We start from the raw sequence: 48,707 nt of genomic DNA, 5'->3' as shown, positions 1-48,707 counted from the left end.
TTCGATACAAAGGGGTAGCGCGCAATCAGCTCTGGGCGGAACTAACGGCGGCAGCCTACAATCTGGTCCGAATGGCGAGACTGGCCGTGGCCGTGCAGACCATTCAAGGGGCGTAGTGTACCCCCCGAGGCTAAATAAGGCTCAAAAAAGGCGGCGAAGGCCCTCTCGGGAAGGCCAAGACCCTCCAGGACGCGCCCCCGGGAGCCCAAACTCAGATGCTCCTTCACCCAAGAAAGACCCTTGGGCCCCTTTTTCAGCAGCCTGCTAGCAGGTAACGCCAATGGCACCGGGCAGACACGCCTGGTCAACAACCCAGCGTGGGAGTTGTCACCGGCGTCGTCCACTAGGTATAATGGTTCAAGGCTCCACGGCCGAAGAGTTCGCCTATTCTTAACAAATACAGACAGTATGTCAAAGAAGCGCTGCACAACCATCCGCATCTCACATAGGAGCAGATTGAAAGGTCACTCAACCCCTAACTCTGAGAGTAATTCTCGCACAAGTCTACCGAATTCAGGCTCTGCGATCATTCTCTGGCGCCGGGGGCGAGGTAAATCGATCTTCAATTCACGTTTGATTTTGCCCGGGCGGGCGCTCAGCACAATCACCCGGTCGGCGAGATAGACGGCTTCTTCAACATCATGTGTGATGAACATCACTGTCCGCCCGAATTCCTGCCAGACCCTCAATAGCCAATCTTGAAGCTCTTTGCGAGTCAGGGCATCCAATGCACCGAATGGCTCATCAAGGAGCAGGGTAGAGCGCCCCATCAGCCATGTTCTTAGGAGGGCTACACGCTGGCGCATGCCCCCGGAGAGCGCCGAGGGATATTCATTCTCAAAGGCTTCCAGTCCAAAGTGAGGAAGCATCTCAAGGGCTTTCTGTCGCGATTCTCTTTTGGGGATCCCTTGGACCTCGAATGGGATGAGGACGTTATCCAGCACACTTCGCCATGGGAGAAGTAGGTCACGCTGAGGCATATAGCCCACTATCCCCACGCGCTTTCTTGTGCTTTCTCCATCGACCAGGATTTCGCCCTCGTCGGGTTCTTGGAGCCCTACACAGAGATTGAATAGCGTGCTCTTGCCGCTTCCGCTTGCCCCAATGATGGTAACGAATTCGCCAGGCATAACCCTGAAAGAGACATCTTCTAATGCTGGGACAGCGCGATGAATCCCGAAGAAGGTCTTACTGGTATGCCTGAATTCGATGCGTGGCGTGGTCATCGCAGATTATCGGGTGGCTCCATTTGCACCAGATGCACGGACCTCAGTCTGTGCCAAAACGGCGGTCCCGCTCCGAATACTGGGAACGCGTCTGACAGGCTCCGGCTCCGTTGTAGGGAGATACCGGCGGCTCAGCGGCACGCGTGCGAAGTTCATCATGGTTTCTCCCAGCGGACCGCCACGAACGCTCCGGTACGCAATCCCCGGTAGCGGCCAAGTCGCTCGATTTTCGCTACTTCGTCAGGATCCTCATCCTGCTCGAAATGGATAGCGGTCCTGACCACGCCCTTGCAGGGGCTTAAAGCCAGTAGATCATCTGGAGACCTGAAGAAAGCACTCTCCCAGACGTCTTCCTCGTTACCCTGGGGCTCTGTTTTTCGGCGGACAGCCCAAGAACTGAGGCTGTTCAAAGTAGCCACTACCACGCTGCCCCCGGGTCGCGTGACACGAAACAGCTCGCCCACGGCACTCCTGGCGTCTCTGATGAACTCAAGAGCTGTGATAGACACCGCCTTGTCGAAGTGGTTGTCGCGAAAGGGCAAATGCAGCATATCTCCTCGGACGGCGGAGAAGGGATATCCCTTGCTCTTCTTACGTGCAACACCGATCATTGGCCCGGAGATGTCAAGCCCCACAACGGAGGCACCGGCGGCAAGAATATCCAGTGTGAACACTCCTGTGCCGCAACCGGCATCAAGCACCCTTTCTCCCGCCTGGGGGCTCAGGAACTCACCTATCAGCTCACCTTCGCGCTTTCTCACCGCCCTTCCAATTGGCGTTTCAAACCACTCATCATAGCGTGCTGGCCAATCGTCGAAGAGCATCTTCCTGGCTACCATGCTACTCCTCAGTGTGCGGGGCAGCCTCTTGGATACGCCCAGAGCGTACGGCGTCCGGCACCTGGGGGGCAGTTGGCCTCCAGTCTAAGGCAGGAACGCATTAGTGAACGCCTGCGAGGCCGTTATGGGGGTTTTCAGGATGCCGTATTTGACCATCCAATCGATGTAGCCCTGCCAGACGCTCAGTTTCTGTTCACCCCAACGCGGCGCATCAGCTTGATAGTACTTCGAAAGCCAGTTCTGGCTTGCTTTCACGAGCGCAGGGTCGAGTTCCGGCACAGAGGCCAGCAGAACATCGGCCGCCTCCGCCGGGTTCTTGGCGGCGAATCCATACCCGCGTGACAGAGCTTTCATGAACGCTTTCACTACTTCCGGCTTGCCGGCGATGGTGGATTCGCTCGCTATCACGACCGGGGTGTAGTAGTCAGGAATATAGTCAAAGTAGTCTTCCATCATGACCACATTGAGAGCGACACCCTGTTGCTGTGCCTGAAAACCCTGCCACCCGTAGAAAATCCATGCCAAGTCGATCTGACCTTCAGCAATCAACGCCAACGGGTCGGAAAAACCTATTTCGACGATCTTGAGTTTGCTGAAATCGCCACCGGCGCGTTTCATCAGGACCTCAAGCGTGGGAGCCTCAAACGGCGTACCGAATGTCCCATAGCGCAGACCCTCGAAATCGGCGGGGCCCTTGACGTTCTTACCGGCCGCAGAGGCAAAACCGGACGTGTTATGCTGCAACACTGCAGCGACAGAAACTATGGGTACCTTGTCAGCGCGTGCGAGCGTGACAATTTCTTGAAAGCTGATGCCAAAGTCGGCAGCGTCGCCGGCGACTGCGGCCTCAGGGCGCACCTCGCCGGGTTGGATGATCTTGACGTCAAGACCCGCTTCTTTGAAATAACCCTTTGTCTGCGCCACAAAGATGCCGGTGTGATTGGTGTTCGGCACCCAATCAAGCATGAACGTAACCGGAGTCAGACCCTCATTTCCGCGGCCGCACGCGATGGGCATCAGTGTGAGGATCGCCAGTACGATGAGCAGTGACCAACGTTTCATTTCATTTTCCTCCCCTGTTTAATAGATGCCGGGCCCGTCCCAGTGCTCAGTTCGTTGCGTGGAGTAGTACCAGGGCAGAGCCAACCGTTCTATGCCATAGACCAGCATGAACAGGGCTATACTCAATAGCGACGTGATGAACATGGCAACAAATACCTGGTCGGTTGCCAGCGCGTTCTTGGACCGGAGCATATACAACCCCAACCCGGGAGAACCCCCCACCCATTCACCGATGGTAGCCGCGACCACGCTATAGGTTACGGCCAACCGCAGACCAGAAAAGAATGATGGCAAAGCCGAAGGCATACGAACAATTCGCCAGATTTGCCATTTCTTCGCCCCCATAGCGCGGAGTAAGGCTATCAGCTCCGGGTCCGAGGATGTCAGGCCGTCAGCAGTGCTGACCGCCAACGGGAAGAAGCAGAATAGCACCACGATCAAGATTGACGGTACAAGACCAAACCCAAACCAGATGACCAGAATCGGTGCAATGGCGAGTATCTGGACGGTCTGTGACACGACCAGAATCGGATATACGGCGCGACGCGCCAGAGGCGAGAAATCAATTAGAGCGGCGATTCCGATCCCGGCTATGAGAGCAAACAGCAAACCGATCCCGGTCGCCAACACCGTGGTGCCGATGGCGTTCAGCAAGAGGTCCCGCGTTTCCCACCCAGCCCGGACGACATCAAATGGAGTGGGCAGGATAAACGACCTCAATCCGCTGACTCTGGCTACGAAATACCAGCCTATGACCAGGATGGCGATCAAGGCAATGGGAGGGACGATATCCCTGCGCCAGGTCAAGAATCGGTCCTTCGGTACTTACTCACTTTCCCACACATTGTCATGCCTTCCACCGCGTCGGCGATCTTGATGATGGTCACTACTCTGCTGGCACCTGCTGCAAAGCAAGCGCGGTGCGCGGCCTTCGCCACCTCAAGCAGTTTGTCCAGACTATCGCCCTCTAAGGTCGTTTCCATGGGCCCGACCTCGTACTTTACGCCGCTGGCCTGAATTGCCTCTATCGCCTTATCGACCACGCCGTAGACATCCTCGACCAGGGGTAACACCTGCACGCTGACGTTGATAACCCGCTTTTCGCTCACGGCTCTCCTTTCCTTCCTTAAGCCCGCCCGGGGGCTATGGACCGCCAGCAGAAGACCCTCTGATAATCCGACACGTGCAGATGATTCTACCAGTAGGTTGCTGAGCCCCCGTGATGAGCCAGAGAAGAGCTCTTCATCTTTCAGAGGATACTTCAATCCCTTCGTCGTGATGCCTGAAGCATAGCCCCCCACTGGAATCAGCGACACCGTATCTCCGGGATTCCCCGAAATATCTTCACCCGGCGGCCTGATGACCCATCCCGTTTGTTCCCCATGCCACACTTCGATTCTGCAGGAACCGAGGCTTGGATGAGTTGTCAGCAGGATGTTGGCCATGGTCGCCTCCATACGCCCGCCCATTGCGCCAACCATTACGATATGATTGACTCCCTGTTTCTTAGCGTGAAGAAGCGCCAATTCAAGGTCGGTCTCATCCTTTTCTGCCGGATAGGAGACAAACTCGGCGTTACCGATGCCCTGTCTTTCCAGGTCTGAGAGCGAATCCAGGTCTCCGATGACCGCATCAGGTGTCACATTGAGGATTCTGGCATAGCGTGCGCCCCCGTCAGCTGCGAGGACGAGGTCAAAAGCCTCACTGCAAATTCTGCTTCGCAGGACGTCGGGCTTGTATAGTTCGCCATTGACCAGCAATAGGGCTTTCATTGGTCCACTCCACGCGCAAGAAGGCTACCCTGTCTGTAGGGTGTCCCCGCGTTAACCAGCGTCCACATTCCATCCGCCAGCATTGCCCAGTCCGTGTTCTCCGGGTGGATGAGGGTGACCTGCTCTATGGTCAAGCTCATCTTCTCAGCTTGGTTCCCAAAGCTTCCTGTCACCCTGAAGGCGTCAACATGAGTTCAGTATAACGTCTTCAGCATGCCTCTGGCAAGAGTTGGTGTTCATGTCGCCTTGAGGTTTAGCCGCCTGCTCCGTGGTCACAGAATATGTCTCCACAGCAGGTGGCGGCAAGCCAGAGCGATGCCTGCAGGTGATCACGATCAAAGGAGGCCAGTAGTTTCAGGTATTTGCCCTCACATGGGATGCCAACTGGGATACACAGGCGGCGCAACTTCAGCAAATGGCACACATTATAGTGGTTGCGGACTAACTATGACTCACGAGTAGTAGCAGAGGCGGGCTAGAAGACACTGGGTGAGCCTCAAATCCGCCCAGCCCAAGTCCCCTCCCTGCGGTCAAGAAGCATTATACGTTGCGAGCAGGGTGGAATCAAGAGTGGTTGCTTCCGCACACAAAACAAGAATATACGTTGTAAATAGATCCGAGTATAAAGTGGATTGGAACGAACTGGCTCTCACGGACTCGAACCATTCATTCAACAAAAAGCCAGAATGTCTACCTGCTTAACCTGGCAGCTGGGACCATGTCCACCACCATATTCCCGATGAGAGAGTTGGGCATTTTCTTCTTGCCAAGCCGGGCAGAGTTCCACCTCAATATTGTCCACCATCTTCTCCAGGTTCCCTATCGGGCCAACATGTGGTGTCTGTCAAGGGGAAAAATCAAAACATAGGGTCAAAAAGCGAGGACGCCGGCCGCCCCCAAGCCGGCCTCCTCTTCGCCTTTGAAGAGTCAGCGGCCGGAGATGGTACCGGGGAGGCTTCGGCTGGAGATTGTGGTGGCGGTGGAGAGCATCTGCTGGCGGCGCAGGCTTAAGGGTCGGCGCAAGAATGAGGGAACGTCCAGCTCGCTTTCCTCTTTCGTCTCCTTGAGAAGCCGTTTTAGCTCGTCCGGCTTGAGAGGGGTGACCCCAGCCTTGGTGCGGAAGCCGGTGGCTACCAGGGTGATGCGCACCTCGCTCTCCATCTTGGGGTCGTAGGTAACGCCGAAGATGATGTTGGCTTCGGCGTCCACCGCTCGCTTGATAATCTCAGCGGCCTCATTTACCTCGTGGATGGTGAGACTGGTGCCGCCGGTGACTGTATAAAGGACGCCCCTGGCCCCCTCAATGGAGATGTCCAGCAGGGGGCTGGCCAGGGCCGCCTTGGCGGCATCGGTAGCGCGGTTCGCCCCTGTCCCCGTGCCGATGGAGAGCCAGGCGGGCCCGGCATCCTTGGCTATGGCCTTGATATCGGCGAAGTCCAGGTTGATCATCCCGGGGACGGTGATGACCTCGGCGATGGCGGCCACTGCCTGGCGCAATACGTCGTCGGCCATCTTGAAGGCATTGTCCACGCAGGTTCTGGTGTCGCAGAGGGCGAGCAGGCGGTCATTAGGAACAATAATAAGAGTATCACAATGCTCCATAAGCCTGTTTGCCCCCTCCGCGGCTACCAGGCAGCGGTGGGCGCCTTCAAAGCTGAAAGGCCGCGTGACGATGCCGATGACCAGGGCCCCGGTTTCCCTGGCGGCCTCGGCCACTACAGGGGCAGCGCCGGTGCCGGTGCCGCCGCCCATGCCGGCGGTGACGAAGACCATGTCGGCCCCTCCCACCATGTCCCGGATGTCATCCCGGCTTTCCTCGGCGGCCCTCTGGCCCAGGCTATCGTCTCCCCCCACCCCCAGGCCCCTGGTGAGCTTCTCACCGATCTGGATCTTGTGGGGGCAGTCTACCAGCATCAGGGCCTGGGCATCGGTATTGAGGGCGTAGAACTCTACGCCCTGGATTTCATCCCGCACCATGCGGGTGACGGCATTGCACCCCCCGCCACCCACACCGATGACCTTGATGCGGGCGGCGCTGGCAGCCAGTATCTGTTTTGCCACAGCCTACCTCCTTTCTCGGCTAGTCTTCCGCAGCCCGCTTGGCGCGGAAGAGGAAGTGGCGGAAGATTTTGCCCGGTCCAGATCCAGCCGTGCCAACTCCAGGACGGGCTGTCTCTTTTCGGCGTTGTCGGCCAGAGAGTAGAGCGAGAAGCCCTCCGGGCGGGGGTGCTCCTCCGCAACCCCCTGGGCTACAAGTTCCTCCAGGCCCTCGGCAAGACCCAGGCGGGTAGCCCTCAGGGGAGACAGAAAAAGCGTGGCGGTCAAAGCGGGCACGGGGATGCCTGGCCATGCTAGAGAGCACCCGGAGCTTGGCCCGGGTGTAGCTATAAAACCTCGCAAACTGGAGGAATCCCATCCTCCCTACCCCACGCCCCAATTATAGAACACAAAATGGCCTCCTTGTCAATACCTTTCTTAAAACAATCTAGAAACTGGTTCTTCTTCTGCAATCCCAGGTTCACGCTGGCTACCTTTTTAGCGAGGCCCGATTTGGAAATAAACTTAAATTATTTTGAAATTAGTCCCAAGATTTTGGAGGGTGGGGCTGGGGTATGAAGGAGTTGTGGTGCGGGTTGGGGTGTTGGCAGCATCGGGCCGGGACGTTTGGGCGGAGACCCATATTTCGGCAGTCTGGGCAATATAGCCAGAACCTCTACGGACTTCACCAGATCGTGGGCCGGGCTTGAAATACCAAGGTGGGAGCCGACGCACCTGTGCTATCCTTATGGGCTTGGCATGGGTAAAGGATAAGGAAAGAATCAGACCCCTCCGGGAGAATCAGCTCATCATTTCATGGTGCCAGGGCTGACCGTTTCCCACTGATGAGCCAGCCAGTCAAGCTCCTGCTACCCGTATTCGGGCTTTCCGCGCTATAGCTTGCCCAGTATCTTCCAGACCCATCGGTGAAACCTGTGAAAAGAGGTTGGGGAGGCGTACATCAGGATACAGGCATTGTGCACTGCGGATATGCCGTTTTCTTCACATAGACGGATGGCCTCCTGGGACTCTGAGCCCTGCTGCATCCACATACGCCTGATGCCCAACCTGACGCAATCAGCCACTACCTTCTCTGTCTGTGCTGGCGGCACTACGGTAAGCACTCCGCCGACCGGTCCGGGCAATTCATCTAGGCTACGGTAGCACTTCTCGCCTTCCAGCCCCGTGGCGTACTGGTTCACCGGGTACACATGGTATCCCTTCTTCTTGAGTTCGCGGAAAGCCATGTTTCCGAACCCTTTGGTTCGTGAGACACCCACCACCGCGATGCTTCTCTCCGCGAGAAAATCCTCTTTGACGCTGGCCATCTTCCACCTCCAAGCCGCACAATCCACCCAAGGATAGCCAGATGTGCCCATGCCGTCAACATCCTAACGGCGGTGGCCTTTATTAGGGCAAAAGTCACGCATGGCCATACCTACTACTACCTGGTGGAGAGCCGCTGGGAGGGCAAGAAGGTTCGGCAGAAGGTGTTGAAGTATCTGGGGAAAGAGCCCCCAGAGGGGTGGCGTCCAAGAAACAGGAAATGACCCCGAGGCGGCAGAGAGAAAGGGAGGGATAGCGCCGCACGCTGCCGCCGGGGCCGGCCTTCGCTCGTAGTCCCGGTCCGCCCTCAGTTCCCGCGACTATAGCGGAGGTAGAGAGCTATCCCCGTCAACACCAGGGAGAGGGAGACGAGATTGGCCGCCACGATGATGGGGTCCTTCAGGTGCAGCCCGTAGATAACCCACAGGCTGATACCCAGGCTGAACTGGAGGAAGGTGAGCAGACTGACATCGCGAACTGACTTGGTGCGCCGCATCTTCAATAGCTGGGGCGCAAACCCAAAGGATGTAAACAGGGCGGCGGCAGAACCTATCAGGAACCAGACCATTGTCTTCCCCCTACAAGGACGAATCTTTGACAAGATAAACCGGCCCTTTTGGCCCTGTCAAGCATTTGAAAAAGGGCGGGCGCTGATTTAGGATGGGGGCAGTTTGAACATATACCATCGCTTAAAAAGGGCTCGCCGTCTGCGGAGCATGGGCCGGGCCTTTGACACCGTGCTTGAGCGGCAGAGGAAGAACCACCCCACCGACTTGGAGGAACGCCGGCGGAGGCTGCGCCGGGTGAGGGAGGAGACGGTGGGCAACCTGGAGCTCCTGGGGCAGGCCATAGCGAACCTGGAGAAGAACGCCTTCCGGGTGCTGCGGGCCGCCACCATTGAAGAGGCCCAGAACCTTATAGTCCGCGAAATCGGTGAGGAAAAACTGGTCGTCAAGGCCAAGTCCAACCTCACTCGGGAGGTGGGGCTGGAGGAGGTCCTGGCCCAGCGGGGTGTTGAGGTCATAGACACAGATATCGGCGATAGGATTATCCAGTTGGCGGGTGACCACCCCTCCCACCCCACCGGCCCTGCCTCTCACCTGGACCGGTATGACATCGCCCGTATCCTTTCCCGCCACCTGGGCCGGGAGGTGGAGGCTTCCCCCCAGGAGCTCACCTCCCTTCTCCGGCAGGAGGTCAGCGGCTATATCCAGCGGGCCAGGATAGGCATTACCGGGGCCAACGCTATTTGCGCTGAAGAGGGGGCGGTGGTCCTTCTCCACAATGAGGGCAATATCCAGCAGGTAAGCCTCTGCCCTGGCAAGCACCTCATCCTGGCCGGGACTGACCGCATCTACCCCAACCTGGAGGAGGCCATCAACCTGGCCCGGCTCCTGACTCACTACGCCACCGGGGATATCCTCACCTCTTTCATCAATGTCATCGGCGGGCCCAGCAAGACGGCAGATATTGAAAAGAAGCTCTTCAGGGGGGTCCATGGCCCCCAGGAGGTGGTGGTCATCCTGGTGGACAACCACCGCTCCGTTCTCCTTGAAAGTGAATTCCGGGAACTCTTTTACTGTATCGGCTGTGGGGAGTGCCTTCTGGTCTGCCCTGCCTACCGGGCTTTCGGCCCAGAGTACAGCGGGCGGGAGCCGGGGGGCAGGGGGGTGGTGCTGGACGCCGCCCTGCGGGATGAGAAGAAGGCTATGGAGCTTTGCCTTACCTGCGGGCGTTGCCATAAGAACTGCCCTCTGGAGATAGACATCCCCGCCATGCTCCTCAAGCTGAGGAAGGCCCACCTGGCCGGGGCCTGGGAATTCCTGGACTCCCACCTCCGCTGGCTGGGACGGAGGGCCGAGCTGGAAGTGTGGCCCCTCCTCGCCGTCTTCCTCTCCGAGCGGCGCTAGACCGCCTTTAGGGTAGCCTCCAGGTCTGCCACTTCCCGCGGTCCACTTCCCCGTTATAGGCCTCTTTTGGAGTGGCCCCCCGGGCGATGGCGGCGGCCACTACAGCTTTGGTGATATCGCCGGCGATGAAGGGGATGGTCCCCATCCAAAGGAGGACGGAGAGGGTGACGGCACTCCCTTTCACCAGGCTGAGCCAGAGGCCCAGCCCGACAAGGCCCAGGCCGTGGACAAAGAGGAAGTTGGCGAAAAGCATCAGGGCCAGCATGGAGAAAAAGCTGCGGGCCCTGATATATCTATCGGTCATGTGGCCCAGGAAGAGGGAGGCGATGACAAACCCCAGGATATAGCCACCTGTAGGCCCGAAGAGCCGGTCCACGCCCCCCGTCCACCCATTGAACCAGGGCACCCCCAGGGCCCCAAGGCCGGCGTAGAGGGCCAGGCTGGCCCCTCCCCACCATCTCCCCAGCAGGACCCCGCTCAAGAGGACGGCGAAGGTCTGGGCGGTTACGGGCACCGGGGACCAGGGGAGGGGTATCCTCACCTGGGCCGCCAGGCCGGTGAGCCCCGCCACCCCAAGGGCCAGGAGCACCTTGTACACCAGCCCTGCCTGGTACCGGCTGAGGAAGAGGCGATACCTGAGGTCAACATAGCTGCTCAAAAGGTTTCTTGTCTGGGCCACCGTCAGTCTGCCTCCGTTCTATCAGGCATTTTTCCGAGTATAGCAAAAAAGGCTCGCCTCAGCCAGGGGAGGACTGGTGTGGAGTCGCCTCCGGGCAGATAAACCCTGTCCCCGCAGCGGCCCCGGGGCCTGTTGACAAGGGCAGTTTTTTGTGGTATGTTTATGCTGAACCTCACGGGGGTGCTCATAGGCTGAGAATTCGCGAAAGCGGATACCCCTGGAACCTGAACTGGACAATACCAGCGGAGGAAGTGGGGAAAAGCCCGGAGCTTTTCGTTAGGTTCCCGGGCTTATTTTATTTTCTGGAGGTGGGGGATGACTCAAAGGGAATGGGCGCTCAAGGGAACAATGACCCCCCAGATGGAGACCGTGGCCTGCCGGGAAGGACTGGACCCCGCTTTTATCCTGGAGGGGCTGGCCAAGGGCACCATATGTCTCCCTGTCAATCCCTACCATAGGAACCTGGAGCCCTGCGCCATAGGGAAGGGCCTCAGGACCAAGGTCAATGCCAATCTGGGGACCTCATCGGACTACGGCAGTTTGGAGACGGAACTGGAGAAGCTCCGCGTTGCCGTAGAATACGGCTCCGATACCGTTATGGACCTGTCCACGGGGGAGGACATCCCCGGGATGAGGAGGGCCATCGTGGCCCATAGCCCTGTGGCGGTGGGCACCGTCCCTATCTACCAGGCGGCGGTGGAGGCCATCGACAAATATGGGGCTATTGTGGATATGACCCCCGATGACCTCTTCCGCGTCATTGAGGATAACGCCCGGGATGGGGTGGACTTCATGACGGTCCACTGCGGGATAACCATGGTGGTTGTGGAGCGGCTCAAGCGGCAGAGGCGGGTAACCGATGTGGTGAGCCGGGGGGGGACCTTCCTTATCGGCTGGATGCTCCACAACGGCAAGGAGAACCCCCTCTATGAGCACTATGACCGGCTCCTGGACCTGGCCCGGGCGTATGATTTCACCCTCTCCCTGGGGGACGGTCTCCGGCCGGGCAGCCTGGCTGATGCTACGGACCGGCCCCAGATTGAGGAGCTGATTACCCTGGGGGAGCTGGTGGAGAGGGCCTGGAAGGCCGGGGTCCAGGTGATGGTGGAGGGGCCGGGCCATATCCCACTGGACCAGATTGAGACCAACATGAGGTTGCAGAAGACCTTGTGCAAGGGGGCACCCTTCTATGTCCTGGGCCCCCTGGTGACGGACATCGGGGCGGGATATGACCACATCACCTCGGCCATTGGCGGGGCCCTGGGCGCCATCTATGGGGCCGATTATCTCTGCTACGTCACCCCCTCGGAGCACCTGGGCCTGCCTGATGCCGAAGATGTCAAGCTGGGGGTAATCGCCAGCCGCATCGCCGGCCATGCGGCGGATATCGTCAAGGGGGTGAAGGGGGCAGCGGAATGGGACCTGGAGATGGCCCGGGCCAGGAAGTCCCTGGACTGGGAAAAGCAGGCCCGGCTGTCCCTGGACCCCAAGAGGGCCTTTGCGGTGAGGTCACGCCACGCCCCTTTGGGGAAGGCCTGCTCTATGTGCGGCAAGTACTGTGCTATGGACCTTATGGAGAAGTATCTCGGCATCACCGCCGAGAAATGCTAAAAAAAAGGGAGGAGGACGGTATGCCTATCTTTTCGCCAGTAGGGGAGTATGAGGTCACAAGGGCCATCGTGGGCGGGTTCCTCAGGCAGTTTGAGCAATACGCCCGCAGCGATGTCATCATCGTAGGGGCGGGGCCCTCCGGCCTCATAGCGGGGAGGGACCTGGCCCGCAAGGGCCTCAAGGTTCTCATCGTGGAGCGCAACAACTACCTGGGGGGAGGCTTCTGGATCGGCGGCTATCTTATGAACAAGGTCACCTTCCGCGCCCCGGCTCAGAAGGTCCTGGATGAGCTGGGGGTGCCCTATGAGAAGGCGGTGGAGGGCCTCTATGTCGCCGATGGCCCCCATGCCTGTTCCAAGGCTATCGCCGCTGCCTGCGATGCCGGGGCCAAGTTTCTCAACCTGACCATGTTTGACGATGTGGTACTGCGCGAGAACAACCGCGTGGCGGGGGCGGTAGTCAACTGGACCCCGGTTTCCGCCATGCCCCGCGAGATTACCTGCGTTGACCCCATCGCTCTGGAATGTCGGCTGGTCATTGATGCCACCGGCCACGATGCCACAGTGGTGAGAAAGCTGGAGTCCAGGGGCCTCGCCAAGACCGTGGGCTTCGGCGCCATGTGGGTGGAGAGGTCCGAGGACCTGCTGGTGGAGCACACCGGGGAGGTCCACCCCGGCCTGGCGGTCTGCGGCATGGCTGTGACCACGGTCTACGGCCTGCCCCGGATGGGCCCCACCTTCGGCGCTATGCTCCTCTCGGGCAAGAAGGTGGCCGAGGTTGCCTCCAAGCTCCTGGAGAAGGTACCCGCACTGGCGTAGCTTAATTGTGTCCTGCTGGCCAGGGGATGTGGCCTGAGTGCGACTGCATCACCAGCCACCCCTGGTCAGCGGACGGCCTGGAAGAGAGCCGGTAGCTTCCCTCTGACCTCCAAGGGAAGCTACCGGGAAACCTCGGGAACGATTTGCTACGGAGAGTCTTATCCATCCGATGAAGGCTGAGCTCTATCTCTACGGGGAGCCCGCCGCCCCCACCCTGGACCTTCCCCGGATAAAGGCGTTCGTGGAAACCCTCCTCCCCCTCAATGTCCACCTGCGGGAGGGCTTCTTCTCGTTCTGGGGCAAAGACCGGGTGGAGGAGCTGGCCCTGGGCTGGGCCCGGGCCAAGGTGAGGAACTCGATGAAACAGGACTTTCCGCCTCCCCTCCACGGAGAGGTGGAGTTTGAGAAAAGGCGCCTACTTTCCCCCCGCCCCCTCTTCGGCCTGGTCTATGACGGCCTTCTCATCCGGGCCCTCTGCCACGCCCTCCTCCCCCGGCAGGAGGGGGGTCTTTCCCACATCCATGTTATCTTCACCAACCAGCTTTTGGGGACCTGGGAGGAGGGACGGTATCACATAAGGACGGGGGTCTTTGGCTTCCCCACCCTCCTTTCCACCATGGGGGCTGTGGAGGGACCCGCCCGGCCCCGGGAATACTATATCCTTAAACAGCAGTTCGCGGCCCTGGGGATGGGGGATGCGGCGGCGGTGAAGCTGGAGCAGGAGTTCCGGGAGAGGGCCCTGGTCCACGACGACCCCCGCCTTACCCAGGTGATGCAGGGCTTTGTCCTCCAGGCCCTCTTCTACCACCTGACCGGGGAGGCCTTCTGCCCCGAGAGGACCTGCCCCCTCTACAACGCCCACTGGCAGGAGGAGATGCTCCAGGCCCAGCTAAAGGGGGAGCTCTGCCCCCATCACCAGGAAGAGCTGCGCCGCCTCCGCTCCATACTGGAAGCCAGCGCTCCGATAAGATAGAATGACCCCGGCCCTGGGGCTCTGAGACCGTGAAGGCTGAGATTATCGCCGTTGGGACCGAGCTTTTGCTGGGGGAGATTGTGGATACCGACTCCCCCTATCTGGCCTCCCAGCTCCCTCCCCTGGGGGTGGACCTCTACTTCATTTCCGGGGTGGGGGACAACCCGGCAAGACTTGTGGAGGTGCTGGGGAGGGCCTGGGGGCGCTCGGAGCTAATCCTGCTGAGCGGGGGGCTGGGTCCCACCGAGGACGATGTCACCCGCGAGGCAGTTGCCCGCTTCCTGGGGGAGGAGATGAAGGTGGACCCTGCCCTGGAGAAGGGGCTGCGGGAGCTTTTCGCCTCCCGGGGCCTTTCCATGCCCCCGCGCAATATCAAGCAGGCTTCCCTCATCCCCTCCGCCCGGCCCCTCCCCAATCCCCTGGGGACCGCCCCCGGGTGGTGGGTGGAAAAGGAAAACCGCCTCCTCATCGCCCTCCCCGGTCCCCCCGATGAGCTTCAGAGGATGTGGGAAAATGAGGTCCTGCCCCGGCTGAAGGCCCGCCTGGGCCAGGAAGTCCTCCTTACCCGCACCCTCAAGACCTTTGGCCTTCCGGAGGCAGTGGTGGACGAGGCCCTCGCCCCCTTTCTCTCCTCCCCCCACCCCACCATGGGCATCTATGTCCGGCCCGACGGCATCCATATCCGCCTTGCCGCCAAGGGCGGGGCCGGCGAGGCCCGGGAGGCCCTGGGCAGGAGGGAGGTGGAGGTGAGGCGGGTCCTGGGGGAGAGGGTCTGGGGGGTGGACGAGGATACTCTCGAGGGGGTGGTGGGGAGGCTCCTGGTGGAAAGGGGCTTTACCCTGGCCGCCATGGAGTCCCTTACCGGCGGCCTTCTGGCCCACACCGTCACCAATGTCCCCGGCAGCTCCCGATACTTCCTGGGGGGCATTGTGGCCTACTCCAACCAGGCAAAGATACAGCATGGAGTTGAGGGGGGCCTTATTGAGCAGTTCGGGGCCGTAAGCCCACAGGTGGCCCGGGCCATGGCCGGGGCCGTCCGCCGGGCCCTGGGGGCCGATGTGGGCCTGGCTACCACCGGGGTGGCGGGGCCCGACCCGCTGGAGGGCAAGCCTCCGGGCACGGTCCATATTGGCCTTGACCTGAGGGATAAGATATCCACTCTCTCCTTCACCTATCTCCTTGACCGGATGAGAACAAAGCGCACGGCGGTCAATGCCGCCCTCTTCCACCTCCGCCAGGCCCTTCTGGAGGCCCCCAACTAGCGGGGAAGGGCTGCTGGCCAATGTCTTGGCGCAGGGGTTGACTATGTAGCCCGTTGATGGTATGTTAGCTCATTCAGTTTCTTCAGGAGGAGCAAAAAAAGATGAAAGGTCGAGGTTTTGTCGTTGGGTTGGCGCTGGCGGTGGCCTTGCTGGCGGTGGCCTGCGTGGTGCCTGCCGTAACACCCACGCCATCACCCACGCCCACCCCTACGCCTACACGCACCCCAACGGCTTCACCTGCGGCCACTCCAACCCCCACCCCCACTCCTACCCCGACGGCTGCTCCCGCCGGCACGACCCAGCTACAGTATCTGGGCCACTCCGCCTTCCTCCTTACCTCTTCCCAGGGGACCAAGGTCCTCATAGACCCGCCCGCCGCTTCAACGGGCTATACGATAGCCCCCATTGCTGGCATTGATGTTGTTCTGGTCACCCACGAGCACTCCGACCATAACAATGTGTCCGTGGCGACGGGTAGCCCCCTGATACTGCGGGGCCTCAGCGCCAGCGGTTGGAACGAGATAAACCAGAAGGTCGGTGACGAGGGTGAGGTCGCCGTCCGCAGCGTGGCCACCTTCCACGATAATTCGCAGGGGAGCGCGCGGGGCCGCAACGCCGTCTTTGTCCTGGAGGTGGATGGCCTGCGCCTGGCCCACCTGGGCGACCTGGGCCATGTCCTGACCCCGGAGCAGGTCCTGGCCATGGGCGCGATAGATGTGCTCATAGTCCCCGTGGGAGGGAACTTCACCATAGATGCCGCTGGGGCCACCCAGGTGGTGGGCCAGCTTAACCCCAAGGTGGCGATTCCCATGCATTATAAGACCGAAGCGAGGCCCACATGGGCGGGGGAGGCAGTGGACCCCTTCCTGGTGGGGAAGACAGTGCAGCGCCCCAACAGCACCACTATTAGTCTCTCCAAGGCCACCCTGCCCGCCGCGACCACGGTGGTGGTGCTGAACTACAAGTAATGCCCTGAACCGGGGCCAAGTATAGGGAAAGGAAGCGCCCCACGTCTGGGCACTCCCTTTCCCAAAAAACCCCGCAGAAAACTTGCATTGCGGGGGATGATGTGTATAATTCGGTCTGAAAATGGATAGGAGGTGGTTTATCACCGCCTGGACCTAATGGGGGGGGCGCCAGGCCCCCGAGAAACTAGCTCATTGAGGAGGTAGGCTCTAATGCACCTGATATTGGATGGGTATGGGTCTGACCCCCAGCTCCTCCAGGATGAGGGGTTCATCTACGGCCTCCTGGACCGGTTTCCGGCCCAGATAGGCATGAAAAAGGTGACCCCTCCCTTCGTTTTCAGGTATGTAGGCACCAAGCCGGAAGACTGGGGGCTTTCCGCTTTCGTTCTCATCGCCGAAAGCCATATGACCATCCACACCTTTGTGGAGAAACGCCTCCTCAACATTGACATCTTCTCCTGCAAGGAATTTGATGCCGTTGAGGTGGTCCGGCAGCTCCGGGAGGAGTTCAAACTCACCCGGGTGAGGAGCCATCTCCTCCGGCGCGGCCTGGAATACCCGGACTTTGACCTCCCCCTTGAGATGGAGCCTGCCCGCCCCCGAGGAAGGAGCCATGGCCCCCCATGACCCACTGAAGACCCCCACTACCCCCCTCTCCATCTGTCCCCCCTGGTCCCTGGCCCAGCTCCTGGAGAGGATGGGGGGGACATCTTTTCAGGCCCGCAATCTCTCCCGGGCTGCGAGCCTCTGGGAGAAGATGCTGAAAGGGGAGACCTTTATCTTCTTTGGCCTGGCGGGAGCTATGGTCCCCGCCGGCCTGCGCCCTGTCATCGCCTATCTCATCCAGAACCGCCTCATTGATTGCCTGGTGAGCACCGGGGCCAACCTCTTCCACGACATCCACGAGAGCCTGGGCTTTTACCACTTCCAGAGCCAGCCCGGGCATGACGAGGACCTCCGCCAGGCGAGGCTAAACCGGGTGTATGATACCCTCCTCCGGGCCGGAGAGCTGGAGCAGGGGGAGGACTTCGTCGCCCGCTTCTCCGCCCGTCTGCCCCCGGAAAAACCCGTAGGCACGCGGGAATACCTTTGCCTCCTGGGAAAAGAGCTTTCCTCTCAGGCCGGGGCCGATGGTATCCTGGCCTCGGCTTACAAGAACGGGGTTCCCGTCTTCTGCCCCGCATTGGCCGACAGCGTTCTGGGCACTGCCCTGGCCATTGCCCGGATGAAATACGGCTGCGAGCTCAAATGGGACCTGGCCCAGGATGTGCTGGACACAATCCAGCTCTGCGCCCGGGCCCCTGCCACGGGGGTGGTGCTTGTGGGAGGTGGCACCCCCAAGAACTTCATCCAGCAGGCGTCCCTCTGTGTCGGCCTCTTCGGCCAGCCGGTGATGGGGCATAAATACGCCGTCCAGATAACCACCGATTCCCCCCAGTGGGGTGGCCTCTCCGGCTGCACCTTTGAGGAGGCCCGCTCCTGGGGGAAGGTAGCCAAAGGGGCCGGGACCGTTACCGTCTATTCCGATGCCACCATCGCTTTGCCTCTCATCGTGAGCGCGCTTGCCGAAAGGTGCCAGGCCATCCTGCCCCGGAAGGGCCTGGCCGTTCCCCTGGGATGAAGCCGGGCCCCTCTTTGCCTCGCAACTTCGCCGGTATCGGAGAGCCTTATAGCCTCCTGGAGAAGGCGCGGATTGTGGTCCTCCCCGTTCCCTATGACTCCACCGTCGGCTGGCATAGCGGCCAGCGGGAGGGCCCCCGGGCCATCATAGACGCCTCCCAGAACCTGGAGTTCTATGACCAGGAACTGGACCGGGAGACTTTCAGGGTGGGCATTCATACCCTCATGGAGCTCGAGCCCGTCCTTGGCAGTCCCGCCGGGATGGTTTCCAGGGTGGAGAGGGCGGTGGCATGGATACTGGAGAAGGGGAAGTTCCCCGTCGTTCTGGGGGGGGAGCATTCAATCACGGTGGGGGTGGCGAGGGCCATGGTCCGGCGCTATCCCGACATTTCCGTCCTCCATCTGGATGCCCATGCTGACCTGCGGCAGAGTTACCTGGGCACCCGGTACAGCCACGCCTGCACAATGCGCCGGCTGATGGAGCTCTGCCCGGTGGTGGGGGTGGGCATCCGCAGCCTCAGCTCTGAGGAACAGGTATTTGTGAAGGAGAAGGGCCTGCGCTATTTTGCCCCGGGGGACATCCCCATAGAAGATGTCCTGGCTTCCCTTTCGGCCCGGGTCTACATTACAATTGACCTGGATGTGCTGGACCCGGCCATCATGGCGGCGGTGGGGAGCCCGGAGCCGGGGGGGCTGGGCTGGGGGGAGGCCCTGGCGTTGCTCAAGGCCGTGGCAGGGAGAAAGGAAGTGGTGGGGTTTGACCTGGTGGAGCTGTGCCCCAGGCAGGGGCCAGCCGCATGCGCCTTTACCGCCGCCAAGCTGGCCTATAAGCTGATGGGCTACGCGGTAGAGGGGCAGAGATGAGCGGCTCTTTCCGCCTGGGGAATCTGCTGGGGATGCCCATACTTGTCCACTATTCCTGGTTCTTCATCTTCGCCCTGGTGACCCTTTCCCTCTCCGGGTTCTACTTCCCTGATGCCTACCCCACGTGGAGCAACCGGCTTGCCTGGGGGGTGGGGGTGGCCACCAGCCTCCTTTTCTTCGCCTCGGTGGTGGCCCATGAGCTCGCCCACAGCGTGGTTTCCGTGCGCTTTGGCGTGCCGGTGAAGAGCATCACCCTTTTCATTTTTGGGGGGGTGGCGCGGATAAGCCGGGAGCCCATCCAGCCCAGGGGGGAACTCCTCATGGCCCTGTCCGGGCCCCTGTCCAGCCTCTTGCTGGGTACCCTTTTCTGGGGGGTGGCCGTTATCTCTGCCCCCCTGAGCCAGCCGGTCAATGCCTTGGCGGCCTGGCTTGCCCGCATCAACGTCCTTCTGGCCGTGTTCAATCTCATCCCTGGCTTCCCCCTGGACGGGGGGCGGGTCTTCCGTTCCATTCTCTGGGGGGCTACCGGGGACTTCCGCCGGGCCACCCGCTATGCCACTATCCTGGGACAGGGCATCGCTTTCCTCTTTATTCTTGGCGGCATCCTCCTGGCCTTTCTCACCCGGGACTGGGTGAGCGGATTATGGCTGGCCTTCATCGGCTGGTTCCTGGAGAATGCGGCCTCCTCCAGTTACCGCCAGGCGGTACTCCGGGACGCCCTCAAAGGGATTACTGTTGCTGAGGTGATGACCCAGGATTGCCCTCTGGTCCCTCCGGACCTCACCGTCCGGGAGCTGGTGGACGGCAATGTCCTGCGCAGTGGGAGAAGGTGCTTCATGGTGGCTTCTGGGGAGAAGCTGGAGGGGATGATGACCCTGCATAACATCAAAGCGGTACCCAATTCTCTCTGGCCCACCACCCCCCTTTTCCAGGCTATGACCCCCATGGACCAGGTCCAGACGGCCAGCCCCAGGGAGGAGATGGCGAGCCTCCTGGAGAGGATGGACTCCCAGGACATAAACCAGCTCCCCGTGGTGGAGGGGGGCCGGCTCCTGGGCATCGTGGCCCGGGATAGCATCCTACGCTTTATCCGCGTCCACTCAGAGCTTCGCATATAGCCTCTTGATAAAATCCGGCGTGGCCTTTATAATATGGTGCCTCCTGGTGGCCAGAGCGGGGTGGAACCACCCGTTCCCATCCCGAACACGGAAGTGAAACGCCCCAGCGCAGACGATACTCGAGGGGCAGCCCTCTGGGAGAATATGCCGCCGCCAGGAGGCTTAAATAACTCGGCTTGTCTGCAACCCACCACACTATCCCCCTGGGGGAATTTGAAGCCCGAGGGGGTGCGGTTGATGAATGGCCTATAGCTTTTATTTCCGCCAGGACTATGCTAGAATAAACCCACGGGGACTTAGTCAATGACTATCGAAGCTACCGGGGTAGAAAGTTTTGACCAGCTCTTCGTCCCCCGGAAGGGCCTGCGCTGGGGGGATCTGGTTATGGGCCGCGTGGTGACAATAGACAAGGACGGGGCCTGGATAAGCATCGGCTTTAAGACCGAGGCCATCATACCTCCCGGCGAAATGAGGACCACCGCTGAGAATCCCATCCAGCCAGGGCAAGAGGTCCTGGTCTACGTCCTCCAGCCACCTCGGGATGAGGCGCCGGTCCTCCTCTCCCTGGACCAGGCCCGCAAGTATCAGGGCTGGCACAGTCTGGAGCAATGCCTGGCCAGCGGGGAGCTGGTGCAGGGCCAGATCATCGGCCACAACAAGGGGGGGCTGGTGGTGAGGTGCCAGGGCGTCCCGGGCTTCGTCCCCAACTCCCAGCTCCTGGCCCAGGCCCGGCTCCAGGAAAGGGTGGGCCAGCAGGTATGGCTCAGGGTGATGGAAGTCAGCCCCAGCCGCCAGCGCCTCATTCTCTCCGAGCGGGCTGCTGCCCGCCAGCTGTGGGAGCAAGAGAGGGAGCATGTCCTTTCGCAACTAGTGGAAGGGGAGAAGCGCCTGGGGAAGGTAACAGGGATACATAACTTCGGGGTCTTTGTGGATGTGGGGGGGGTGGAGGGGCTGGTCCCCCTCTCCGAGCTTTCCTGGGAAAGGGGGAAGGGCCCCGGCGAAATAGTCCAGGTGGGCCAGGAGCTGGAGGTGCTGGTGATGAAGGTTGACTCCCAGGCCAAGAGGCTCCTCCTCAGCCACAAACGCACCCAGTCCCACCCCTGGGAGAAGATAAACGAGAAGTACCAGGTGGGGATGAAGGTGATGGGCACTGTCACCCGCCTTATGCCCTTTGGCGCCTTCGTCCGCCTGGACAGCTCTATTGAGGGACTGGTCCATATTTCTGAGCTTGCCCATAGGCGCATCGTCCACCCTAAGGAGGTTGTCACGGAGGAGCAGGAACTCACCCTGATGGTCATCTCCATCAACTCTGAGAAGAGGCAGATGCGCCTCAGCCTAAGGCAGGCTCAGGAGGAAGAGGAGGCGGGAATCCCCGCTAAGAGGAAAAATGTCAAGCCGTTTTGAGAAGTTCTCGGAACGAGCGCGGCGGGTGCTGACCCTGGCCCAGGAAGAGGCCCAGCGCTTCAACCATAACTATATCGGCACCGAACACATCCTGCTGGGCCTGGTAAGGGAGGGGGAGGGTGTGGCGGCCAGGGTCCTGGCCAACCTGGGGGTGGAACTGAGCAAGGTCAGGGCGGCGGTGGAGTTCATAATTGGCCGGGGGGAGCGCCCCACCACCGGTGAGATCGGCCTCACACCCCGCGCCAAGAGGGTGATTGAGCTGGCGGTGGACGAGGCCCGCCGGCTCAATCACAACTATATCGGCACCGAGCACCTCCTCCTGGGCCTCCTCAGGGAGGGGGAAGGGGTCGCGGCCGGGGTGCTGGAGAGCCTTGGGGTCAGCCTGGAGAAGGTCCGCACCGAGGTGACTCGCATACTCTCCCAGACCCCTCCCCAGACCTGGCGTCCGGCCACCCGAACCCCCACCCTGGACCAGTTGGGGGTTGACCTCACTGTCCTAGCCAGGGCAGGCAAACTTGACCCCATCATCGGCCGGCACAAGGAAATAGAAAGGGTCATCCAGATACTCTCGCGCCGCACCAAGAACAACCCCGCCCTCATCGGCGAGCCTGGGGTGGGCAAGACCGCCATCGTGGAGGGTCTGGCTCACCGGATTGTGGCCGGGGAGGTCCCCGAGACCCTCCAGGGGAAGCGTCTGGTCACCCTGGATGTGGGGGCCCTGGTGGCAGGCACCAAGTACCGGGGGGAGTTTGAAGAGCGCCTCAAGAAGGTGATTGAGGAGATAAAGACATCAGGCAACTGCGTCCTCTTTGTGGATGAGCTCCATACCATAGTAGGGGCCGGGGCGGCGGAGGGGGCGGTGGATGCCGCCAACATCCTCAAGCCTGCCCTTTCCCGAGGGGAGGTCCAGTGCATCGGCGCTACCACCCTGGACGAATACCGCAAGCATGTAGAAAAGGATGCCGCCCTGGAGCGGCGCTTCCAGCCCGTCCTGGTGGAGGAGCCCACCATTGAGCAGACCGTGGAGATACTGCGGGGCATCAAGCACCGCTACGAGGAGCACCACCGGCTCTCCATCAGCGATGAGGCCTTGAAGGTAGCGGCCAATCTCTCCGCCCGCTTCATTACCTCCCGCTTCCTCCCCGACAAGGCCATTGACCTGGTGGACGAGGCCTCAAGCCGGGTCCGCATCAAACGGGGTGGCGTACCCCTTTCCCTTGTGGAGATAAAGAAGGCGCTGGAGGCAGTGAGGCGGGACAAGGAGCAGGCCATTGCCGCCCAGCAGTATGAATATGCCGCCGAGCTCAGGGACCGGGAGCTCCATCTGATGGAGAAGCTCCAGAAGATGGAGAAGGACCTCCAGATAGAACAGGTGGAGACAAGGCCAACCGTCACCGAAGAGGACATCGCCGTGGTGGTGAGCATGTGGACAGGTATCCCGGTGGCCCGCATCGCCCAGGACGAGTCCAGCCGCCTTCTCCAGATGGAGGAAGCCCTCCATCGGCGCATTGTGGGGCAGGATGAGGCCATCTCCATTATCGCCAAGGCGGTGAGGCGGGCCCGGGCCGGCCTCAAGGACCCCCGCCGCCCCATCGGCAGCTTCATCTTCCTGGGGCCCACGGGCGTGGGCAAGACAGAGCTGGTGCGGGCCTTGTCGGAGTTCATGTTCGGCAGTGAGGACACCCTCATCCGCCTGGATATGTCCGAGTTTATGGAGCGCCACACCGTGGCCCGGCTGGTGGGTGCCCCGCCGGGCTATGTGGGCTACGAGGAGGGGGGACAGCTCACCGAGGCGGTGAGGCGCAAGTCCTACTGCTGCATTCTCCTGGACGAAATAGAGAAGGCCCACCCCGATGTCTTCAACATCCTTCTCCAGATATTTGATGACGGCCACCTCACCGATGCCAAGGGGAGAAAGGTGGACTTCCGCAACTCCATCATGGTCATGACCAGCAACATCGGGGCCGAGCTCATCAGAAGGGACACCACCCTCGGCTTCCCCGTCCGGGCCGATGAGTTCAAGTCCCAGCAGCAGGCCTATGACAAGATGAAGGATAAGGTGCTGGGGGAGCTGAAGAAGACCTTCCGTCCTGAGTTCCTCAACCGCATCGACGGGGTGGTGGTCTTCCACGCCCTTACCAAGGACCACATCCGCCAGATTGTGGAGCTCATGCTGACCAATGTGGCCAAAACGCTCCAGGAGAAGGGGGTAAAGCTGGAGGCCACCGGGGAGGCCAAGGACTTTCTGGGGGAGAAGGGCTATGACCCCACCTACGGTGCCCGCCCCCTGCGCCGGGTCATCCAGAACATGGTGGAGGACCAGCTCTCCGAGGGCCTCCTCAAGGGGGCTTTCCACGCCGGGGACACCGTCGTCCTGGAGAAGGAAGGGGACAACATCACCTTCCGGGTAGTGACTCTGGCCCCCACCGTCTCAGCCCAGGGCCAGGACTGAACCAAGTCCTCCAATCCAATTAAACAGGGAACGCTATCAGGAGGACAGTTCCGCCTTTCCCGCCCCGCTCAGCCCATCGCCACCGTAGCCCACTAGCCAGGAAGCCCGTGAACTAATATACTGGGCAGGGGCTGGCGGAAATGGACGATAAGCGGCCAACTGTTTCATCCCCTCGCCGGGTCAGGGTCCTGGAAAGACCTGTCCCCGGCATAGCTATCCTGGTGGGAGCCCTGGTCTTCCTGGGACTGTATCTCACCAGCCGCTACAGTTACCTCCTTTTCCACAGCACCGCCGAGTTGTTCAGCATTGTGGTGGCCTTCAGTGCTTTCATAATTGCCTGGAACTCACGCCGGTTTCTGGACAACAATTACCTTCTTTTCATGGGTATTGCCTATCTTTTCATTGGCGGCCTGGATTTGGTCCATACCCTGGCCTACAGAGGCATGGGGGTATTCCAGGGATATGGCTCCAACCTGGCGACTCAACTATGGATTGGCAGCCGGTATGTTGAAAGCCTCTCTTTCCTCATTGCCCCTTTTCTCTTTGGTCGGAGGCTAAGACCCGGTTTCGTGTTTCTGAGCTATGGCGTAGCGATTTCTCTTTTGTTGGCATCCATTTTTTACTGGAAGGTTTTTCCTGTTTGTTTTGTTGAAGGCACAGGACTGACCCCGTTCAAAATTGCCAGTGAATACCTAATCTCTCTGATTCTCCTGGCCTCTATTTTCCTGCTGTTTCAAAGGCGCAGGGCATTTGATAGGGGTGTATTGCGATTGCTGGTGGCATCCATGGTCGTGACCATAGCCGCTGAGATGGCCTTCACCCTATACACCGACCCTCATGGCCTTTTTAATCTGCTCGGGCACTACTTGAAGATCGTCTCGTTTTATCTCGTCTATGTAGCCATTATTGAGACAGGCTTTAAGAGGCCCTACGCCCTTCTATTCAGAAACCTGAAGCAAAGCGAAGAGTCGCTGGCACGGCAGGCGGCGGAACTTGCCGCCGTCAACAAAGAACTGGAGGCCTTCAGCTACTCTGTCTCCCACGACCTCCGGGCGCCACTGCGCGGTATTGACGGCTTCAGCCAGGCACTGCTGGAGGACTATGCTGGCAAGCTTGATGCCCAGGGCAAGGACTATCTCCAGAGGGTGCGTGCCGCCTGCCAGCGCATGGCTCAGCTCATCGACGACCTGTTGAGTCTTTCCCGGGTGGCGCGGGCTGAGACGCGCTATGAGGTGGTCAGCCTGAGTGGGCTGGCGCAGACAATTGCGACGGAGCTTCGCAAGGCGCAACCGGAACGGCAGGTGGAGTTTATCATCGCCGGGGGGCTGGTCGCCAGCGGGGATGTGCGCCTGCTACGAATAACGCTGGAGAAGCTGTTGGAGAATGCCTGGAAGTTCACCGCAAAGCATCCCTCCGCTCGGATAGAATTCGGTGCTGTTCAGCGGGAAGGCAAAACGGTATATTTTGTGCGCGACAACGGTGTCGGGTTTGACATGGCCTTTGCTGACAAGCTGTTCAGTCCTTTCCAGCGCTTGCACGCCGAGACCGAGTTCCCGGGGACTGGTATTGGCCTGGCGATGGCGGAGCGCATCGTTCACCGCCACGGCGGGCGTGTCTGGGCTGAGGGCGAAGTAGAACGGGGTGCGACCTTTTACTTCACCCTTGGCCGAACTTAATTGGAGGGGGCAATATGCGGAACAGGACCATCTTGCTGGTGGAGGACAATCCGGACGATGTGGAGTTGACCCTGCGCGCCTTTAGGAAAAGCAATGTTGCGAACGAGATTGTGGTGGCACGCGATGGGGCTGAAGCCCTGGACTACCTTTTTGGCACGGGGCCCTACGCCGGCCGCGCCCCGAGCATTATGCCGGAGGTAGTCCTGCTGGACCTGAAGCTCCCCAGAATTGATGGCCTGGAAGTTCTCCGTCGCCTGCGGGCTGACGAACGAACAAAGCTCCTTCCTGTTGTCATCCTTACCTCCTCCAAAGAGGAAAAGGACCTGGTCAATGGCTATAAATTTGGCGCCAACAGCTATGTGCGCAAACCGGTAGATTTTGACCAGTTCATCAAAGCCGTGCAGCAACTGGGGCTCTACTGGCTCGTTTTCAATGAGCCACCGCCGAGGTGAAAGGGAATGGCTGACAAACCACTCCGCGTTCTGATAGTGGAAGACTCGGAAGACGACGCCCTCCTGCTGGTGCGCGAGCTGAAGCGGGGGGGCTATGCCCCGGTCTTTGAACGGGTTGATACCCGGGAAGCTATGAGCGCCGCGCTGGATGAACAGACATGGGATGTTGTCCTTTCTGATTATCATATGCCGCATTTCAGCGGGCTGGCGGCGCTGGTGCTGTTGAAGGAAAAAGGGCTTGACCTGCCCTTCATCCTGGTTTCGGGCAAGATTGGTGAGGACCTGGCCGTGGAAGCCATGAAAGCCGGAGCCCATGACTTTGTTATGAAAGATAAGCTGGCCAGGCTTAATCCCACCATTGAACGGGAGTTGGGCGATGCCAGAGTGAGGCAGGAGCGCAAGCGGGCGGAGGAGGCGCTGGCGGAAACTGCCGAAAAACTGGAAAACAGGGTGAGGGAACTGGAGGCGGTTAACCGCTTCAACCTGAAGCTGGTCAATGAGAGGGCCGAGCTTATAGCAAAGCTGGAGCGCCGTGTGGAGCAACTCAGCCGTCTGCACCGGATGGCAAGGGAGATTTATGTCGCCCCTTCCCCGAAGGAACTTCTGAACTCTATCGTCTCTCACCTTTCCCAGGTGGCGGGCTCCGACTTCACCAGCATTGTCCTGGTGGGGGAGGGTGGGAATCTGGTTACATGTGCGGAGACAGGGAAGGTGGCCCAGCCGTTCCAGGAGAGGGCGCGGCCGGGTGGCCTGACCCGCACCGTCATCGCTACTGGCAAGCCTATCTACATTCCCAACTATCTCTCTGACCCCAGGAGCAACCCCCTTCTTGTCGTGCAGGGCATCAAGTCCTGGGCCGGCGTCCCCCTGATAGTGGAAGGTAAGGTGAAGGGTGTCCTCATCGTCCGGAGCCTCAGGGAAGACGGCTTCGCCGAGGATATGGAGGTGCTGGAGGCTACTGCTGATTTGGTAGGGCTCGCCATCTCTCGCTTTGAGTCGGTCTAATTTGGCCAGTTTTCGGGGTAATTAGTCATGCCCTATTTTTGCCAGGGGTGCGGCCGGGAGAGCCCCAAGTGGCTGGGCCGGTGCCCCCAGTGCGGGGCCTGGAACACATTTGTGGAGAAGTCCCCCCACTCCCAGGCTGTCCCTCCCCAGGAGCTCTCCAAGGTAGCCTCCCAGAGCTTTTCCCGCCTGCCGTTCCGGGGTTCTGAGCTTAACCGGGTGCTGGGTGGGGGAATAGTCCCCGGAAGCCTCGTCCTCCTGGGCGGGGAGCCGGGGATTGGCAAGTCCACCCTCCTCCTCCAGCTCTCCGACCACCTGGCCTCCCGGGGGGAAAAGGTGGCCTATATCTCCGGGGAGGAGTCCCCGGAACAGCTCCAGCTGCGGGCGGAAAGGCTGGGGGTGAAGGGGGAAAACCTCTATATCCTCACTGAGACCGACCTGGAGGCCATCCTGGCCCAACTGGACTCCCTCTCGCCCCGGCTGGTGGTCCTGGACTCCATCCAGACCGTCTCTCTGGCGGAGGGGGGAGGGGGGCCGGGGAGCCTGGCCCAGGTGAGGGAATGCACTGTTCACCTCATGCGCTGGGCCAAGCCGAGGGCTATCCCGGTCCTCATCACCGGCCATGTCACCAAGGACGGGGCCATCGCCGGGCCCAAGGCCCTGGAGCACATCGTGGATGTGGTGCTCTATCTGGAAGGGGAGCCCTTCTCCAGCTACCGCATCCTGCGGGGGGCTAAGAACCGCTTTGGCTCCACCAACGAGGTGGCGGTGCTGGAGATGAGGGGGGAGGGGCTGGTGGAGGTGGAGAACCCTTCCCTGGCCTTCCTCTCCCCCCACAAGGGGGAGGCCCCCGGCTGCGCTGTGGTCCCTACTCTTGAGGGCACCCGCCCGGTGCTGGTGGAGGTCCAGGCCCTCACCTCCCCCACACCCTACGGCTTCCCCCGCCGCACCGCCAACGGTGTTGACATAAACCGCCTCTATGTTATCACCGCCGTCCTGGGCAAGAGGGCGGGGCTGGCCCTGGGGAACCAGGACATCATCGTCAATGCGGTAGGGGGCTTCCGCATCAGCGAGCCCGCCGCCGACCTGGGCCTGGCCCTGGCAATCGCCTCCAGCTTCAAAAACCGGCCCGTCCTCCCCGGCCTGGTCTGCTGTGGGGAGGTGGGCCTCACAGGGGAGCTGCGCCCGGTCCCCCACCTGGAGAGGAGGCTTCAGGAGGCCCAGCGCCTGGGCTACACCACCTGCCTGGCCCCAGCCCTGTCGGGCCTTGCCCCGCCAAAGGGCATGGAGCTCCTCCCCGCCCCCAGCCTGACCCAGGCACTCAAGCTGGCCCTGCCTCATGAATGACAAACAGGAACGGCTCCAGGACATCCTCCGGGGGATGGGCTCGGTGGTGGTGGCCTACTCGGGAGGGGTGGACAGCACCTTCCTGGCGGCGCTGGCCCATCAGGTCCTGGGGGAGAGGGCCCTGGCGGTTACCGCCTCTTCCCCCCTCTACCCCGCCTGGGAGATAGAGCAGGCCGAGGATATGGCCCGGAAGTTCTGCCTCCGCCACCGCACGATAGAAACCCTGGAGATGGAGGAACCGGCCTTCACAGGGAACCCCCCCGACCGCTGCTATTTCTGCAAAAAGGAGCTTTTTCAGCGCCTTCTGGATATAGCTAAAGATGAGGGCATAGCCTTTGTGGCCGACGGCTCCCATGCCGGAGACCTCTCGGACTTCCGCCCCGGCCGGCGCGCCGCCCTGGAGCTGGGGGTGAGGAGCCCCCTCCTGGAGGCCGGCCTCAACAAAGAAGATATACGCCAGCTCTCCCGGGGCCTGAGCCTTCCCACTTGGGACAAGCCCGCCTTCGCCTGCCTGGCCTCCCGTCTCCCCTACGGCACCCAAATCACTCCCCAGGCCGTCGCCCGCATTGACCGGGCGGAGGCCTATCTCCGCTCCCTGGGGCTGGTCCAGGTCCGGGTCCGCTGCCATGACCAAGTGGCTCGCATTGAGGTGGAAGAAAGAGACATGGCCCGCCTCCTGGAAAGAAGGCAGGAGGTAGCGGAAAGACTCCGCTCCCTGGGGTTCACCTATGTGGCCCTGGACCTCCTGGGATACCGCCCCGGCAGTATGAACGAAGCCCTGAAATGAGAATAGGCTACTTCCATGTGGTCGCGGGGGCCAGCGGGGACATGCTCCTGGGGGCCTTCCTGGACTGCGGCCTCACGCTGGACAGTCTAAAGCAGGAGCTGGAAAAGCTGGGGGTAAGCTTTCAGCTTTCCGTCCGCCCCGCCCGCAGGGGCCCCGTCACCGGGACCCAGGTCCGCGTCCGCGCCCCGGAGAAGAAAAGGCCCACCCTCCTGCCGGAGGTCCTGGCCATTATTAAACAGAGCAATCTTTCCTCGGCGGTCAAGGAGAAGTCCAGCCTGGTCTTCCGCCGCCTGGCGGAAGCGGAGGGGAGGGTACACCGGCTTCCCCCTGGCGAGGTCCCCCTCCACCAGGTAGGTGCCACCGATGCCCTGGTGGACATTGTGGGGGCGGTGGTTAGCACCGAGCTTTTGGGCCTGGAGCTCTATTGCTCGCCCCTCCCCACCGGCATAGGGGAAGTGAAAGCCGGGGGGGAGACCTACCCTGTCCCCGCCCCAGCCACCCTGGAGCTTGTCGCGATGGCGCGGGCTCCCATCATGCCCAGCTACCCGGCGGCCGAGGTCCTCACCCCCACCGCCGCCGCCATCCTCACCAACCTGGCCTCCTTTGTTACCCCTGTCTTCTCCCTGGAGAAGGTGGGCTACGGCATCGGCCACCGGCGGCTCAAGGGCCTGCCCAATGTCCTCCCTCTCTGGCTGGGGGAAAGGGCTCAGCCCCTGCCCTCCCATCGCCTCCTCCTGGCGGAGACCAACATAGACGATATGAGCCCCCAGCTCTTTGAGAATGTGATGGGTAAGCTCTTTCAGAAAGGGGCCCTGGATGTCTGGCTCACCCCCGTCCAGATGAAGAAGGGCCGGCCCGGCCTGGTCCTCTCCTGCCTCTTCCCTCCCCAGGCCCAGGCCGGTGTGGTGGACACCGTCCTGCGGGAGACCTCCACGCTGGGAGTGAGGCTCCATCCCGTAGAGAGGCAGGAGGCGGATAGGGAGATTGTGGCCATCTCTTCCCCCCTGGGCAAGGTGAGGATAAAGGTGAAAAGGCTGAGGGGAAAGGTCCTGGGGGCGACGCCAGAATATGAGGACTGCCTGAGGCTGGCCGGGGAAAGGGGCCTCCCCCTCCCCCAGGTGTATAATATCCTTTCAGCGGCTATCGCCGACTATCTGGCCCGGGAGGAGAAGAAATGACCCGGATTGCGGAAGGGGTCTTCTGGGTGGGGGCCATAGACTGGACCCGGCGCGACTTCCACTGCCATTCCACCCACCACGGCACCACCTACAATGCCTACCTTGTCCTGGACGAAAAAAAGGCCCTCATAGATACTGCCCAGTCCTCCCATTTCCCCGAGCTTGTGGCCCGGGTGAAGGAACTCCTGGACCCGGGGGAGATAGACTACCTGGTCTCCCTCCATGTGGAGCCGGACCACTCCGGCAGCCTGTCTCAGGTGCTGGCCCTCTGCCCCAAGGCCCAGGTGGTGACGGTGGAGCGGCACGGGGAACAGGGCCTGGAAAAGTATTTCCACCAGAAGCTCCCCCTCATAGCGGTAAAGGAGGGAAGCACCCTGTCCCTGGGGAAGAGGAGCCTGAGCTTTGTCCCCACCCCAATGCTCCACTGGCCGGACAACATGGTGGCCTTCCTCTCCCCCGATGCCGTTCTCTTCTCCTCCGATGCCTATGGTCAGCACCTGGCCACCTCCGCCAGGTTTGACGAGCAGGCGGATATGGGGCTGGTCATGGCCGAGGCGGCTAAATACTATGCCAACATCATTCTTCCCTTCCCCACCCAGGCGGCACGGGCTCTGGAGAAGACCCGGGCCCTCCAGCCAAAGGTCGTCTGCCCCAGCCACGGGGTAATGTGGCGGGGCCATCTCCCCGAGATACTGGAAGCCTATGGCCGCTGGAGCCGGGGGGAGACTCGCCCCCGGGCATTGGTGGTCTATGACACCATGTGGCACAGCACCGAGGACATGGCCCTGGCGGTGGTGGAGGGCATCGCCGAGGAGGGGGTGGAGGTGGGGCTCCACAGCCTGGGAAGCTCCGACCCAAGCGATATTGTGGCCGAGCTTCTAGAGGCCAGGGCCCTGGCAGTGGGCTCCCCTATCCTCAACAATAACCTCCTGCCCCGGATGGCCGCCTTCCTCACCTACCTCAAGGGCCTCCGCCCCCGGGGTAAAATAGGGGCCGCCTTTGGCTCTTTCGGCTGGGGCGGGGCCACCGCGATCAAGGCCATCAAAGAGGACCTTACGCTGGCTGGCCTGGAGGTCATGGAGGACGAGCTGGCTGTCCGTTTCTCCCCCACCCCGGAGGAGCTACAGGCCTGCCGCCAGCTGGGCCAGAAGCTGGCCCGGAAAATCAAGGGATGAGCAGAAAGGAGGGGGAATGCCTGCAGTCTACATAACTTCGCCGGGGCCCGGGGAGGGGAAGACGGCCATCGCTCTGGGCCTGGCCCAGTGGTGGCAGGGGAGGGGTAAGAAGCTCGGTTATCTCCGCCTGGGGCCTTCACCCGAAGGCGATATCTCCTTTGCTGAAAGGCTGGGCCTGGAGGCGGCCTCCTGCCCGCCGGCGGAGGTGGAGCAGGCCTATGACCGCCTCGCTCTGGGGAGGGACCTGGTGCTGATAGAGGGCCTTGTCCCCGATGTGGAGGCGGCCCTGAAAAAGCTCCGGGGGAGGGCTCTCCTGGTCCTGCCCTTCAAAGGGGTGGAGAAGGCGGGGGAAGCCGCGAGGAGGCTGGGGGAGGCCCTGGTGGGGGTGGTGCTAAACTTTGTCCCCAGGAGCCGGATGGAGAAGGCCAAAAACGAGCTTGCCCCGGCCCTGAAGGGCAAGAATGTAGCCGTGCTGGGGGTACTGCCCGAGGAGCGGGCCTTGCTTGCCCCCTCGGTGGCCGACCTGGCCGGGTACCTGGGGGCCAGGGTGGTCCTCCACCAGGACCGGGGAGAAGAGCTGGTGGAGGCCTTTATGGTGGGGGCGATGTGCCTTGACCCCGCCCCGGCCTACTTTGGGAGAAAAGAGGCCAAGGCGGTAATCACCCGCCGGGACCGGCCCGACATCCTCCTGGGGGCACTCCAGACCCCCACCCGCTGCCTGGTCCTGACCGGGGGCGGCGACAAAATAGACCCCTATGTCCTCCGGGGAGCCGACGATAAAGGGGTGACGGTGCTCCTGGTCGAGCAGGACACCCCGGCAACCCTGGAGCGCCTGGAGGCCCTGCTGGCCGGGGTCCGCTTCCGCCAGGAAAAGAAGCTGCCCATTCTTTCCCGCTTCCTCCAGGAAAACCTGGACTGGGAGGCCGTGGAGAAGGGATTGGGGGGATTCTAAGCACCAGGCAACAGCGCCCCTAGAGCGGGCGGCTGTTAGCCGTTAGGTTGTTGGTTCTAGTCCAGCCCGGGGAGCATCACACGGATACCCGTTATTGGGTAGATACTGGAATTGGGGAACGCTCCTATCTGTTTCGCTCGCAAATCCAGGCACCACCTTCGTCAAGGATGTACGCCAGTCTCTGGCAACTTCTGCCGCAAGTCAGAGCAATCGTCGGTTCAGTGTTGCCGTTGGCCTGAAGTAGTGGGACGGACGTCGCTTTCCCATTGCCCTCCGGATAGTATTGCATAATACTATTGGAATAATACTTGACAATAATATTCTGGAATGTTATGATGTCCGTCAGGGAGGGCAAAGATGGACGAAGTCCAGCGACACAAATTGGAGCGGTATCTCAAGAATGCAACTCGTTTCCTTTGGGGCCTAGGGCCTGGCAACCAGAAGGAAAACTACCGATGGTTGCGGTCGCACGGACTTGAATTCGACGACGGCACATATAGTCGCGTCACGAACCAACTGTTGGAGAAATACGGGATAGAGGGAATAGTCAAACGCATAGTCATTCCTAGGGTGAAGGAACTTTACTCCCAGAAGGCATTGGACTTTCTTGAAGAGAGTTGGCACGCTGGTTCAAGACCAGACATGTCTTTTCTGAATCACTATGGGATTAAGTCGCCCACACCATTTCTTGAAGTCAATACGCAGTTCGATTTCGTTGAGAGATGGGGAGACCTCGCTGGTGTGTGGTTTGAGGAAATTGAGCCATTGCAAGAATTTCGGCCAATGATTAGGTGTAGCGAGTACAAGCGACTTGGGAGGTCCTAATGCCCAAGTGGGAAATTCATAGGAAATGGGACTCGAAGTTCGGGATACCTCCAGAGGTATCGGAGTATGTTCTGAGAGCCATTGACAGCAATAGTTTGTCTGATAACAGAATCCCGATGCCCGAAGACTTCAGGCAACACACAGAAGTCAGGAAACTACCGAGGTCAAGGGGTGGGAATATCGCCATTGCAGACTTGAAGCGTAATCTTCACAACAGGGGAAAAGACAAGATCATACAGGCAGAAGATCTGGAGTTCTTTTCAGGCAAAGGTGCAAATTACGTTCAGGCCTACTACATCCATTTCATTTTGGACTATTTGAACCATGGGACTATCCGTTACCTCCGGAAGACCTATGGAGATAGCGTAGCCGACTGCATTGACAAATATGCTAGGAATAAGGCTGTATTGCTTCCAGAGACAAGGCAACACTTTGTCTGCGTGCTGGACTACTTAAAGAGTCATGGCATGGAACTTCAAAAGGACTTGGATATGGAATGAGCAGGGCAATATGTCCAACAACAACGGGGATGTGGTGCTGGGACTCTCCATCACTGGAGTCCTGCTATTAACCATCAGGGTTTTCATAGCGCACTTGCTTGTGTACGGGAAAAGACCTGGAATTGGAGAGATTCTACGGAGCCTCAGGAGTGGGTAGGCTACGGCGCCAAATATCGCCGCAAGGGTTGTGACTATCGCTACCTCAGCACACCCGAGGAGACCCGACCCTTGCGACTAGCTCATTGAGGCGAGCGACTAGGTCAGGCCGCCAAAGGTTCGACATTGGTCCAGTTGTGTGAGCCAAATCCTGTTCCTTTGTGGCCCAGATTGGGCGGTGCTATAATCGCCTGAGTGGATATTCTTGAAGGACTGAACCCGGCGCAGAGGGAGGCGGTTACCTGGGTGGAGGGGCCTCTGCTCATCATTGCGGGGCCGGGGAGCGGCAAGACCCGGGTCATCGCTCACCGCGTGGCCTATCTGGTGCAGGTGGTGGGGATTCCTCCTCGGCGCATCATGGCGGTCACCTTTACCAACAAGGCCGCCGGGGAGATGAGGGAAAGGCTGCTCGGGCTGCTCGGCGGGAGACTCGCGGAGGAGCTGTCCCTGGGCACCTTCCACGCCCTCTCTTCCCGAATCCTGCGCCAGGACGGGGACAAGCTCGGCCTGGACCGCAGCTTTGTAATCTACGACGAGGAGGACCAGCTCTCCCTGGTAAAGCGGGCACTCCAGGGGCTGGACCTGGACCCCAAGAACTACCCCCCCAAGGCCCTCCAGGGGGCCATAGAGGCGGCCAAGAGCCAGCTCCTCCCCTGGCAGAGCTATCCCTCCCGCCACTACTACGATGAGATTGTAAAGCGGGTCTATGAGAAATACGAGGCCCTCCTCAAAGAGAACCGTGCCCTGGACTTTGAAGACCTCTTGATGAAGACGGTCTTTCTCTTCCGGGAGCAGCCCGGGGTCCTGGCCCGCTACCAGGAACGCTACCTCCACATCCTCGTTGACGAGTTCCAGGACACCAATATCACCCAGTATGAGCTGGCCAGGCTCCTGGCGGGGAAGCACCGGAACATCTGCGTGGTGGGGGACCCGGACCAGTCCATCTACTCCTGGCGCTTTGCCGATATCCGGAATATCCTCAGCTTTGAGAAGGACTTCCCCGGGGCCCGCGTGGTGGTGCTGGAGCAGAACTACCGCTCTACCCGGACTATCCTGGAGGTGGCCACCCATATCATCGCCAGGAACCGGGAGCGCAAGCCGAAGGACCTGTGGACCGAGAACGAGGCGGGGGTGCCGGTGAAGGTCCTGGAGGCCGCCTCGCCGGAAGAGGAGGCCCAGATGGTGGCGGCGGAGCTGGAGAGGCTCACCCGCGAGGGCCTGCCCCTCAAAGAGTGCGCGGTGATGTACCGCACCAATGCCCAGTCCCGCCCCCTGGAGGAAGCCTTCCTGCGCTATGGCATCCCCTATCAGCTGGTGGGGGCCGTCAGGTTCTACCATCGCAAGGAGGTAAAGGACCTTATCGCCTACCTCCGCCTGATCCACAACCCGCAGGACAGCGTGAGCCTGGCCCGGGTGATAAATGTGCCGGGGAGGGGGATAGGCTCAAAGACTGTGGAGGCCCTTTCCGCATGGGCCCAGCTCAAGGGCATGCCCCTCTACCAGGCCCTGAAGGCGGCGGCGGAGGCAGGGGAGGAGGGTCCTCCGCTCCAGCCCAGGGCCAGGGCCGCCCTGGCCGGCTTCGTCAGGCTCGTCGAGGAGCTGCGGGGGGCCGGTCAGGAGAAGGACCTGGTGGAGCTTCTGGACCTCATCCTGGAGGGGACGGGCTACCGGGCCTACATCCTGGCGGAGCCGGAGGGGGAGGACAGGTGGGAGAATGTCCTGGAGCTCCGCACAGTGGTCCGGGAATACAGCGGCCAGGGCCTTCAGGCCTTCCTGGAGGGGGTGAGCCTGGTCTCGGACCAGGATAACTTTGATGAGAAGGCGGATCGGGTCACCCTCATCACCCTTCACCAGGCCAAGGGGCTGGAGTTCGGGGCGGTCTTCCTGGTGGGGATGGAGGAGGGGCTCCTGCCCCACTTCCGCTCTTTTGAGGACCCCGCCCAGATGGAGGAGGAGAGACGGCTCTGCTATGTGGGGGTCACCCGGGCCAGGAATTATCTGTATTTGGTGAGGGCCCGGAGGCGCTCCATAGGGGGTATCACCGGCCCCGCCCTCCCCTCCCGCTACCTGGAGGACATCCCGCCCAATCTGGTAGTCAGGCGGGATGTGGTGGAGGCCCCCGTTGCCCCCTCACCCACGCCCAGGCCTTTGAAGGCAGGGGACCAGGTGAAGCACGCCGTTTTTGGGGAAGGGGTAGTGGTGGCTGTGGTCGCATCGGTGACGGGGGACCAGGAGGTAACGGTGGTCTTCAGGGGGGTGGGGCTGAAGAGGATTCTTCTCTCCTTCGCCCCCCTGGAGAGGGTGGGCTAGGGGTTCCTGAGGCTCAGGCTCAGTATCTGGGGGATGGGCGAGGCGATGATATACTTCAGGCGGTCAAGGGCCCTGCCCTGGGCCACGGTGAAGGTGACCACCGCCTGGACTGAAGCACCGGGGGCCAGGGTATGGATGAGCCCCAGGGGGGCCTCCAGAGAGCCCTGTCCGTAGTAGAAGCTCCCCTGCTGGTCCTCCAGGATAAAGTCCAGGGCATTCACCAGCACGGGCTGTGTGCCCTTGTTTTCCAGGCTCAGGATAAACCGGACCAGCTGGAAACCGCGGGGGGGAGAGAGCTCGGAGCGCTCGGGGTTATAGGGGTTGATGATGAGGCGGACGATAATGGTCACGTCCCCAGCCGAACCCTGGAACACGGGGATAGGAGTGGGGGCGGGGGTCGGGGTTGTGACCGCGGGGCTTCCCCGGCATGCGGAGAGAAGGAGGGCCACTAGCAAGAGCAGGGCCGGGATGGCTTTTCTCGCCATGTTGCGCCCATTCTATCCCCCCTTTTTCTTAAAGACAATACCCCTGTTGCCCAAGACCCCTATTGAAAGAGCAGGCGGAGTATGTCATAAGGGTAGGGATGTGGTCCGGGCCCTCCAACTCCCCCTGGAATAGGCCGGCCGGCGACCTGTAGCGCTTCCCGAGGTCGGTCCCCGGGGAGTTCCGAGGGGTCCGGGGGGTGTCCCCCACGTAGTTTTCCTCCACCTCGCCCTTGGCAAGGGAGAGGGGGCAAAGGGGTGGGGGATACGGGCAAGCTTCTATGTCTGCTGATTCAACTTGATGCGTCTATAGACCTGTAAAGAAGCGAACAGCCAATAAGAGAAGCTCTACGATGAAAAAGGGGAAGGACACTCTGAATATGTTGCGTGCAACACAGGCTGGAAGAAAGATATCTGTAATTGAGCCTTTTTCGGCGCCTTGGCTTTCGGCTAGAGTGGTAAATGGGCACCTGCCTTTGTTAAGGAGGAGGAGTAGACCATTGAACAATATTGAGGCCACTGCCACTAACACGAATACATTGAAAGCCCTGGTCATGCCAGCGTATAGCAGGTAGGTTAGACAGGCCGCTTGCCACCAGAATATCAATGAATGGGCAGTCTTTATGAGGAACAGTCTGCTGAACATTGAGCAAAGCATACACTAATACAGGAGCGAATAGGAATCAAGTGTTCTTTGTCGCCCACATACCTCAATACTGTTGAGAACCAGATGTGACGACGCCGGAACCAACAGGCCACCCTTTTCTTTCGCGATTCTGTTGGCTATAATTGGAACGTCGACCCTACTGAAGAATCGTCCAGTCGGAGGCTTCTACTGATGGTTGACAACGAACTCCTTCGCTTATCTCGAGAATGGAGATGCTACTCGCAGGACTCGCAGCGTGGGATGTAATACTGGCTACTCTTGAGAGGGGCACAGTAGAAGATAGAGAGTCGGTTTCTGTGTGCCTTCTGATTGTGCGGGCTGTTACTTTGTGGGGCGCCGCCTGATGAAAGCATTTGTGTCGTACATTGGCGGCACTATCACCAGGCCACGCAACACTTTCGTCAGGCTGTTGGCTGACAGCCGGCGCTACAGGTATGGCCTTATTTCTATGCTCGCCATCGTGACTCTCTACACTCTGGCGATTCTGCTTCTGGAATTGGCCGATGCCGATATCACCATTCCGGCATGGCTTGCCATTCCTGCTGAGAACTACTACTTCTGGGAAGTGTTCTTCATCGCGCCAGTAATGATTCTGGCATGGATACTGGCGGCAGGAGTTGTGCAGGTCTTGGGCAGATGTTTTGGGGGAGATGGAGAATACGAGGACGTGTTCACTCTTCTCGGTTTTGGGATAGCAGTCCCTACATACACTACCCTTATTGCCGACTGGGCGACCGCTCTTCTGTTCCTCTCTGGCGCAATTAGCCAGACGAAGTGGTTGCAGCTTACCTCCCACGGATTCTGGCAGGTCTTCGTTCTCGGCTATCTCGGTGCCCAGTTGATATGGCTGATTGCCCTTTTCTGTATTGCTGCCGCTACAGTCCATAAGCTCCGCTGGCGGCGAGCCGCGTTCCCTGGTATCGTTGGCGTGTTGGTCTATCAGATAACGCTCCTAGTCTTCATCAGGTAGTTTGCCTTTCCCTCGGCCTATGCAAGGGAGGGGGGCACAGGGGTGAGGGATTTAGGGAAGGCTTCTAGTTGCTCGCGGGCAGGAGGCCCTTCCTCTTGAAGTAGAGGGTGTAGCCGGCGATGGTCAGGGATGGGTCGCTCATGTCCGCCGCGGCCCCGAACCTTTTGTGAAGATAGTCCCTAATCTTCCCTTCTATTTCCTGCTGGGTGGCCCCCGCTTTCAGGGCTTGGAGGATGATATCGCTGAAAGCCCGGGCATTCTCCTTGGCCAGAGATATGAGCCTCTCTGGCTCCTTCCCCACACCCTGGTGGGAAAAGAAGAGGATTTTGGGCCGGAGGGCCCGGAGCTTTTCCATGCTCTCCAGGTAGACCTCCAGGTCAAAGCTAGGCTGGGGGGTGTAGGGCAGCGGCGTGCCGTGTTCGGGAAGTCCCAGGGCCTCCCCGCAGAAGAGGCCCCCGGTCTTCATGTCCAGATAGGACAGATGATGGGGTGCGTGGCCGGGGGAGTAGACTACCTGTAGCTTCCGGCCATCCAGGGAGAGGGTCTCCCCGTCCTCCGGAATATGGAGCTGGGCCGGGGGGACGGGCAGGATGGGGCCGTAGCGCTCCTCAAAGTCGGCCCCCAGGGCTAGCCTGGTGCTCTCAATTAGCCGGGCGGGGTCTGTCATGTGCCTTGCCCCCGAGGGGTGCACCACGACCCTGGCCTGGGGGAAGAGGCGGGCCAGCATCCCTGTCGCACCGGCATGGTCCATGTGGATGTGGGTGGGGAGGATATAGGACAGGCTCCCCATTCTCAGCTTGTCCATCCCCTCACGGATATCGGGCACCACGGCGGCAGGGCCGGGCTCAATAAGGGCCCCTCCCCCCTCATCTATCAGGTAGATGGAATAGAAAGAAAAGAGGCCCTTCTCCTGGGGCAGCCGGGCCTCCAGGCGGTAGGTCTTATCAGCTACTTCCTGGATTTGGGGCATTTCCTTGAGGATAGGGGGGAGGGGGCATCCTGTCAATGGCTTTGACATGGGGGCAAAAACTGCTAATCTTATGTGGTATGGCTGCCAAGGTGGATATGGAGAAGCTGGTCTCCCTCTGCAAGAGGCGGGGCTTTATTTTCCCGGGGAGCGAGATATACGGGGGGCTGGGGGCCTTCTGGGACTACGGGCCCCTGGGGGTGGAGCTGAAAAGCAATGTGCGCCAGGCTTGGTGGCGGGCTGTGGTCCAGGAGCGGGACGATGTGGTGGGGCTGGATTCCGCCATCCTGATGCACCCCCAGACCTGGGTGGCCTCGGGGCATGTCCAGGGCTTCACCGACCCCCTGGTGGAGTGCAAGAGCTGTCACTTGCGCTGGAGGGAAGATATGGCCAGGGACGGGCGCTGTCCCTCCTGCGGTGGGGAACTCACCGAGCCACGGATGTTCAACCTGATGTTCAGGACTCATGTGGGCCCCGTGGAGGAGGACTCCACTGTGGTCTATCTTCGCCCCGAGACCGCCCAGGGCATCTTCCTCAATTTCCAGAACATCCTGGCCTCCAGCCGCAAGAAGGTCCCCTTCGGCATTGCCCAGATAGGCAAGGCCTTCCGCAATGAGATAAGCCCCGGCAACTTCATCTTCCGCACCCGGGAGTTTGAGCAGATGGAGATGGAATATTTCGTCCGGCCCGGGACCGATGAGGAGTGGTTCAAATACTGGGTGGAGGAACGGTTCAACTGGTATCTGTCCCTGGGCATAAAGAAGGAGAACCTCCGCCTCCGCCCGCACGGCAAGGATGAGCTGGCCCACTATGCCAAGGACTGCCACGATGTGGAGTACCTCTTCCCCATGGGATGGTCGGAGCTGGAGGGGATTGCCAACCGGGGGGACTTTGACCTGAGGCAGCACTCCCAGTCCAGCGGCAAGGCCCTGGACTATTTTGACGAGGAGACCGGCCAGCACTTTATCCCCTATGTCATTGAGCCCTCGGCAGGGGTGGACCGCACCGCCCTGGCCCTCCTGGTGGATGCCTATGATGAGGAGCCGGACAAGGAGGGGATAAGGGTGGTGCTGCGCTTCAAATTCTCCATGGCCCCCGTCCAGATGGCGGTCCTCCCCCTCTCCCGCAAGGAAAACCTGACAAAGCTGGCCGGGGAGCTCTACTCCCGGCTGAGGAAGTCCTTCCGCTGCCAGTATGATGACGCCCAGAGCATAGGGCGGAGGTACCGCCGTCAGGACGAGATAGGCACCCCCCTCTGCTTGACGGTGGACTTCCAGTCCCTGGAGGACCACATGGCCACCCTGCGCCACCGGGACAGCATGGAGCAGATAAGGGTCCCCATCGCCGTCTTGGAGCCCACCCTCAGCGCCAAGCTGGAAGGCGAGTCCTTCCTCACCCTCCCCCCCGGCGGCCAGGTCTGGCTTGGTCAACGGGGAGAAAACTCAAGCTCCCCCTCTCCTTGAGGAGGGATGTGGGAAATGTCTAACAGAACCCGTTATTCCGGGACGAAGTGGATAAACCACCACAATGAGGGGCATTTGTCAACGAGTGTGTGCAGCAGCTGATGGCGGACATGAGGCCTTTCACACACCGAATATTCTCGGACTTCTCGGGCGATGACGGCGACCCAGGAGTTGCAGGCGCTTCTAGGACCCTTTGCATCACCTGGGTGATTACCAAAGAAGAGGACATCTGGCACAACCAAGGTGTCGTACTAGGTATCAAGAGGACCATTGGTTGTCGCCCAGATGCGGAATTGAAATACAGGAGCCTTAGACACCATCCTTCCAGAAGAAAGGCCCTAGCTTTATTATCTGAAGCTAAGGTAGAAGTAATCCTCGTCCCGGTCTTCAAGGAGCGAGTCAAAGAAGAGGACCTGAAAGACCCGAAGACTAAGAGGCTAGTCAGTCTAATTCATTATGTCCCCATAGGGCCATTCTCGGAGAAATTCTTCAAGAGAAGTGACACCTACTTCCAGCTAGTATTTGACGAGGTTGGGTGGGCGGGGTGTGAAGAAGCAATAAGAGCGCAGTTCCAGCGAGATAAGCGGCTCGACTGGAAGAAGGCAAGAGCAGATTGGCTCCTTTTTACCAAGTCGGGGAGTAGTCTCATGCTGCAGCTAGCTGATGTCATCGCGGGACTGGGCCGAGAATATGTCGAAAGCCTGCTGGGTCAGCGATTGCCCACTTGCGTAGTTTGTTGGCTCAAAGGGGTCAGAGCGTGTTCCTATATTAAAGCTGGACGGAGTGTCGGCCGGGCAAGCCTGATGCGTCTCCTTTATCCGTTACTCTTGAAGGACGATGGTGGGAAGGCCTGGGAGAGTGGCTTCACGACAAGGCCCCCAGGCGTACAAAGAGACTACTTGTTTATTGACTGTCTCTTCGGAGGGAAATAAAAATGGCGACCGTCAGGGCGGGTTCTTTCCTCCCAGCCAAAGCTTGCCTCTTATTCAGAGACAACCCGTGAGCTTTCGCTCCGACCCATTTTCTGGTCGCCAGTTATAGGCTAACATCTGTTGCATGATTTTGTCAAGGCAAACATGCGTGCTAAGAAGTTCCGCAAGGTGCCACTTGAGGAGAGAGGGGTGAGGTGAAGCTCCTCCATTTCTCTGACCTTCACCTGGGGGTTGAAACCTACGGGCATATAGACCCCGCCACGGGGCTTTCCTCCCGCCTGGGGGACTTTCTGCGCTGCCTGGATGTGGTGGTTGAGCGGGCATTGGAGGGGGATGTTGACCTGGTCCTCTTCTGCGGGGACGCCTACAAGAGCCGCCGCCCCGAGCCCACGGAGCAGAGGGAGTTTGCCCGCAGGCTCGCCAGGCTGGCCTCAAAAGACGTTCCCGTCCTTCTCCTTACGGGGAACCACGATACGCCCGCCGGGGTGGGGAGGGCGGCGGCCCTGGAGGTCTTCCCCGCTCTGGCCGTGAAGAACCTCACCGTGGCCCACCGGGCCGGGACCTTCCGGGTGGAAACAAAATCGGGCCCCTTGCAGGTAGTGGCCCTGCCCTGGCCCCGCCCGGGGGCCTTCCTCGCCAGGGAGGAGGCCCGGGGCCTGGGCATGGAGGAGCTGGACCGGAGGGTGGAGGAGAAAGTCTACGGGGTGCTTGACGAAGAAGTAAAGAACCTGGACCCGGGGGTGCCGGCGGTGCTGGCGGCCCACTTCTGGGTCTACGGGGCAAAGGTGGGCTCGGAGAGGGGGATGGTGGTGGGGAGGGAGCCGGTCTTCCAGGCGGCCAACCTGGCCCGCGAGGCCTTCTCCTATATCGCCCTGGGCCATATCCACCGCCAGCAAATCCTGCGGCAGGACCGCCCGGTTGTAGCCTACTCCGGGAGCCTGGAGCGGCTGGACTTCTCGGAGGAGGGGGGTGAGAAGGGCTTCTTCGTTGTTGACATAAAGGGGAAAGAGGCCCTCCCCACCTTCCACCCCACCCCCGCCCGCCGTTTTCTCACCATAGAGATAAACCCCGACCCGGGGGCCGACCCCACCCGGGCCGTGCTGGAGGCCATCTCGCTTAGGGCAGAGGAAATCAAGGGGGCCATTGTCCGGGTGCAGGTGAAGCTGGTGGAGGGGGCTGCTATCAACGAGGCCGAGGTGAGAAAGGCCCTGAGGGAGGCCTATTTCGCCCTGCCGCTGGCTGTCCAGGTAGAGAGGAAGGCCCGCCCCCGCCTGGACGTGGAAGCCCGCGGCCTCCCCCCCGAAAAGGCCCTGGAGCTGTATCTAGAGATAAAACAGGTCCCCGCAGAGAGAAAGGCCCGGCTCCTGGAGTATGGCAAGAGACTACTACGGGAGAAACTGGAAGGGGTCTAGACCCGTCTGCCCCTGGCCCCCTCTCGGGGGAGATGCAATGGAGTCCTAGCGGCTCCTGCCTCAGACTGAGGCCCAGTGCGTTCAGGTTCTTGGCTCGTTGGCTGCCAGGTGGAGCCCCTCTTAGACTTGGTGTGATCTTCACTCCCATGGGGTTGGGGGCCACGCCGGCTCTCCCACCAGGCCCGGGCAAACCCCGCTCCCAGACTCAAGCCCACCAGCAGGGCGGTAAGGAAGAGAACCCCGGTCCAGGACATCTACAACATGCCCAGCAGCAAGACAGGGGCAATCCCCCGTCTCATCGCTGTTCCGAACCTGCCATTCTGCATCAAACCGTCCTTAACCCTTTCTCAACAGTTCTTTACCCAATCATGACTTTCCTTAACCATATCTTGACCAAACTAAAGTCTAAGCGAAAGCCGAACAGGGCTCAATGGCCCGTTAGTCCTGAGGCTGGTGGTACCAAAGCCCCTGGAACCCAGTTTGGGCTCGACCGGTAAATATGAGGCGTCATTCATCCGCTTGGCCTCAGTTCCTTCAGGGTAGGTAACTGTCGCTGGTGGGCTTCCTTAGTCAATAACACGGAAAGAGTCCACATCCACCAGGCCCTTGTCCGTGAGTCTGAGTTCGGGGATGACGGGGAGGGCAATAAACGAGAGGGTGGCGAACGGCGAGGGGAGGGGGCAGCCCAGCCCCCGGGCCAGGGCCTGGAGCCTCTCCAGCCGGGCCACCACCTCCTCTAGGGGCAGGTCGGATAAAAGCCCGGCGATGGGGAGGGGGAGGGAGGCCAGGGCTTTTCCGCCCCTCGTCACCACCAGCCCCCCGCCCAGCCTGATTATCTCCTGTATGGCGGCGTAGAGGTCCGCATCCCCGGCCCCTACGGCCACGATGTTGTGGGAGTCGTGGGCCACGGAGGAGGCCAGGGCCCCCTCCCGCAGGCCGAAGCCCCTCACCAGCCCCAGGCCGATGTTCCCCGTGGCCCGGTGCCGCTCCACCACCACCGCCTTCAGGATGTCCCTCTGTGGGTCCGGGACGACTTCGCCCCTTTCTATTTTGAGGGGTAAATGGGCCTTCCGGGTGAGAATCTGGCCCGGGATGACCTGGATGACGGGGAGGGGGGCGCGGGCGGCGGGGAGCTTCAGGTCCTCTCTGGAAAAGGACCTGACCTTCATGGTTGAGGCCAGGGCATGGCGGGGCCGGGAGGAGAAGAGGGGCCTGCCCTCTCGGGCCACCAGCCGGCCGTGGTGGAAGATCAGGTCCACGCGGAACTCCTTCAGGTCTCTTACCGCGATGAGGTTGGCTATATACCCGGGGGCTACGGCCCCGTAGCCCTCAAGGCCGAAGCGGCGGGCGGGGTTGAGGGTGGCCAGGGCTATGGCCCTCACCGGGTCCAGCCCCAGGGCGATGGCCCGGCGGACCACCGCATCCATGTCCCCCTCCCGCAAGATGTCCCCACAGGTGCGGTCATCCACCACCAGCAGACAGCGGTGATAGGTCTTGTCCGTCACCAGGGGGAGGAGGGCCTCCAGGTTCTTCTCGGAGGAGCCTTCCCTGAGCATCAGCCACATCCCGCGCCTCAGCTTCTCCTGCCCCTCCTCATAGGTAGTTGTCTCGTGGTCGGAGGAGATGCCCGAGGCAATATAGGCATTGAGGTCCTTCCCGCCAAGCCCCGGGGCGTGGCCGTCCCGGACCTTACCCCGGGCGGCGGAGAGCTTTTCCAGGACATGGCTATCCCCGGCCAGGACGCCGGGGAAGTTCATCATCTCCCCCAGGCCCACCACCCCTTTCCAGCCCAGGGCCCTTTTTATTTCCTGGGGGCCCAGGCTTGCCCCGGCGGTCTCCAGGGGGGTGGCGGGGACGCAGGAGGGGGCCAGGAGGAAGAGGTCCAGGGGCAGCCTCTTTGACCAGCGGAGGAAGAAGCGCAGGCCCTCCAGCCCGGCCACATTGGCTATCTCATGCAGGTCAGTAACGATGGCCGTAGTGCCACGGGGCACCACCGCCATGGCATACTGGGCGGGATGGAGATAGCTGCTCTCGGGGTGGACATGGCCGTCAATGAGCCCGGGGCAGAGATAGCTCCCCTCCAGGTCCAGGACCTCTTTTCCCTGCCGGTAGTCCCCCACCCCGGCTATCCTGTCCTGGTGCACGGCTACGCTGGCCTTTTCTATCTCCCCGGTGAAGGTGTTGATGATGCGGGCGTTCTTCAGCACCAAGTCGGCGGGGGCCTCCCCCCGGGCCACGGCGATGAGGTCTCTCATTTCTCCTCCAGGGCCCAGAGGTCGGGGAGGTGGCGGTAGCCCTGGTCGCAGTCCAGGCCGTAGCCCACCACAAACTCATCCGGCAGCTCAAAGCCCAGGTAGTCAATATGCACGGGGACCTTTCTCCGGGAGGGCTTGTCAAAGATGGCGCAGAGGCGGAGGGAGGCGGGCCTCTTCCTCTTGAGGTATTCCATAAGGCAGTTGAGCGTGGTGCCTGTATCCACGATGTCCTCCACCACCAGGACATCCCGGCCCCGGACCGGCGTGCTGAGGGGGAGGTTCACCCGACACCGCCCCGAGCTCTCCGTGCCGGCATAGCTCTGGACCTGGACGAAGTCCACCTCCAGGGGGAGGTCCAGCCGGCGCACCAGGTCGGCGAGGAAGATAAAGGAGCCTTTGAGGGTCCCTACTATGAGGGGGCTCTTGCCCTGGTAGTCCTGCTGGATGCGCTGGGCCAGGGCCTCTACCATGGCCTGAATCTTCTCCCGGTCCAGGAGGGGCCGCAGGCGGGCCGTCACCCCCGGACCTTCTAGAGCATCTTTTCTTGGGGCCACTTCTGGCTTGCCTGGGGGCCTGTTTTCTTTCTGGGACTTTCTGGTCCTTCCCTCATCTTTGCCATAACGGCGGAGTAGACATCTTCGGCGATTTTCCTTTTTGGCCGGGAGGCGTCCAGGATGGTCCACCGCCCGGGGTCCTCCTGGGCCAGCTGGAGATAGCCCTCCCTTATCCTCTGGTGGAAGCCAAGCTCTTCGGCCTCAAAGCGGCTGGCCTCCTCCGAGCCACCTTTGCGGCGGAGGGCGTGGGCAGGGTCTACATCCAGGAGGAAGACAATATCGGGCAGGAGGTCTCCCGTAGCCACCCGGCAGACCCGGCGGACAAAGTCCAGGTCCATTTCCCGGCCAAAGCCCTGATAGGCCAGGGTGGAGTAGACATAGCGCACACAGATAACGGATATCCCCTTTTGCAGGGAGGGCGTGATTTCTTCCGAGACCAGCTGGGCCCGGGCGGCGGAGAAGAGGAAGAGCTCTGTCTCAGGCGTCATGTGAACAAGGACATCGAAAGGTATCTGCGGCCCTTTCCCCCCGGAGGTAAGGATGTATTTCAATCTTCCCCCTACAGGTAGCTCCCTGGGGAGAACGAACAGGTCCTTTATGTAGTCGCCAAGGGCGGTGCCCCCCGGTTCAGAAAGGAGCTTGATGCTCCTTTTCTCCCGGCAGAGCCTGTTGAAGAGCAGGCCGGCCTGGGTGGTCTTGCCCGACCCATCCCCCCCCTCAAAGACGATAAACAGGGCCACGGTCTAAGGGGCCTCCTTTCCGGCGCCCAGATTATAGCACGGTTTGGGGGTGGCCTGGCCGTTGAAATCGGGGGCCTTTTAGGCTGGGTAAACGGTTTTTATGGGTAACCCCTTCAGCTTCTCAATGCTTTCTCAGCCGAGACGCCCTGTCCTAGCTGGAAGAGCCTTCGGGCAATCAGGACCGAAAATATCGCCCAGGGCACGAGAGAAACGAGCGCGAAATAAAGACCTATCGTCCCTGCCGTAGACGGTACCAACATCAATACACCCGCCAGGATTCCCACATAAGCAGTTGCTTTACTGAAGATATTGCTCCGCAGCATGACAAATGAGATTATCAGAAGCGCAGCGCCCCCGATTAAGTAATTCACGTGGAAAGCAGTGCCATTGTAGATAGCAAGCATGGCCTGCCCTGCCGCCAAAAACATAGATCTATCTGCATCTGTTGCCGCAGCAGCGTCCTCGCTGCTGAGGGAAAGCATGTTAAGGGCCTTTTCCTGGGCTTTATGCTGAAGATAGGAACTATCATCCTGGTAGCCCGCGGGATACTCACCGGACAGCCCGCGAGACACATCGAAACGGGCCATCATCAGGTCGAAGACCGTCGTTACCGGGACTCTGCCCTGCTCTGTGCTGACGAGACCTTTCCAGTTGGAATCTGGAAATTCGGGTCAGACTCAGTCTGCGACATCATCTGGTCTCCAGTGATGCCTTGGATTCTGATAAACCACCCGCTCCCAGCCTGTAGAGTTTCCAGCCAACCGCGGCAAACCAGACCATGAAGAGAGCCCACCACCACAGGTAGGCAATGGCTAGAATGGGTTTAAGAGCCGCACCAATGATGGCTGCAGCAAAAGTTGCTATGCCCAAATAGGCTACGCCCTTATGGAATACACCCTTCAGCATGATGAGGGAGATGATGAGGATGCCGCCCGCGAGCACGATTTCACTGGGACCATATGCGTTATTCTGTGCGACCAGAGCCTCAGCTGCGCTCGCGAAAGCAGTACGTTGTGCAGTAGTGGTAGCTGCCACGTATTTATCGCTCAGGTACACAAGGCCGTTCACGACCGGGAAATAGGCCAGAAAGAGAATCTCGGAGGCGATAGCGAGTAGGACACCTATCGCAGCGTAGCTCTTGTTGACGTGCTTAAGCACCGCGTAGAGAGCGATGAAGGGGACAATTGCTAAGGCGCTCGGGCCCAAGGTCAGCGCCTGTATAGTTATCCACCAAGATTTATTTGCGGCAATGTATTCGAGGGTGGCAATCCCATCCATGCTGGCGTCGTAGTTCGAACTCAGGAGAAGCACGGCAGGCGCTATTATCCCAATGGCTATGTAGAGTGCGACTGAGATGCCCCCTGCCTTATAGAGTCCTTTCCATGACGGGTCGGGGTCAGCGATAGACTCCTTTACTGGTTTCTGTATTCTAAATGTCATTCTGCCCTCCTTCTAGGATCGGAATAATCACTGCCGCGAGCAGGGCAGCCGAGCCGCCGACTTTGTAGAGCCAATTCGAGCGGGATTCTGCAGTTTCGGCATCAGTGACCTGATTCGTCTGACTTGAACTCTTTGAAGTCATTGTGTCCTCCATCATTTCAACGACTTCTGCAGACCACTTCTAGCTCTCTAGACGCTGAGGCTGAAGGGGGGGTAGTGGTCGGTGGTCAACAGGAAGGCGTAGGCAGCTACCCTGAGACACCAGCGGAATAGGCCCACCACGAAGTCGAACAGGGACCTGGGGTAGCGCCCGGTGAAGAGGATGGCAAACCAGGCGAGCACAACGCAGACCAGGGCAGCGAGTCCGAGGAATCCAAGGACAACATAGTGGGGAATGGCCAGGAGCCACTTCACCAGGGGCAACCAGCGGTTGAGGTCCCTCCTGGCATCGGGATAGGGAACCTCGATGTGCACTGCTTGGTCCTCATCAGTGGAGGGGTATTCATCCCTTAATAACAAGAGAT

Annotated in this window: 48 protein-coding genes, 1 rRNA gene and 1 riboswitch; of the genes, 29 read left to right on the top strand and 20 right to left on the bottom strand. The window is 60.5% G+C overall.

Annotated elements, in window-relative coordinates; translation table 11 throughout:
• Positions 1-464: 464 nt before the first annotated feature.
• The 10 genes from KJ624_08300 to KJ624_08255 form a co-directional block, all read right to left on the bottom strand.
• The gene (locus KJ624_08300; GenBank protein ID MBU2009816.1) at positions 465-1,226 is read right to left on the bottom strand and encodes an ABC transporter ATP-binding protein; all 762 of its coding nucleotides are present in this window, start codon (positions 1,224-1,226) and stop codon (positions 465-467) included.
• A gap of 155 nt (positions 1,227-1,381) precedes the next feature.
• Positions 1,382-2,050 (bottom strand): methyltransferase domain-containing protein, encoded by a 669-nt coding sequence (locus tag KJ624_08295; protein MBU2009815.1) that lies wholly within the window; start codon positions 2,048-2,050, stop codon positions 1,382-1,384.
• Positions 2,051-2,149: 99 nt separating this feature from the next.
• Positions 2,150-3,127 (bottom strand): ABC transporter substrate-binding protein, encoded by a 978-nt coding sequence (locus tag KJ624_08290; protein ID MBU2009814.1) that lies wholly within the window; start codon positions 3,125-3,127, stop codon positions 2,150-2,152.
• 18 nt (positions 3,128-3,145) lie between these two features.
• The gene (locus KJ624_08285; GenBank protein ID MBU2009813.1) at positions 3,146-3,934 is read right to left on the bottom strand and encodes an ABC transporter permease; all 789 of its coding nucleotides are present in this window, start codon (positions 3,932-3,934) and stop codon (positions 3,146-3,148) included.
• Positions 3,931-4,899, bottom strand: coding sequence for a thiamine diphosphokinase (locus KJ624_08280; GenBank protein MBU2009812.1), 969 nt, complete (start codon positions 4,897-4,899; stop codon positions 3,931-3,933). The genes KJ624_08285 and KJ624_08280 overlap by 4 nt, the downstream gene beginning before the upstream one ends.
• The gene (locus tag KJ624_08275) at positions 4,896-5,033 is read right to left on the bottom strand and encodes a hypothetical protein (GenBank protein ID MBU2009811.1); all 138 of its coding nucleotides are present in this window, start codon (positions 5,031-5,033) and stop codon (positions 4,896-4,898) included. Before KJ624_08275 ends, KJ624_08280 begins: the two co-directional genes overlap by 4 nt.
• A gap of 793 nt (positions 5,034-5,826) precedes the next feature.
• Positions 5,827-6,960: a cell division protein FtsZ gene (gene ftsZ, locus KJ624_08270; protein MBU2009810.1), complete on the bottom strand. Its 1,134-nt coding sequence runs from the start codon at positions 6,958-6,960 to the stop codon at positions 5,827-5,829.
• A 3-nt stretch (positions 6,961-6,963) separates the two neighbouring features.
• Positions 6,964-7,233 carry a hypothetical protein gene (locus KJ624_08265; protein MBU2009809.1) on the bottom strand — a complete coding sequence of 90 codons (270 nt, stop codon included), beginning with the start codon at positions 7,231-7,233 and terminating at the stop codon, positions 6,964-6,966.
• Positions 7,234-7,829: 596 nt separating this feature from the next.
• Positions 7,830-8,264: a CoA-binding protein gene (locus KJ624_08260; GenBank protein ID MBU2009808.1), complete on the bottom strand. Its 435-nt coding sequence runs from the start codon at positions 8,262-8,264 to the stop codon at positions 7,830-7,832.
• A gap of 305 nt (positions 8,265-8,569) precedes the next feature.
• Positions 8,570-8,830, bottom strand: a complete 261-nt coding sequence (locus KJ624_08255; protein MBU2009807.1) for a hypothetical protein — start codon at positions 8,828-8,830, stop codon at positions 8,570-8,572.
• A gap of 103 nt (positions 8,831-8,933) precedes the next feature.
• On the opposite strand from KJ624_08255, the gene KJ624_08250 reads away from it, so the two are divergent.
• The gene (locus KJ624_08250) at positions 8,934-10,172 is read left to right on the top strand and encodes an LUD domain-containing protein (GenBank protein MBU2009806.1); all 1,239 of its coding nucleotides are present in this window, start codon (positions 8,934-8,936) and stop codon (positions 10,170-10,172) included.
• A 7-nt stretch (positions 10,173-10,179) separates the two neighbouring features.
• Here the strand turns inward: KJ624_08250 and KJ624_08245 are convergent, their stop codons facing one another.
• Positions 10,180-10,830, bottom strand: a complete 651-nt coding sequence (locus tag KJ624_08245; GenBank protein MBU2009805.1) for a biotin transporter BioY — start codon at positions 10,828-10,830, stop codon at positions 10,180-10,182.
• A 187-nt stretch (positions 10,831-11,017) separates the two neighbouring features.
• Positions 11,018-11,119, top strand: a riboswitch (TPP riboswitch).
• Between the two features lie 47 nt (positions 11,120-11,166).
• On the opposite strand from KJ624_08245, the gene thiC reads away from it, so the two are divergent.
• The 23 genes from thiC to KJ624_08130 all read left to right on the top strand — a co-directional run bounded on the left by thiC (position 11,167) and on the right by KJ624_08130 (position 36,301).
• The gene (gene thiC, locus KJ624_08240) at positions 11,167-12,462 is read left to right on the top strand and encodes a phosphomethylpyrimidine synthase ThiC (protein ID MBU2009804.1); all 1,296 of its coding nucleotides are present in this window, start codon (positions 11,167-11,169) and stop codon (positions 12,460-12,462) included.
• 20 nt (positions 12,463-12,482) lie between these two features.
• The gene (locus tag KJ624_08235) at positions 12,483-13,280 is read left to right on the top strand and encodes a sulfide-dependent adenosine diphosphate thiazole synthase (protein MBU2009803.1); all 798 of its coding nucleotides are present in this window, start codon (positions 12,483-12,485) and stop codon (positions 13,278-13,280) included.
• Between the two features lie 169 nt (positions 13,281-13,449).
• Complete coding sequence (locus KJ624_08230) at positions 13,450-14,253, top strand: hypothetical protein (GenBank protein MBU2009802.1); 804 nt, start codon at positions 13,450-13,452, stop codon at positions 14,251-14,253.
• 29 nt (positions 14,254-14,282) lie between these two features.
• On the top strand, positions 14,283-15,515 hold the full coding sequence (locus tag KJ624_08225) for a competence/damage-inducible protein A (GenBank protein MBU2009801.1): 1,233 nt from the start codon (positions 14,283-14,285) through the stop codon (positions 15,513-15,515).
• Between the two features lie 101 nt (positions 15,516-15,616).
• Positions 15,617-16,483, top strand: a complete 867-nt coding sequence (locus tag KJ624_08220) for an MBL fold metallo-hydrolase (protein ID MBU2009800.1) — start codon at positions 15,617-15,619, stop codon at positions 16,481-16,483.
• A gap of 210 nt (positions 16,484-16,693) precedes the next feature.
• Complete coding sequence (locus tag KJ624_08215) at positions 16,694-17,110, top strand: S-adenosylmethionine decarboxylase (GenBank protein MBU2009799.1); 417 nt, start codon at positions 16,694-16,696, stop codon at positions 17,108-17,110.
• Positions 17,097-18,104, top strand: a complete 1,008-nt coding sequence (locus KJ624_08210) for a deoxyhypusine synthase family protein (protein ID MBU2009798.1) — start codon at positions 17,097-17,099, stop codon at positions 18,102-18,104. The genes KJ624_08215 and KJ624_08210 overlap by 14 nt, the downstream gene beginning before the upstream one ends.
• A gap of 14 nt (positions 18,105-18,118) precedes the next feature.
• Complete coding sequence (gene speB / locus KJ624_08205; GenBank protein MBU2009797.1) at positions 18,119-18,967, top strand: agmatinase; 849 nt, start codon at positions 18,119-18,121, stop codon at positions 18,965-18,967.
• Entirely contained in the window at positions 18,964-20,085 is a 1,122-nt protein-coding gene (locus KJ624_08200; protein ID MBU2009796.1) for a site-2 protease family protein, read from the top strand. Before speB ends, KJ624_08200 begins: the two co-directional genes overlap by 4 nt.
• A gap of 42 nt (positions 20,086-20,127) precedes the next feature.
• Positions 20,128-20,244, top strand: a 5S ribosomal RNA gene (gene rrf, locus KJ624_08195).
• A gap of 144 nt (positions 20,245-20,388) precedes the next feature.
• Positions 20,389-21,489, top strand: a complete 1,101-nt coding sequence (locus KJ624_08190) for a S1 RNA-binding domain-containing protein (protein MBU2009795.1) — start codon at positions 20,389-20,391, stop codon at positions 21,487-21,489.
• The gene (locus KJ624_08185; GenBank protein MBU2009794.1) at positions 21,473-23,941 is read left to right on the top strand and encodes an ATP-dependent Clp protease ATP-binding subunit; all 2,469 of its coding nucleotides are present in this window, start codon (positions 21,473-21,475) and stop codon (positions 23,939-23,941) included. The genes KJ624_08190 and KJ624_08185 overlap by 17 nt, the downstream gene beginning before the upstream one ends.
• A gap of 140 nt (positions 23,942-24,081) precedes the next feature.
• Complete coding sequence (locus KJ624_08180) at positions 24,082-25,617, top strand: hypothetical protein (GenBank protein ID MBU2009793.1); 1,536 nt, start codon at positions 24,082-24,084, stop codon at positions 25,615-25,617.
• A 14-nt stretch (positions 25,618-25,631) separates the two neighbouring features.
• Positions 25,632-26,069 (top strand): response regulator, encoded by a 438-nt coding sequence (locus KJ624_08175; protein MBU2009792.1) that lies wholly within the window; start codon positions 25,632-25,634, stop codon positions 26,067-26,069.
• A 6-nt stretch (positions 26,070-26,075) separates the two neighbouring features.
• Positions 26,076-27,074, top strand: coding sequence for a GAF domain-containing protein (locus KJ624_08170; GenBank protein MBU2009791.1), 999 nt, complete (start codon positions 26,076-26,078; stop codon positions 27,072-27,074).
• A 27-nt stretch (positions 27,075-27,101) separates the two neighbouring features.
• Positions 27,102-28,418 (top strand): DNA repair protein RadA, encoded by a 1,317-nt coding sequence (radA, locus tag KJ624_08165; protein MBU2009790.1) that lies wholly within the window; start codon positions 27,102-27,104, stop codon positions 28,416-28,418.
• Entirely contained in the window at positions 28,411-29,205 is a 795-nt protein-coding gene (gene larE, locus KJ624_08160) for an ATP-dependent sacrificial sulfur transferase LarE (GenBank protein MBU2009789.1), read from the top strand. The genes radA and larE overlap by 8 nt, the downstream gene beginning before the upstream one ends.
• A complete protein-coding gene (larC, locus tag KJ624_08155) occupies positions 29,202-30,383 on the top strand; it encodes a nickel pincer cofactor biosynthesis protein LarC (GenBank protein ID MBU2009788.1) in 1,182 nt (393 codons plus the stop codon). Before larE ends, larC begins: the two co-directional genes overlap by 4 nt.
• The gene (locus KJ624_08150) at positions 30,380-31,558 is read left to right on the top strand and encodes an FprA family A-type flavoprotein (GenBank protein ID MBU2009787.1); all 1,179 of its coding nucleotides are present in this window, start codon (positions 30,380-30,382) and stop codon (positions 31,556-31,558) included. The genes larC and KJ624_08150 overlap by 4 nt, the downstream gene beginning before the upstream one ends.
• Before the next feature lie 16 nt (positions 31,559-31,574).
• Positions 31,575-32,510, top strand: a complete 936-nt coding sequence (locus tag KJ624_08145) for a hypothetical protein (protein MBU2009786.1) — start codon at positions 31,575-31,577, stop codon at positions 32,508-32,510.
• Between the two features lie 357 nt (positions 32,511-32,867).
• Positions 32,868-33,335: a hypothetical protein gene (locus KJ624_08140; GenBank protein MBU2009785.1), complete on the top strand. Its 468-nt coding sequence runs from the start codon at positions 32,868-32,870 to the stop codon at positions 33,333-33,335.
• On the top strand, positions 33,335-33,835 hold the full coding sequence (locus tag KJ624_08135) for a hypothetical protein (protein ID MBU2009784.1): 501 nt from the start codon (positions 33,335-33,337) through the stop codon (positions 33,833-33,835). Before KJ624_08140 ends, KJ624_08135 begins: the two co-directional genes overlap by 1 nt.
• A 351-nt stretch (positions 33,836-34,186) precedes the next feature.
• Positions 34,187-36,301: a UvrD-helicase domain-containing protein gene (locus tag KJ624_08130; GenBank protein ID MBU2009783.1), complete on the top strand. Its 2,115-nt coding sequence runs from the start codon at positions 34,187-34,189 to the stop codon at positions 36,299-36,301.
• On the opposite strand, the gene KJ624_08125 is transcribed toward KJ624_08130, so the two are convergent.
• On the bottom strand, positions 36,298-36,786 hold the full coding sequence (locus KJ624_08125) for a DUF4352 domain-containing protein (protein ID MBU2009782.1): 489 nt from the start codon (positions 36,784-36,786) through the stop codon (positions 36,298-36,300). The genes KJ624_08130 and KJ624_08125 overlap by 4 nt on opposite strands.
• A gap of 350 nt (positions 36,787-37,136) precedes the next feature.
• Between KJ624_08125 and KJ624_08120 the strand changes: the two genes are divergently transcribed.
• A complete protein-coding gene (locus KJ624_08120; protein ID MBU2009781.1) occupies positions 37,137-37,358 on the top strand; it encodes a hypothetical protein in 222 nt (73 codons plus the stop codon).
• Positions 37,359-37,793: 435 nt separating this feature from the next.
• The gene (locus tag KJ624_08115) at positions 37,794-38,420 is read left to right on the top strand and encodes a YIP1 family protein (protein MBU2009780.1); all 627 of its coding nucleotides are present in this window, start codon (positions 37,794-37,796) and stop codon (positions 38,418-38,420) included.
• Between the two features lie 64 nt (positions 38,421-38,484).
• On the opposite strand, the gene KJ624_08110 is transcribed toward KJ624_08115, so the two are convergent.
• The gene (locus KJ624_08110; GenBank protein ID MBU2009779.1) at positions 38,485-39,438 is read right to left on the bottom strand and encodes an MBL fold metallo-hydrolase; all 954 of its coding nucleotides are present in this window, start codon (positions 39,436-39,438) and stop codon (positions 38,485-38,487) included.
• A 29-nt stretch (positions 39,439-39,467) separates the two neighbouring features.
• Between KJ624_08110 and KJ624_08105 the strand changes: the two genes are divergently transcribed.
• The 3 genes from KJ624_08105 to KJ624_08095 all read left to right on the top strand — a co-directional run bounded on the left by KJ624_08105 (position 39,468) and on the right by KJ624_08095 (position 43,194).
• The gene (locus KJ624_08105; GenBank protein MBU2009778.1) at positions 39,468-40,850 is read left to right on the top strand and encodes a glycine--tRNA ligase; all 1,383 of its coding nucleotides are present in this window, start codon (positions 39,468-39,470) and stop codon (positions 40,848-40,850) included.
• A 101-nt stretch (positions 40,851-40,951) separates the two neighbouring features.
• The gene (locus KJ624_08100) at positions 40,952-41,782 is read left to right on the top strand and encodes a hypothetical protein (protein MBU2009777.1); all 831 of its coding nucleotides are present in this window, start codon (positions 40,952-40,954) and stop codon (positions 41,780-41,782) included.
• Between the two features lie 194 nt (positions 41,783-41,976).
• Entirely contained in the window at positions 41,977-43,194 is a 1,218-nt protein-coding gene (locus KJ624_08095; GenBank protein MBU2009776.1) for an exonuclease SbcCD subunit D, read from the top strand.
• 566 nt (positions 43,195-43,760) lie between these two features.
• Here the strand turns inward: KJ624_08095 and ade are convergent.
• From ade to KJ624_08060, 7 genes are all read right to left on the bottom strand, one after another.
• Positions 43,761-45,449 carry an adenine deaminase gene (gene ade, locus KJ624_08090; protein MBU2009775.1) on the bottom strand — a complete coding sequence of 563 codons (1,689 nt, stop codon included), beginning with the start codon at positions 45,447-45,449 and terminating at the stop codon, positions 43,761-43,763.
• A complete protein-coding gene (hpt, locus tag KJ624_08085) occupies positions 45,446-45,919 on the bottom strand; it encodes a hypoxanthine phosphoribosyltransferase (protein MBU2009774.1) in 474 nt (157 codons plus the stop codon). Before hpt ends, ade begins: the two co-directional genes overlap by 4 nt.
• 59 nt (positions 45,920-45,978) lie before the next feature.
• On the bottom strand, positions 45,979-46,743 hold the full coding sequence (gene tmk, locus KJ624_08080; GenBank protein MBU2009773.1) for a dTMP kinase: 765 nt from the start codon (positions 46,741-46,743) through the stop codon (positions 45,979-45,981).
• Positions 46,744-46,856: 113 nt separating this feature from the next.
• On the bottom strand, positions 46,857-47,315 hold the full coding sequence (locus tag KJ624_08075; GenBank protein MBU2009772.1) for a DUF4386 family protein: 459 nt from the start codon (positions 47,313-47,315) through the stop codon (positions 46,857-46,859).
• A gap of 118 nt (positions 47,316-47,433) precedes the next feature.
• Positions 47,434-48,183 carry a hypothetical protein gene (locus KJ624_08070; GenBank protein ID MBU2009771.1) on the bottom strand — a complete coding sequence of 250 codons (750 nt, stop codon included), beginning with the start codon at positions 48,181-48,183 and terminating at the stop codon, positions 47,434-47,436.
• Positions 48,173-48,340, bottom strand: coding sequence for a hypothetical protein (locus KJ624_08065; GenBank protein MBU2009770.1), 168 nt, complete (start codon positions 48,338-48,340; stop codon positions 48,173-48,175). The genes KJ624_08070 and KJ624_08065 overlap by 11 nt, the downstream gene beginning before the upstream one ends.
• Positions 48,341-48,372: 32 nt before the next feature.
• On the bottom strand, positions 48,373-48,707 hold a 335-nt coding region (locus KJ624_08060; GenBank protein MBU2009769.1), incomplete at its 5' end, for a DUF4389 domain-containing protein.

The sequence above is a fragment of the Chloroflexota bacterium genome, assembly GCA_018825785.1.
Taxonomy (GTDB): Bacteria; Chloroflexota; Dehalococcoidia; order JACVQG01; family JAHKAY01; genus JAHKAY01.
Note: the sequence above shows the minus strand (reverse complement) of the source record. Positions and strands in the feature narration are given on the sequence as shown.

Excerpts from the sequence above, each read along its gene's own strand:
- KJ624_08185 (MBU2009794.1), top strand. The coding sequence starts at position 21,473 with ATGTCAAGCCGTTTTGAGAAGTTCTCGGAACGAGCGCGGCGGGTGCTG.
- KJ624_08290 (MBU2009814.1), bottom strand. The coding sequence starts at position 3,127 with ATGAAACGTTGGTCACTGCTCATCGTACTGGCGATCCTCACACTGATG.
- KJ624_08215 (MBU2009799.1), top strand. The coding sequence starts at position 16,694 with ATGCACCTGATATTGGATGGGTATGGGTCTGACCCCCAGCTCCTCCAG.
- KJ624_08135 (MBU2009784.1), top strand. The coding sequence starts at position 33,335 with ATGCCCAAGTGGGAAATTCATAGGAAATGGGACTCGAAGTTCGGGATA.
- hpt (MBU2009774.1), bottom strand. The coding sequence starts at position 45,919 with ATGGTAGAGGCCCTGGCCCAGCGCATCCAGCAGGACTACCAGGGCAAG.
- KJ624_08120 (MBU2009781.1), top strand. The coding sequence starts at position 37,137 with ATGAAAAAGGGGAAGGACACTCTGAATATGTTGCGTGCAACACAGGCT.
- KJ624_08190 (MBU2009795.1), top strand. The coding sequence starts at position 20,389 with ATGACTATCGAAGCTACCGGGGTAGAAAGTTTTGACCAGCTCTTCGTC.
- KJ624_08300 (MBU2009816.1), bottom strand. The coding sequence starts at position 1,226 with ATGACCACGCCACGCATCGAATTCAGGCATACCAGTAAGACCTTCTTC.
- KJ624_08145 (MBU2009786.1), top strand. The coding sequence starts at position 31,575 with ATGCCTGCAGTCTACATAACTTCGCCGGGGCCCGGGGAGGGGAAGACG.
- KJ624_08105 (MBU2009778.1), top strand. The coding sequence starts at position 39,468 with ATGGCTGCCAAGGTGGATATGGAGAAGCTGGTCTCCCTCTGCAAGAGG.
- ade (MBU2009775.1), bottom strand. The coding sequence starts at position 45,449 with ATGAGAGACCTCATCGCCGTGGCCCGGGGGGAGGCCCCCGCCGACTTG.
- KJ624_08175 (MBU2009792.1), top strand. The coding sequence starts at position 25,632 with ATGCGGAACAGGACCATCTTGCTGGTGGAGGACAATCCGGACGATGTG.
- KJ624_08140 (MBU2009785.1), top strand. The coding sequence starts at position 32,868 with ATGGACGAAGTCCAGCGACACAAATTGGAGCGGTATCTCAAGAATGCA.
- KJ624_08150 (MBU2009787.1), top strand. The coding sequence starts at position 30,380 with ATGACCCGGATTGCGGAAGGGGTCTTCTGGGTGGGGGCCATAGACTGG.
- radA (MBU2009790.1), top strand. The coding sequence starts at position 27,102 with ATGCCCTATTTTTGCCAGGGGTGCGGCCGGGAGAGCCCCAAGTGGCTG.
- KJ624_08280 (MBU2009812.1), bottom strand. The coding sequence starts at position 4,899 with ATGAAAGCCCTATTGCTGGTCAATGGCGAACTATACAAGCCCGACGTC.
- KJ624_08070 (MBU2009771.1), bottom strand. The coding sequence starts at position 48,183 with ATGACATTTAGAATACAGAAACCAGTAAAGGAGTCTATCGCTGACCCC.
- KJ624_08230 (MBU2009802.1), top strand. The coding sequence starts at position 13,450 with ATGAAGGCTGAGCTCTATCTCTACGGGGAGCCCGCCGCCCCCACCCTG.
- KJ624_08065 (MBU2009770.1), bottom strand. The coding sequence starts at position 48,340 with ATGATGGAGGACACAATGACTTCAAAGAGTTCAAGTCAGACGAATCAG.
- KJ624_08200 (MBU2009796.1), top strand. The coding sequence starts at position 18,964 with ATGAGCGGCTCTTTCCGCCTGGGGAATCTGCTGGGGATGCCCATACTT.
- KJ624_08180 (MBU2009793.1), top strand. The coding sequence starts at position 24,082 with ATGGACGATAAGCGGCCAACTGTTTCATCCCCTCGCCGGGTCAGGGTC.
- KJ624_08115 (MBU2009780.1), top strand. The coding sequence starts at position 37,794 with ATGAAAGCATTTGTGTCGTACATTGGCGGCACTATCACCAGGCCACGC.
- KJ624_08210 (MBU2009798.1), top strand. The coding sequence starts at position 17,097 with ATGGCCCCCCATGACCCACTGAAGACCCCCACTACCCCCCTCTCCATC.
- KJ624_08295 (MBU2009815.1), bottom strand. The coding sequence starts at position 2,050 with ATGCTCTTCGACGATTGGCCAGCACGCTATGATGAGTGGTTTGAAACG.
- larC (MBU2009788.1), top strand. The coding sequence starts at position 29,202 with ATGAGAATAGGCTACTTCCATGTGGTCGCGGGGGCCAGCGGGGACATG.
- larE (MBU2009789.1), top strand. The coding sequence starts at position 28,411 with ATGAATGACAAACAGGAACGGCTCCAGGACATCCTCCGGGGGATGGGC.
- KJ624_08255 (MBU2009807.1), bottom strand. The coding sequence starts at position 8,830 with ATGGTCTGGTTCCTGATAGGTTCTGCCGCCGCCCTGTTTACATCCTTT.
- KJ624_08235 (MBU2009803.1), top strand. The coding sequence starts at position 12,483 with ATGCCTATCTTTTCGCCAGTAGGGGAGTATGAGGTCACAAGGGCCATC.
- KJ624_08260 (MBU2009808.1), bottom strand. The coding sequence starts at position 8,264 with ATGGCCAGCGTCAAAGAGGATTTTCTCGCGGAGAGAAGCATCGCGGTG.
- KJ624_08220 (MBU2009800.1), top strand. The coding sequence starts at position 15,617 with ATGAAAGGTCGAGGTTTTGTCGTTGGGTTGGCGCTGGCGGTGGCCTTG.
- KJ624_08110 (MBU2009779.1), bottom strand. The coding sequence starts at position 39,438 with ATGTCAAAGCCATTGACAGGATGCCCCCTCCCCCCTATCCTCAAGGAA.
- KJ624_08170 (MBU2009791.1), top strand. The coding sequence starts at position 26,076 with ATGGCTGACAAACCACTCCGCGTTCTGATAGTGGAAGACTCGGAAGAC.
- KJ624_08125 (MBU2009782.1), bottom strand. The coding sequence starts at position 36,786 with ATGGCGAGAAAAGCCATCCCGGCCCTGCTCTTGCTAGTGGCCCTCCTT.
- KJ624_08100 (MBU2009777.1), top strand. The coding sequence starts at position 40,952 with ATGGCGGACATGAGGCCTTTCACACACCGAATATTCTCGGACTTCTCG.
- thiC (MBU2009804.1), top strand. The coding sequence starts at position 11,167 with ATGACTCAAAGGGAATGGGCGCTCAAGGGAACAATGACCCCCCAGATG.